Origin of the sequence: Paenibacillus sp. P3E (genome assembly GCF_001909045.1) — a bacterium.
Lineage (GTDB): Bacteria > Bacillota > Bacilli > Paenibacillales > Paenibacillaceae > Paenibacillus_AQ > Paenibacillus_AQ helianthi.
Genome location: NZ_LVWH01000190.1, coordinates 1 through 43,445, shown reverse-complemented (window position 1 = coordinate 43,445; position 43,445 = coordinate 1). Strand labels below are relative to the sequence as shown.

Genomic DNA, 43,445 nt, shown 5'->3' with positions numbered 1-43,445 from the left:
CCCTTGAAGACGACGAGGTAGATAGGTTGGAGGTGGAAGTGCAGCAATGCATGGAGCTGACCAATACTAATCGGTCGAGGGCTTATCCAAATGATAAAACGCAGATTCGTTTCGGATTCAGTTTTCAGGAATGAAGGTTCCTGAAGCATTTACGCTGTAAATGCCCGTTTGGTGGCGATAGCGGAGGGGTTCCACGCGTACCCATCCCGAACACGACCGTTAAGCCCTCCAGCGCCGATGGTACTTGGACCGAAGGGTCCTGGGAGAGTAGGACGCCGCCAAGCACATGAAGCCATTGTCGAGTAATCGACAATGGCTTTTTTGTTGTTTTACAAAGTAAGGGATTTCTTAAGGAACTAAGATCTGTAGATATTATAAGTATTAAGAAGAACAGTGAAAAAACTTATCCACATGTGGATAAGGAAATATATTAATACAATGTAGTCAAAGTACTCCCCAGTTTGTGTGGATAGTGTAGAATAATTGTGGATACAAAGGTTCTTTTTTATTAAATCTAACGTTTTTGCGTTACAAAGGAGATAGCGTAGTGGATAAATCAAATAATCTTCTGTGGACAGAGCAATTTGTGGTTCAGGCAAGCGATACGGATTGCCGTTCGCAGGCAAAGCTCTCTTTCATTTTGGAAATATTGCAGCGTACAGCTGACGCAGCTGTTAACGCACTGGGCTTGAGTCTGGAAAAAATGCTGGATAATGGAATGGGCTGGATGCTGATTACCTTGGACCTTGAGATCCGCCGTATGCCACGGCTAAATGATCAGTTAACAGTGCACACATGGAGTAAAGGAACCAAAGGAGCATTGTGGCAGCGGGATTATCGGATTTACGACAAGAACGATGTAGAGGTTGCTGTAGTGCGTTCTGTCTGGGCTTTAGTGGATATTGAAAAGCGGAAGATTTTGCGGCCAACTGCTATACCGGTCCCTGTGAACCACTATAGTGGTGATTCAGTAGGCAGTATGCCGGATAAAGCAACGATTCCAGATGATATAAGCCTTCAAGCAGCATATCCCTACAAGGTAAGGTTCAGCGGCCTGGATAGTAATCTGCATTTGAATAATGCAAGGTATGGCGAGATCTGCTGTGATGCTCTTTCTTTGGAGGAATGGGGGGCCAAGGAGTTAAAGCGTTTCCGGATAACTTATGTACAGGAAGCTAGGTTAGGCGATGTGCTTCAGATACAGCGTTCCGCCTTAACGAATGAAGGAATATATATGCAGGGTACAGCAGGAGATAAAGTGTTTTTTACAGCTTGCCTGGGATTCTCAAGAAGCGGGAAGACCGTGCCGAGTGCAGACATAGCCATTGTTACAGAATAGCAGCTCAGTCGGTGGTATAAATACATACGTTGGAGGTTTAGACTGCTTCTTCAAGTTAAAGGATAGAATTTATTCTATAATAAGAGCTGCTCATTCAGCCTGACGAAATTTTTGGGCTTTGGGATCATGGTATAATAGGGTGTTGTTAGGGAAGGGAGAGAGCGATGAAGGTATTGGTACTTGCTGAGAAGCCGTCAGTTGCGCGTGAAATTGCGCGGGTGATGGGCTGTGGGAACAAACAGAAGAGCTATATTGAAGGACCTAAATATGTAGTTACCTGGGCTTTGGGGCATTTGGTGGGCCTGGCGGAGCCGGAGGACTATAACAATAAATATGCCAGTTGGGCATTGGAGGATTTACCTATTCTGCCGGATAAGGCAAAGCTGAAGGTGCTGCGGGAAACGAACCAGCAGTATAAGGCTGTGCAGCAGCTGATGAAGCGTCAGGATATCGAGGAACTGATTGTAGCTACGGATGCTGCACGTGAAGGCGAACTGCTGGCGCGCTGGATCATGAATATGGCTGGGTGGAAGAAGCCATTCCGGCGGCTCTGGATCTCTTCTCAGACGGATAAGGCGATTAAGGAAGGGTTTGCATCGCTACGTCCGGGCCGGGATTTTGACCGTCTGTATGAATCGGCCCGTTGCCGGGCTGAGGCGGATTGGATGATCGGGCTTAACGTAACCCGGGCGCTGACCTGCAAGTTCGGCGCACCACTGTCTGCCGGACGGGTACAGACACCGACGCTGGGAATGATTATGGACCGGGAAAATGAAATTACCGGCTTCCGTTCTCAGGAATATGACCAGCTGACGGCTGATTTTGGCAGCTTTCAGGCAGGCTGGCGGGCCCAGGGCGGGGATGGGCGTATTTTTGACCGGGATAAAACGGCAATACTAAAAGAGAAGCTCACTGGACGCAGCGGACGAATTACCAAGGTGCAAAAAAGTGAGAAAAGTGAACCGCATCCGCTGGCTTATGATCTTACAGAGCTGCAGCGTGATGCGAACCGTAAGTTTGGCTTCTCGGCCAAGCAAACTTCCAGTGTACTCCAGAAGTTATATGAGCAGCACAAGCTGGTGACCTACCCGCGTACGGATAGCCGCTATTTGACTTCTGATATGACCGGTACGCTCAAAGAAAGGCTGGACAGCGTAGCTGTTGGGCCCTATGCGCCATTGGCAAGACCATTGCTGCGCAAGCCGCTGCCGATTACTAAGCGGATTGTAGACGACAGTAAGGTGAGCGATCACCATGCGATCATCCCTACGGAGCAGACTGTACTTTTAAATCAGCTAAGTGCTGAAGAGCGCAAGCTTTATGATCTCATTGTACGGCGTTTCATCAGCCTGTTCTATCCAGCGGCGCGATATGATGCAGTTGCTGTAACCGTAAACGTGGAAGGCGAGAGCTTCTATATCAAAGGAACAACAGTAAAAGATCCTGGCTGGCGCGAGGTCTATGGCGGAGATATGAGCAGCGATGACGAAGAAGAAAATACTGCAGATGAACCAGCTCCGAGCAGTGTGAAACTGCCGGAGCTGCGAGAAGGCGAAACCGTTACCGTCCAGCGCTGTATGATCCGGCCAGGCCGGACGCAGCCGCCGAAGCGCTACAATGAAGCATCGCTGCTGACACAGATGGAGAAGCATGGGCTGGGAACACCAGCTACACGAGCTGACATCATCGAGAAGCTGGTCAGCTCCGATACGATTGAACGCCAGGGCAATCTCCTTCATCCGACAGGTAAGGGCAAACAGCTGATCGGGCTGGTGGCTGGACAACTCCGTACACCGGAGCTTACAGCGCGCTGGGAGGCGGAACTGGAGAAGATCGCCCGCGGACAGGGACGGCCGGAGCCTTTTCTGCAAGGGATACGCAGTATGGCGCAGGAGCTGGTGTATGGTGTGAAGAACAGTGGTGCGGAATACAAGCCACATAACGTCTCCAGCAGCCACTGTCCGAACTGTGGAACGAGAATGCTGGAAAAGAAAACCAAACGCGGAAAGCTGCTGGTCTGCCCGGCAGACGATTGCGGATATACCCGGGCTGGAGAGAAGCAGCTGTCTAACCGCCGATGCCCTCAATGCCATAAGAAGATGGAGCTTAAAGAGGGCAAAGCCGGTCTCTATGTCCAGTGTCTCGGATGTGGGATAACGGAGACCATGGACAAGGATCACAAGCATATCAACAAGCGCGAGCAGCAGAAGCTTGTGCAGCAATACAGCAAGCCTGAAAGTGTGGGATCTAACCTGGGTGATCTGCTCAAAGCAGCAATGGAAGCCAAGGAGAAGGGCAAATAAGGAATTTCACGGCCAGACTGATGTGAGTAGGGCGTGAGCTGGTTTTGGGATAATCATTAATGCAAAGAAGATTGCCTGAGGTATAGCAGTCTTCTTTTTTTTGGAGTTAACAGAACAGGCTATCGTGGAAGGACGACGAACGGGGACCAAGGAGGCTGGAAAAAGAATAAGGCTTAATTTTATTAATGATTTTTTTAAATTCCAATGTAACATAAAATTTATCGTATAAATGTGCTATGTTTTTTGACATATACTTTTTGTGCTGGCGCTCAGCAGATAATTTCTGGACTGTCCAATACAAACCAGATATGTTTTACTTAAAGTTGCAGTGGAAAAGATAACTTTTTCGGGAAAATAGAAATGAGTGGTGGGTGATCGTGTGATAGCGGATCAGGGGCGGATTGATGCAAAACAAGCGGCTGGAATTCAGGCAGGCTGGGGCGGGAGCCGTTTTTTCTTTTTGATGATTGTATTTATGTTCTGGTTCTCATCATATATCTATGTTCCGGTGCTCTCACCGTATGTGGAGCATTTGGGAGCCTCTTATGTAATGGTAGGAGCGGTCCTTGGGATATATGGGCTGATGCAGATTCTGTTCCGGCTGCCAATCGGCATAGGCTCGGATGTTCTTAACCGGCGTAGGCCGTTTATCTATCTGGGACTGATCGCAAGCGGTTCCAGCAGCCTGCTGTTCCTCGCGGGTGCAAGTCCTGGCTGGGCTCTAGCCGCACGGGCGGTTTCCGGAATTGCAGCCTCGGCTTGGGTTGTCTATTCGGTGATGTTTGCCGGATATTTTCCGAAGGAGCAGGCTGGAAGAGCCATGGGGATGCTGCAGTTCACAACGGTGATTGCACAGCTGGCAAGCATGATGATCAGTGGATACATAACAGAGCATTGGGGGTGGAATGCCCCGTTTATCATTGGCGGAGTGGTTGCGGCTGCTGCACTGTTATTAGCACTCCGCTTGCCGGAACAGCAGCAGGACAAACGTGAAAATACGATAAAGATCAAGGATCTTGCTGAAGTGATCAAGGAACCGCTGCTGGTCAAAGTGTCGCTTTTATCGGTGCTGGCGCATTGTGTGCTCTTCATTACGATGTTCGGTTATACCCCGAATCAGGCGCTTGCCATTGGAGCGAGCAAGGAAAGCCTCGGTTGGCTTACGCTGGCCTTCATGCTGCCCCATGCGGCAGCGACGTTATATGGTTCCCGCTGGTTCGGCAGGCTGCTCGGAGACCGTGGAACACTGCTGCTTGGTTTTGCCGGAAGTGCACTGTTCACTCTGCTAATTCCGTCAATGCCTACACTTACAGCTCTGTGCGCAACCCAGGTGGGGAATGGTTTTATGCAGGGGCTGATCTTTCCTTTGCTGCTGGGCAAATCAGTCTCCGGGGTGGCTCCGTTCAAACGGGCGACGGCAATGGGGTTCTATCAGGCTGTGTATGCTATCGGTATGTCGGGTGGACCTTTTGTGGCGGGATGGATGAGTTCAGCTTATGGATTAAAGGGTGGTTTCTGGTTGGGTGGGATCGCGGCAGCGCTTGCTGCATTGCTCGCCTGGGTATGGGTTAGGGAAGCGGGCGGAGCCGGTGGCCAAGTCAGGCGATCAGAGCAGAAAATTGGCAGCTGATGTAGGGGTCATTGGTTTTTTGTCCAAAAGGGTAATATAATATACAGTAGATAGGCTGTGTGGAGGAGGAGCTGGAAAGCATGGTCCAGGTTGTACTGCTGTGGTTCGCACTGATTAATATTATAGGGTATGTGGTCATGTCTGAGGACAAGAACAGGGCCCGTAAAAGACGGGACCGGGTGCCGGAAAAAACTTTGTTTTTGCTGGCATTCATGGGCGGAGCGCTGGGTGTTCTTATCGCCATGTACCGCAAACGTCACAAGACCAGGCATACTTCCTTCAGGATTGGAATTCCGCTCTTGCTACTGCTGAATATCTTGCTCTATGGTTACTTTTTGGGATAGATAAAACAGAAGAAGAGGTGGCGTACATGTTATTCTCGAAAATTTTGCTGGCCTATGACGGTTCCAAGGCTTCCAATCAGGCGCTGGAGCGCGCAATCGAACTGGCTAAGGTAACTCCGGGCTCATCCCTTTACGTCGTACACGCTTTCGAATTCCCGCGGTTTTTTATCGGGGAAGCTCTCGCGCCTCTGCCGGCCTCAGTGAACAAGGATTATTATGATTTGGCGGTACAAACGACCGATGAAGTGAAGAGCCGTCTGGAGGCGGAAGGACTGAACGCGACGGTTGAGCTGCTGCAAGGCTCGCCTGCTGAAGTGATATTGAGTTACGCTAAGGAGCATGGTGCGGATGTAATCGTGATCGGCAGCCGCGGGCTCGGCGGAATTCGCGAATTTGTTCTGGGCAGTGTCAGCCACAACGTCGTTCAGAGCGCACGCATTCCGGTTTTGGTCGTTAAATAATATAATTTCCTGGAGGAGCGCTATGCGTTCCCCTTTTTCTTTTAGGCAGTTAGATCCCGTGGCCGCAAGAAAATCCAAATGTGCCCAAAAGCGAACGTTTCAACTCCTTTATATGACAATGTTCGTGTTTAAGTTGACATGAAGTGTAGGCCATTGTTAAGATGAACCTATGAAGAGCTCGTATAAAACCGGGGATAGGGCCCGGAAGTTTCTACCCGGTAACCGTAAATTGCCGGACTACGAGGGAATAGGATGACTAGAACGGCCGTCAGCGCCGCCCCGTGCCCGGGGCTGCGAGCTGTGCGCTTGTTCCTGTTACATGCCGCTGCAGCCATAAATCCGATGCGGCGCTCCTAATTCCTGCAGTAGTCTGGGTCCATCCGCAGCAAAATGCGTTGGAATCCGGGCTTTTTTTTTCGGATTTATGGAAAACTGAATGTAACAGGACAAACTTATAGCAACATGAGTCTCTAAAATAGGGAAGCGGAAGGTAGGTTGAATCATGTCAGTGCAGGTTGGTGTCATCATGGGCAGCAAATCAGATTGGGAAACGATGGAGCAAGCGTGTCTTGTGCTTGAGGAGCTGGGCGTAGGATATGAGAAAAAGGTGATCTCGGCACACCGCACACCGGATCTGATGTTCCGCTACGCTGAAGAGGCGGCAGGCCGCGGCCTGCGCGTGATTATCGCAGGGGCAGGTGGAGCTGCGCATTTGCCTGGTATGGTGGCAGCGAAGACAATGCTGCCTGTGATCGGTGTCCCTGTGCAGTCCAAGGCGCTGAACGGCCTGGATTCGCTGCTCTCTATCGTGCAGATGCCGGGTGGCATTCCGGTAGCCACGGTAGCGATTGGCCGTGCCGGAGCCATCAATGCGGGGTTGCTTGCCGCGCAGATCATCGGCGCGTTCGATCCTGAGGTGCAGAGCCGGGCGCAGCAGCGGCGCGATGCCATTCAACGAGAAGTGCTGGAAAGCAGCGAGAGCCTATGAGGCCGGAGGAGCTGAAGGCAGAAGGCTCCGGCATAACGGGGGAAGGGAGCAGGGAAATGCTACAGGCAGAGGGTAAGGGGCTTGCTGATCTGGCAGCTGCGGCTTCTGGAGATACGGGCGTGACAGGTGCCGGCACACCCCGGATGCTCCTGCCAGGAGCAACCATCGGCGTGCTCGGCGGCGGGCAGCTTGGGCGTATGATGGCGCTGGCCGGCAGCGCCATGGGCTATCGCTTCGTGGCGCTGGACCCTGCGCCGGATGCGCCCTGCGGGCAGGTGACGCCGCAAATTACGGCGGCGTACAACGACCGGGACGCCGCGCGTGAGCTGGCGCGGCGCGCGGACGTTATCACGTACGAGTTCGAGAACGTTGACGCGGGCGTGGCCGCGCTGTTGACGTCAGAGTCGTACGTGCCGCAGGGCAGCGCGCTGCTGTATACAACGCAGCACCGGCTGCGCGAAAAAGCCGCCATCGAGGCAGTAGGCGTATCCGTTGCCCCGTACCGCAAGGTAGGCAGCCTGGCGGAGCTTACGGCCGCTGCTGCCGAGCTGGGCCTGCCCTGTGTGCTGAAGACAGCCACAGGGGGGTATGACGGCAAGGGACAAGCCGTCATCCGGCACTCTGAAGAGCTGGAAACCGCCTTCCGGCAGGTAGCTCCCGGAACGTCTGCCGGGGAGGCGCTACCCGAGCTGGTGCTGGAGAAATTTGTCGCTTTCCAGTGCGAAATTTCTGTAGTTGCCGCCCGCAGCGCCTCCGGCGAGGTCAAGAGCTTCCCGCCTGCGGAGAACATTCACGTGAACAACATCCTGCACCTGTCTATCGTACCAGCAAGAGTGCCTGAGGAGATTCAGCGGCGGGCCTGCGAGCTGGCCGAACAGATTGTTACCGGGATGAATGCGGTCGGACTGCTGGCCGTGGAAATGTTCGTGACCGAAGAGGGCGAGCTGTTCGTAAATGAGCTGGCGCCGCGTCCGCATAATTCCGGGCATTATACAATGGACGCCTGCGTAACCTCACAGTTCGAGCAGCATGTGCGTGCCATCTGCAATCTGCCGCTTGGCGACACCTCACTGCTGACCCCTGTGGTCATGGTGAACGTACTCGGCCAGCATCTGGACGGCGCTGTTCAGGCAGTCAGCACGGTGAATGAAGAAGCAAACCGGCTTGGTGTCGCACCCAAGCTTCATATATATGGCAAGGCAGAGAGCAAGACCGGCCGTAAAATGGGCCATATCAACCTGCTCTGCAAGGATACCGGCGACGGGCTGTCCTGGGTAGAGCAAACTAACCTTTGGAGGAACTGACCAGATATGATCGAACGTTATAGCAGACCTGAGATGCGGGCCATTTGGACCGAAGAAAATAAATTCAACGCGTGGCTGGAAGTGGAGATTTGCGCCTGCGAGGCTTGGGCCGAGCTGGGAGTAATCCCGCATGAGGATGCCGCGAAGCTGCGGAAGGATGCCAAATTCGACATCGACCGCATTAATGAGATTGAGCTGGAAACGCGCCATGATGTGATTGCTTTTACCCGTGCGGTATCCGAGAGCCTGGGTGCGGAGCGCAAATGGGTGCATTACGGACTCACTTCCACGGACGTTGTCGACACGGCGCTCGGCTACCTGCTGCGCCAGGCCAATGAAATCCTGGAGAAGGACATCATGAACTTTATCGAAATTCTCAAAGACAAGGCGCTGGCATACAAAGACACTCCGATGATGGGACGCACCCATGGCGTGCATGCAGAGCCAACTACCTTTGGTCTCAAAATGGCGCTCTGGTACGAGGAAATGAAGCGCAACCTGGAACGTTTCCGCCATGCTGCGAACGGTGTGCAGTTCGGCAAAATCTCCGGCGCGGTCGGCACCTACGCCAACATTGATCCGTCTGTTGAAGAATTCGTCTGCCGCAAACTTGGCACCAGCCCGGCGCCCATTTCTACACAAACGCTACAGCGTGACCGTCACGCCGAATATATGGCAACCCTGGCGCTCGTCGCCACGTCCCTGGACAAGTTCGCCACCGAGATCCGTGCACTGCAAAAGAGCGAAATCCGCGAGGTGGAGGAAGCTTTTGCCAAAGGCCAAAAGGGTTCCTCGGCAATGCCGCACAAACGCAATCCCATCGGCTGTGAGAACATCTCCGGCTTGTCGCGCGTCATTCGCGGACACATGGTTACTGCTTACGAGAACGTGCCGCTGTGGCATGAACGCGATATCTCGCACTCCTCCGTGGAGCGGATAATCCTGCCGGATGCAACGATGCTGCTGAACTATATGCTGAATCGCTTCGGCAACATTGTGAAGAACCTGACCGTATTCCCGGAAAACATGAAACGCAACATGAACCGGACCTTCGGCGTACCGTTCTCCGGCCGTATTCTGACCAAGCTGATCGACAAAGGCTTCAGCCGTGAGCAGGCTTATGATACCGTGCAACCGCGTGCGATGCAGGCCTGGGAGGAACAAACCCAGTTCCGCGATATCGTTGAAGCTACCCCGGAAATCACTGCCGTACTAAGCCCGGAGGAAATCGAGGATGCTTTTAATCCATCCTGGCACCTTAAGCATGTGGACACCATCTTCCGCAAGCTGGAGCTTATTTAATAAAGGTAAGTTAGTGGTGAACTGAGGAGCTCGAGAATAATACGAGCGGAAATGCTGAGAAGTTATTTTGTTTCTGAGAAGCGGAGCAACAGGAGATTGGAATAGACATTTGGGTTAAAGATGAACGGAGAGAAATTTTGGAACTGGAGAAGCGTTAGCGTTCGCCTTTATGGTCAGATTTCTACCGCAGCTTGCGGTTAAATCAGAGAAATATGACCATAACAGCGATCGGAAGTCCAAACATTTCTTGCAGTGAACCTATTAACCCCAAGGAGTATTCAATTTTGTGGATTCGAATCGAAGAAAAGAAGACGTCCCAGCTCTTTTAGCTCAAGTATATACGCAAGATCATTAGTTCAAGGGAGGAAAGGTCATGGCATACCCTGCCGTATCCACGGCTGTGGATCTGGTAAATGCACCGCTGCTCTACAAAGGTAAGGTCCGCGAATTATACGATCTGGGGGAAGAAATGCTGGTCGTCGTCACGGACCGGATATCCGCATTTGACTATGTCCTTGACCCGGCGGTGCCGGAGAAAGGCAATGTGCTCAATCGGCTCAGCGCCTTTTGGTTCGGATTAACCAAGGAGCTGATGGAGAACCATGTCGTGCATATCGATGTAGACCAGCTTGGAGAGATCGCGAAGGACCGGGAGGCGCTCAAAAACCGTGTCATGGTCGTCCGCAAGGCGGAGCGTATTGATATTGAATGCGTTGTGCGCGGCTGTATCACCGGCGGAGGCTGGCGGCAATATCAGGAGACTGGGAAAGTCAACGGAATCGAGCTTCCCCTAGGCTTGCGCAAAAATGCAGTACTGGCCCAGCCGATTTTCACCCCTGCTGCCAAAAATGATGTCGGTCATGATGAGGATATCCCTTTTGAGAACATGCAGGAGCTGATTGGTGCCGAGCTGGCACTGGAGTTGAAGGAGAAGAGCCTGAAGCTGTTCGCTTTTGCCAGAGAATATTGTGAAGAGCGCGGCATCATCCTGGCGGATTGCAAATTCGAGTTCGGTCTGCTGGACGGCAAAGTGATCCTGATCGATGAGATTTTTACACCGGATGCTTCACGCTTCTGGGCCAAGCATAACTACGCACTGGATATTGAGATCGACAGCATGGATAAGGAACCGGTCCGGACCTATTTGTCCGCATCCTCTTGGGATAAGAACAGCACACCCGACCCGCTGCCTATTGAAGTAGTGGAAGAAACAACACGCCGTTATCTGGACATTTATCATCGTCTCACCGGCAAGTCTTTATAGATTGTAAGTGGTCATAATTGCGCCAAGTCAAGCTCATTAAATTTTAGGAGGAACTACAAGCGTATGTTAAAAGCGACAGTCTATGTCACCATCAAGAAAAGTGTGCTCGATCCCCAAGGTGTAGCCGTGCAAGGAGCGCTGCATTCCGTAGGTTTTCAGGAAGTGGAGAGCCTGCGGATCGGCAAGTATATGGAACTGACCCTGGATACTGATAACCGCGCTGAAGCGGAAGGACGCCTTAAAGAAATGTGCGAAAAGCTGCTGGCCAACACGGTGATCGAGGATTACCGCTACGAATTGGAGGACTAAAAGTCATGAAATTTGCTGTACTTGTCTTTCCGGGCTCCAATTGTGACATTGACTGCTACAAAGCTGTAGAAGACAGCCTGGGTGAGCCTGTAGATTACGTGTGGCATACGGCGACGGATCTGTCCGACTATGACTGCATTATTGTACCAGGCGGTTTCTCTTATGGTGATTATCTGCGCTGCGGCGCGATTTCCCGGTTTGCTCCGGTCATGGCCGAAGTGGCCAAAGCGGTAGAACAGGGCAAATATGTGTTGGGCATCTGCAACGGGTTCCAAATTTTGACCGAAGCCGGCTTACTGCCGGGAGCACTTCGCCGCAACATGTCGATGAAGTTCCGCTGTCATGATTCGGTGCTTAAGGTGGTTAATAACACTACCCCGTTTACTATTGATTATGCGAAGGATGAAGAGATCGTCATTCCAATCGCACACGGTGAAGGCAACTACTACTGCGATGAAGAGACTCTGGCCGGACTAAAAGCTAACAATCAGATCGTCTTCACTTATAGCGATAACCCTAACGGTTCTGTGGAACATATTGCGGGAATTTGCAATGTGCAGGGCAATGTGGTTGGCATGATGCCTCACCCGGAACGCGCGGCGAACAGCCTGCTGGGTTCGGAAGACGGCAAACGGATGTTCACATCCATTCTCAAGACATGGAGGGATCGTTATGACGCAGCAAGTATCCGCTAAGGAGCCGACCGCAGAGCAAATCGCGGAGCAGAAAATCTACAGTCAATTCGGTGTGTCGGACAGCGAATATGAGCTCATCACTTCTTTCATGGGCCGCAAGCCAAACTATACAGAAATCGGGGTCTTCAGCGTAATGTGGTCCGAGCACTGCGCCTATAAGAACTCCAAACCGCTGCTGGGACGTTTCCCTACAAGCGGGCCGCGTGTACTGATGGGACCTGGTGAAGGTGCGGGTATCGTAGACATCGGTGACAACCAGGCGGTTGTATTCAAAATCGAAAGTCACAACCATCCGTCGGCGGTCGAGCCTTATCAGGGCGCGGCGACAGGGGTGGGCGGGATTATCCGCGATATTTTCTCGATGGGAGCAAGACCGGTAGCTCTGCTGAACTCCCTGCGTTTCGGTAAGCTCGAAAGTGACCGGGTTAAATATTTGTTCGAGCATGTGGTATCCGGTATCGCAGGCTACGGTAACTGTATCGGAATTCCTACAGTGGGCGGCGAAATTATGTTCGACAACAGCTATGACGGCAATCCGCTGGTCAATGCGATGTGTGTCGGACTCATTGATCATGATAAAATCCAGCGCGGTGTCGCTAAAGGTGTGGGCAATCCGGTGTTTTACGTTGGTCCGCCTACCGGACGCGACGGAATTCACGGGGCAACCTTTGCCTCCGTGGAGCTGAGTGAAGAATCGGAAGCCAAGAAGACTGCAGTGCAGGTCGGTGATCCGTTTATGGAAAAGCTGGTCATGGAATCCTGCCTGGAGCTGATCGACAGCGGCATCGTGCTTGGCATTCAGGATATGGGCGCAGCCGGACTGACCTGTTCCAGTGCTGAAATGGCAAGTAAAGCGGGCAATGGTCTTGAACTCTATCTGGACCAGGTGCCACAGCGTGAAGACGGTATGACGCCTTACGAAATGATGCTCTCTGAATCACAAGAGCGGATGCTGTTTGTGGTAGAGCCTAAGGATGAGGCACAGGCACAAGAGATTTTTGACCGCTGGGGTGTCATTTGCCGCAAGGTGGGCAAGGTAACGGATGACGGACGTCTGAAGCTGTTCCATCACGGCGAGGTTGTTGGCGATATGCCCGTAACGGCTCTTGTGGATGAATGCCCGATCTATAAAAAACCATCTGCAGTTCCTGCCTACTATGAGGAGAACGCCAGTGTTGACACGCTGCGCTATGTCGAGGTAACTGATCTTGGCGGTGCACTGCACACTATACTGGCTTCACCGACAGTGGCAAGCAAAGCATGGGTGTATAACCAATATGATTATATGGTACGGACCAGCACAGCGGTGCGCCCAGGCTCGGATGCGGCAGTGGTAACGATTCACGGCACACGCAAAGGCCTGGCAATGACTACAGACTGCAACGGACGTTATGTCTATCTGGACCCTGAAGTGGGCGGACGTATCGCGGTAAGTGAAGCAGCGCGTAACATCGTTTGTTCCGGGGCGAAGCCGCTGGCGATTACGGATAACCTAAACTTTGGCAGCCCGGAGAAGCCGGAGATTTTCTGGCAGATGGAACGGGCGGTAGACGGTATGGCTGAAGCCTGTCGTGTGCTGGATACGCCGGTTATCGGCGGAAATGTCAGCTTGTACAACGAAAATGCTGCCGGCGCCATCTATCCTACCCCGGTTGTCGGTATGGTGGGACTGGTTGAAGATACCGATCACATTACTACACAAGCCTTCAAGCAAGAAGGTGATGCTATTCTGCTGCTGGGTGTAACCAAAGCAGAGCTTGGCGGAAGTGAGTTCCAGTATGCCGTACATGGCTTGACTGAAGGACGTCCGCCAGAACTGGATCTGGCTACAGAGCAAAAGCTGCTGGATGCTGTGCTCGGCACCATCCGTAGCGGTCTGGTCCGCTCGGCGCATGACCTTTCGGAAGGCGGTTTAGCTGTAGCACTGGCGGAGAGCTGCATCAGCGGTTCGATTGGCGCAAATGTGAAGCTGTCCGCTGGCGGACTGCGCCCGGATGTGGCGCTGTTCAGCGAGAGCCAGTCCCGCATTGTGCTGACATCGGCACCTGACCGTGCGGAAGAGCTGAAAGCAGCGGTAGCTGCTTACGGTGTACCGGTAGAAATCATCGGAACCGTCGGTGGCGATAGACTTCGTGTGTCCCTGGACGGCGCATCCGCACTGGATGAGGCTGTAGAGGCATTAAAAATCACTTGGGAGGATGCTATTCCATGTCTTATGAAATAAAGACCGGGAACAAGCAGGAGACCCCTATCCTGTGGACCGGCGACTTTTACAACGAAGGAACGGGCTCGGGAGATATTTTTGACACGCTAAAAGAAGAATGCGGCGTCTTCGGGGTCTTTGGACACCCGGAGGCCGCCTCCATGTCGTACTACGGCCTGCACGCTCTGCAGCACCGGGGAGAAGAGAGTGCGGGCATCTGCGTGGCGGATGGACGTGACTTCAACTATCACCGGGGTATGGGACTGGTCAAAGAAGTGTTCGACAAGGACAAAATCGCCTCTCTGATCGGCAATATGTCCATTGGCCATGTGCGCTATTCCACCAGTGGCGACAGCCGGCTGACTAATGCGCAGCCGCTGGTCTTTAAATACCGTGACGGGGATCTGGCGATCGCCACCAACGGGAACATCGTCAATGAGCCGCTGATCCGCAAACAGCTGGAGCAGGGCGGCTCGATTTTCCAGACCACAAGTGACACGGAAGTCCTGGCGCATCTGATTGCGAGGTCGCAGAAGGATTTTGTCGAAGCGACCAAAGATGCGCTTAAGCAGCTCGTGGGAGGCTTTGCCTTCCTGCTGATGACGAACGACAAGCTGATCGTAGCATCCGATACGCATGGCCTCCGCCCGCTAGTGATGGGACGTGTAGGGGAAGCCTATGTTTTCGCTTCGGAATCCTGCGCACTGGAAGTCATTGGTGCTCAGTTCGTCCGTGACATTGAGCCCGGCGAATTGCTGGTACTTGATCAGAACGGCTTCAAGGAAGACCGGTTCGCTGAGCCGCAGCGCAAAGCACTGTGTGCCATGGAATATATTTATTTCGCCCGTCCCGACAGCGATCTGAACGGATCCAACCTGCACTCCGCCCGTAAGCGGATGGGCAGCCGTATGGCCCTGGAAGCGTTCGTGGATGCAGACATCGTAACGGGGGTACCGGACTCCAGTATCTCAGCAGCCATCGGCTTTGCAGAACAGACGGGTATTCCTTATGAGCTTGGCCTCATCAAGAACAAATACACGGGCCGGACCTTCATCCAGCCCAGCCAGGAACTTCGTGAGCAGGGCGTAAAGATGAAGCTGAGCGCAGTCCGCCGCGTCGTTGAAGGCCAGCGCGTAGTCATGATCGACGATTCCATCGTACGCGGCACTACCTCGCGCCGGATCGTCAACCTGCTACGTGAAGCCGGAGCAACCGAAGTCCATGTGCGGATTACTTCACCGCCATTCAAGAATCCTTGCTTCTACGGCATCGATACACCGGACCGCCGCGAGCTGATCGCCTCTTACAAGACGATTGCCGAAATGTGTGAAGAGATCAATGCCGATTCGCTGGCGTTCCTCTCCCCGGAGGGCCTGATTCAGTCCATCGGCGGGTATAACAGCGGGGATTACAAAGGCGGTTTGTGCCTGTCCTGTTTCGATAATGATTACCCGACGCAGGTGGATTTCGGCGGGGAAGAGAAGGACGGATGCTCTTGTTAATATGGGTTCATCCCCCTAAGTCCCCCTTGCAAAGGGGGATTCCGAAGGGCGCTGCCCTCCGGCCACCCGAAAGTTTGGCGGTAGGAGTTTGCTTTTAACTTTCTAAGAGGGCGTGGGTGCGGGTGCCCGCTTTGTCCTGCGGACACGCTTAACGGCGTACCGCGCCCTGGCGTCATGCTGCCTCGCCGGGCCTAGGAGCTCAAGCCCCCGTCCTGTTTGCTTCGCAAAAGCGGGGGTGCTCTCGCCCGAGGAGCGCACGGCTTCGCCTCGTGCGGCAACACCAAAGGCTCAAGCCCCCGTCCTGTTTGCTTCGCAAAAGCGGGGGTGCTCTCGCTAAAGGAGGCGCTTGGCTTCGCCAAGAGCGCCGACTGACTGCCCTGTGCAAGCCGCGTAAGTTCGGCTTGCGGCCGGGTTTGAACCCGGTGGTTGGAGTGATGGAGAGGAAGTTTGGAACTGGAGAAGCGTAGCGCTTGCCTTTATGGGTGGATTTCTACCGCGAAGAGCGGTTCAAATCAAGAAATCCAACCATAACAGCAATCGGAAGTCCAAACATTCCTTGTAATCACGATAATAACCACCCCAGCTTCAAATCCCTGCCGCCCCGACCACACGCGCTCTAAACTAATTCAAATGAGGTGTACCAAGTGTCAGAAGCTTACAAAAACGCCGGAGTGGATATTGCGGCTGGCAATGAAGCGGTTGAACGCATGAAAAAGCATGTGAAGCGCACGTACCGTCCGGAAGTTATGACGGAGCTGGGCGGCTTCGGAGCGCTCTTTGGTCTCAATAAAGACAAGTATGAAGAGCCGGTGCTCGTATCGGGAACCGATGGGGTGGGCACGAAGCTCAAAATTGCTTTCGCGGCCGACCGCCACGACACGATTGGTATTGATGCCGTAGCCATGTGTGTGAATGATATTGTAGTACAGGGTGCAGAGCCGTTGTTCTTCCTCGATTACCTGGCCTGCGACAAGGTGGTGCCGGAGAAGATCGAGGCCATTGTTGCCGGGATCGCTGAAGGCTGCCATCAGGCAGGCTGTGCGCTAATCGGCGGCGAGACTGCGGAGATGCCGGGTATGTATTCAGCAGGCGAATATGATATCGCCGGATTCACGGTGGGTGTGGCGGATAAGGCCAAGCTGGTAACAGGTGCGGACATTGCGCCTGGAGATACAGTCATTGGTCTGGCTTCAAGTGGGGTGCACAGCAACGGGTTCTCGCTGGTGCGTAAGCTTTTGCTGGAGGAAGACGGCTATGAACTGAGCGCTGTGGTTCCAGAGCTGGGCGCTCCGCTGGTAGATGTGCTGCTTGCACCTACCAAGATCTATGTGAAGCCGTTGCTGGCACTGCTGGAGCAGCTTCCGGTCAAAGGTATGGCGCATATTACCGGAGGCGGGTTCATTGAGAATATTCCGCGCGTACTGCCGGACCATGTGAATGTAGACATCAACTACGGCTCCTGGCCGATATTGCCGATTTTCGGGTTGATGCAGAAGAAGGGCAATGTGAGCAACCGCGATATGTTCACCACCTTTAATATGGGTGTAGGTCTGGTGATGGTTGTAGCTGAAGCTGATGGGGAGCGTGCACTGGAGCTGCTGAAGGCTGCCGGGGAAGAAGCTTACCGGATTGGTACAGTAACGCAAGGGGATCGCATCGTTACCTTTACGGGAGCTGAAGTCTGATGCAGTGGAGCCGGATCGCTGTCTTTGCCTCTGGGCAGGGCAGCAATTTTGCCGCACTGGCAGAGGCGGAGCGGGCAGGACTGCTTGGAGGAGGCCGTATTGAGCTGCTTGTGTCCGACAAGCCGGAAGCACCTGTGGCGAAGCGGGCAGAGGAGGCGGGTATTCCCTCCCTCCTGCTGCGGCCGAAGGATTTTGCAAGCCGTGAGCTATATGAGGCCGAGATTGTAGCTGAACTGAAGCGCCGGGATATCGGTCTGATTGTGCTGGCCGGATACATGCGGCTGATTACCCCGGTTTTGCTTGAACCTTATGGAGGACGGATTATTAACATTCATCCTTCGCTTTTGCCTGCGTTTGCCGGTAAGGACGCTATTGGCCAGGCTCTGGAGTATGGCGTCAAGCTGACCGGAGTCACCGTGCATTTTGTCGATGGAGGGATGGACACCGGTCCGGTTATTGCCCAGCGCAGTGTGGTCGTCAATGCTGGCGACACGCCGGAATCGCTGGCAGAACGCATCCATAAAATCGAATATGAGCTGTATCCCGAGGTTGTGCGTGCATTGGCTGAGGGGAAGGTTACGCTGGAGGGCAGACAGACCATTATCCGCAGATAGCATATTGGTCCGGGATGTGTCCTAGAGGCAGCTTCATAAGCGCATGAATCGACTTTCTCAGACGAGCCTGACCTGTTCTGATATTTCTCGGGAAATATTGCACAAGCGGGGAGCAGATGTCGAGCAGCAGGAGGGTTATGTGCGAATATTGTTGTGCGGATAGAAATCCATACATTCCCTGCAGTTACGACCAGAACCCATTGGGATTATCTAAAGTTCAACTAATAAAGCTAAGGCCAATTTTCACATAGCAGTGCTTCAGTACCGATTCACCTGTAACTAAATTCAGCATCATCCGGAGGGGGACTATTCAAAGTGAGTATCAAAAGAGCGCTGGTCAGCGTATCGGACAAACAGGGCATCGTGGATTTTTGCCGCGAGTTGTCTGCATTGGGCGTAGAAATCATCTCCACAGGCGGCACTAGCACCCTTTTGGCCAAAGAAGGCGTACCGGTCATCGGCATTTCTGATGTGACGGGCTTTCCGGAAATTATGGATGGACGTGTTAAAACACTGCATCCGGCTGTACACAGCGGCCTTCTGGCGGTTCGTGACAACGAGGAGCATACGCGTCAGATGCAGGAGCTGGGTCTGGACTACATCGATCTGGTCGTGGTAAATCTCTATCCGTTCGCGGAGACGATTGCCAAACCGGATGTGTCCTACGAGGAAGCGATCGAGAACATCGATATCGGCGGACCGACGATGCTGCGTTCGGCGGCGAAGAACCATGCCTTTGTCAGTGTGGTAGTGGATGCAGCTGATTATGCTACCGTGCTTGAGGAAGTACGCGCAGGCGGAGATACGACTCTCGAGACCCGCAAACGTCTTGCGGCAAAAGTGTTCCGCCACACGGCGGCTTACGATGCCCTGATTTCCGATTATCTGGCGAATGTGACCGGTGAACCGCTGCCGGAGCGCTATACGGTAACCTACGAGAAGATTCAGGATCTGCGTTACGGGGAGAATCCGCATCAGAAGGCTGCCTTCTACCGCAAACCTCTGGCTGCCCAGGATACACTCACGGCTGCCGAGCAGCTTCACGGCAAAGAGCTCTCCTACAACAATATCAATGATGCCAACGCGGCTCTGCAGATTGTGAAGGAGTTCGAAGAGCCGGCTGTTGTGGCAGTGAAGCACATGAATCCTTGCGGCGTAGGCGTAGGGGCAAGCGTATATGAGGCTTATCAAAAAGCCTATAATGCCGATCCAACCTCCATCTTTGGCGGGATTGTAGCCGCGAACCGGATTATTGATGCCGATACGGCCAATATGCTGAAGGATATTTTTCTGGAAATCGTGCTGGCCCCGGGCTTTACCGACGAAGCGCTGGAAATTCTCACGAAGAAAAAGAACATCCGGCTGCTCAAACTCGGCAATCTCAGCACGGCTGCAGCGCGCAAATCGAGCTTTGTGGTGACCTCTATTGAAGGTGGCATGGTCGTTCAGGAGAGCGATGTGCATTCCGTCAATCCTGAGGAGTTGCAGGTAGTGACTACCCGCAAGCCAACAGATGAAGAATTGAAGCAGCTGCTGTTCGGCTGGAAGGTCGTTAAGCATGTGAAGTCTAACGCGATTGTGCTGGCGGCAGATGATATGACAGTCGGCGTAGGCGCAGGCCAAATGAACCGTGTCGGTGCAGCGAAGATTGCCATCGAGCAGGCCGGGGAGAAAGCCAAAGGCTCCATATTAGCATCCGATGCCTTTTTCCCGATGGGCGATACGCTGGAAATGGCAGCAAAAGCAGGGATAACCGCAGTCATTCAACCAGGCGGTTCCATCAAGGACGAGGAGTCCATCAAGGTTGCTAACGAATATGGTATTGCCATGGTCTTCACCGGCGTTCGCCATTTCAAACACTAGAACGCTGGGAGGACTCATTTCAATGGATATTTTAGTAGTGGGCGGGGGCGGCCGGGAGCATGCTATCATCTGGAGCCTGTCCCGCAGTCCCAAAGCCGGCAAAATCTACTGTGCACCCGGCAACGCCGGGATTGCACAGCTTGCGGAATGTGTACCGATCGACGTGTTCGAGTTCGATAAGCTGACCGCTTTTGCCAAGGACAAGAACATTGACTATGTGGTTATCGGACCGGATGATCCGCTTGCTGCTGGCATAGTCGATGCATTTGAAGCCGAAGATATTCCTGTATTCGGCCCACGCAAGAATGCGGCAGAAATTGAAGGCAGCAAGACCTTTATGAAGGACCTCCTGCATAAATACAGTATTCCTACCGCAGCCTATGAGAAGTTCAGCGATTATGAGGCTGCACTCGCCTATTTACGCAGCCAGGGCCTGCCGATTGTCATTAAAGCGGACGGGCTGGCGGCTGGAAAGGGCGTAACCGTGGCCTATTCCCGTGAAGAAGCGGAGCTTGCCTTGCAGGATATTATGGTGACCATGGTGTTTGGGGAAGCCGGTGCACAGGTGGTCATTGAGGAGTTTCTGGCCGGGCAGGAAATGTCGATTCTTGCCTTTGTTGATGGAGAAACTGTGCGTCCGATGGCTGCTGCACAGGACCACAAGCCTGCATTTGACGATGACAAAGGTCCCAATACAGGCGGAATGGGTACCTATTCACCTCTGCCGCATATTGACGAGGCCATTATTCAGGAAGCCGTGGAAACGATTATCAAGCCGACTGCGCGGGCAATGGTAGCGGAAGGCCGCCCATTCAGCGGCGTCTTGTTCGCCGGTCTGATGATCTCTCCGGAGGGCAAACCGAAGACCATTGAATTTAACGCACGCTTTGGCGATCCCGAGACACAGGTCGTGCTTCCAAGATTAAAGAGTGATCTGCTGGAGATCCTCCTTGCTGTAACCGAGGGAAGACTCGCAGATATCGAGATTGAATGGAGCGAGGAAGCCGCGGTATGTGTAGTCTTGGCTTCCGAAGGATACCCGGGCCCTTATCCAAAAGGAGTGCCGATTTCAGGACTCGGGGACCGCGCCAATGAGCTGGTTTTTCATGCCGGTACTGCGCGTACGGAAGATGGGACATGGGTGACCAATGGCGGACGGGTGCTGGGCGTCGTTGGCATGGGAGCCAGCATTGCCGAAGCGCGTTCAGCAGCATATGCCAGTGCGGCAAAGATTTCATTTCCCGGAATGCACAGCCGCACCGACATCGCTATGAAGGCATTGGTCTGAGGACAAAGAACTGTATTAGAGAACCCTTTTACGCTATTAGTCCTAAAAAAGGACTGACAAGTGATAGAAGAAGTGCTATAATACAACTCGTACGGGGGAAAAATGTGCGGATATATACAGATAAAGGGTCTTTCCTTTCAGGAAAGGCCTTTTTTAAATCATTAGAAATGCAAGTCATATAGAATGCCTCGTGCCCGGAAATGATACCTGTAGTGCTAAAGCAGCAATACGCTCATGCGAATGGTTAGTTACAGATTTAAGGGGGAATTACTTTTGAGTAAGGTTGGAAGAAATGACTTGTGCCCATGCGGAAGCGGGAAAAAATATAAGAGATGCTGCCTGGACAAGGAATCCTCTGCAGTAGAATCCATATTGCGGCTGGTAACAACGGGGGAAGCGGCCGCGCAAGAGGCTGCAGCCTCGCTGCCGGAAATGGAAGAGGCAGTCCAGGAAACCGCAATTCGGCCTGAGAACAAGCTTACCCTGACCAAGCTGAAGAAGATGGTGGCTCGTGAACTGAAATGGGAGCACCCGGCTCACGAACAGCTGGCTTTGCAGCTTATCGAGAGTATGAGAAATCAATACGAGCGGGAGCTGATTTTTGAAGCTCTGGTGCTATGGAACGGGTATTCCCGCCAGACCAGACCTGCTGTAAAGAAGACAGGCTCCTTCTGTGCGGCAATTGAGTATCTGCTGTCTGAGGAGTACGGCTTCAATATTACGCAGGCGGATCTCGCCGATAAATATGAGGTCACAACGGCTACAATTTCTCGCAAGGTCAAAGAAATGCTTAACTATATCGAGGAGTATGGCATGGGCGGCGAGGCGGATGAGCTTTTGGCAATGAACGGTCCGGGCACACCCAAGGATAAAGCCCAGGCTCTGCTGTACAAAGCCATGGAAGCAACGTCCTCCAAACGGAGAATACAGCTGGCGCAGGCTGCGCTGGACCTGTATCCAGACAGCTCAGACGCCTATCTGATCCTGGCTGAAGAATCGGAGAATGAACAAGATGCACGGGCTCATCTCAAAGCGGGGATCGCTGCAGGTGAACGAGAGCTGGGTGAACTCTTTTTTGAGAAGAATAAGGGGCACTTCTGGGGTCTTCATGAGACCCGCCCGTACATCCGGATTTGTAAAAGCTACGCTGAATCCTGCTGGTTTGGCGGAAATGCCAAAGAAGCAGCGCAAATTCTGGAGCATATTCTAGAGCTGAATACGGAAGATAATACCGGTGCGCGCTATCTGCTTGCTGCCGTATACCTGTACAGCAACCAGTTGGAGCAGGCTGAGCAGGTGCTGGAGAAGTACGGCAAGGATGATGCTGCTGCCGCTTATGCCTATGACCGCATCATTCTGGAATACAAGAAGAACGGAATCACCTCCCAGCTCAAAATGCTCTACCGCGTGGCACGGGGTGTGAACAAGCATGTGCCCGATTATCTGCTGGGTGTGAAGCGGCTGCCGCATAACCTTCCTGATTTTGTCGGAATGGGTGATTCCAATGAAGCGATCGAATATGTCATTATGCACTCCCGTCTATGGGCGAGCGTACCTGATCTGCTAAAGTGGATGTTGAAGCAGTAGGGATGAACACTGAAATACAAATCACAGCCGGATCCGGCTGTGATTTTTTGTGCTTTTATGTAAAAATTCCACGCGAAAAATGGCGCATTATATAACATAATGCAGAAAAAAGAAGAATGCAAAAAAAAGAATTGACCTGACGGAGAAATGTGGTTATATTTGCAATATATTAGTAAATATTATCAAATGTTAGCGAAGTTACATCGGGAAATTTCGCCATTGTGAAGCGGGTCTAAGGGGTGTTTTTTTTGAACCATGCAACCACGATTCGCACCGAGCTGGAGCGTTTTATCGAACGTGAGGCTCTGAGCTTCAGCCAATTGGGAAGGCTTGCGGGGCTTAATGCAGGTACCGTGAGTTCTATTCTAAAGGGTAACCGGATTATGGGCGTGGATCAGCTGGACCGTATGACTGCTGTCCTCGGCTTGCCCAAAGGACATTTTTACGAGCAGTATATTCAGGAGTGTATGGTTGAAGCCGTACCCAACTGGCGAAGAGTCAGACCCTTTCTCTATCGTTGTGCAGAGTTGGACAAGCTCGATTGCATCAAGCGGATTCTGCCGCTGCTCCTGGACAATCTGACCTATTCCCCTTTGTTGTTTGAGACAGCTGAGGAATTCTTCGTGGAAGGCAGGCGCGCCGCAGCAGTCTTGATCTATGAGAGCGTTGCCCTCAGTGAGAGGAGGCAGCATTCCGAACGCCTGGCCTTTTGCCAGTATCGCCTGTTTACACTTCGGCTAAGCGATAATCAGGAGGACAACCTCCAGTGTGCGCTCCAGTTTGAGCCTTTTGTAGACCGGCTTGACGAAATCGATCAGCTTGATGCGCTACGGGATCTGGCGAATACCTACCGTTCGCTCAGGCGTTGGGACAAAGTGGAACCGATAGCCGAGGAGATGGAACGGCTGGCAAGAATCCAGCTTTTTACGATACCACAGCCGGCGAGGGCGAAACGGGAGCAGCCTAAGAAACCTAAGAAACCGATGTTTGTATATCTGGCCTTCTCTTATCTGCTTCGCGGGAGCGTCTGCGATTCCAGGAACGATTATGAGCAGGGAATCCAATACACATACGCCTATGAAGACTTGAGCTGGGTCAAAGAAACCGATGAGGACACCCTGCATTGGCTGAAACTGTATAAAGGATGGGCACAGGCCAACATCTACGTATCCAAGCTGATGCGCGGGGATGAAAGTGTACTAGCTGATTATGTTTTCTATATTGAACAGAACAAGGATGAGCTTCTGGTCGGCTTATTAAATATTACAGAGGCGGCCAATCTGTTTGATCTCAATGTGGATCACATCCTGCAGTATTTTAATTCTGAAATCAACGGCTACATGCAGATAAAATATCAAGAGGCTGTGGGTGTATATACGAAGCAAGTGGTCTCTGAGCAGCACGCCCGTTTTCTATACGGAGTGGCCCTGTACTATCTGAAACAAAGCCTATACCAGATAGGTTTTGAATACTTATTGTCTAGTCTGTTCACGTCATCTCTCATCAACAACGAAACCCGTATTCTCGCCTGTGTGAGGTTATTTGAGAGATATAGAGCATTTGCACCCCATGAAATACAACATAGATATCAGAACCTATTAAAAGAGGAGGAAGAAGAACATGAAAAGAAAATTGGCATCTCTATTGGTCGTAGCTAGTTTTGCCCTGGTGCTTGTTGTTCCAATTCATTCGGGTACCTCACATTCCTTCGTCATTATGTCCGATAATCATGGGGGTTAATCTATTACTATAGTTCTGGAGTAGACGATATTGCTCGAAAAAAGACCATTCCTTGGCAAGTCCTTGGCTGGTCTTTTTTCAATTCTTCCAAAAATTATCTGAAAAAATTTTCACCCCGAAAAAGACATAGCCCTCTAAAATACTAAAAGAGGAGGGATAGAAGTGAGAGAACAGGACTGTTTGAAACAAACTTTGGAACAAGCCCGGCGAGATTTGAACAATCTGCAATACAAGTACGATCTGGATCATCCGGCTGTGCTTCATCAATCGATGGTACTCGACGAACTGATTAATCAATACACCCGAAGCAACGTCGCCCAAGTGAAAAAAAGATCAGGTGCAGCCGGCAGCAGGCTGGCAGCCGAAGAGCTATGGCCAACGCGTGCACAGCTGTATCGGACCGCAAACTCCGCATCCTAAAAGGGAGCGTGGAAGCACTCTACGCATTATACCGCCTTCGCAGTTATTCTCTCTATCAGATGCACCAGCATACTTGGACATGCTCGAATGGAACAGCAGGTCGTTTACGCCGCAGGCTATTATTTGGAGAAAAAGCAATACAATGCCTGCGGTGGTACAACGCCTCTGTTATAACCCCACCTTAATTTTTTCTCCACAACCTCCCTCTTAATTAATTGTGTCAGCCTTCCTAATATAAAACCTAACATAAATGGGCTTATATTCTTGTGTAATCCAATAAACCGGCTTCGATTTGGGCGTTTACAAAGGTAAACGCTTGTTAAGTTATGCTCTTTTGGAGTGAAACGGTAAAGGGATAATCAGCGTCAAGATCCGCGAACGGCTTCAGCCCGCTGAGAGTGTAGAGCAGATTACGCAGGCGTTGCCGAGATGGAAGAGATCAAGCACAGCCCGGCGAACCTGCTGCACACGGTATCCAGATTCAAAGTGTACTAACCCGGAGAGGACAATGCTTGAAAAAATGTCCCCGGAAGAGTATGTTACAAGAAGCAAATTGATAAGTTAGAGACAGTGAGGCGAGGGAAAATGAGAGAAGGCGAAGACCGGATCGTAGGAATGGAAGATATTGTGCGTGCGCATCATGTGCTGCGGGAGGTTATCGTCCGCACCCCTTTGCAGTTGGATACGGTGCTGTCGGCCAGATACGGCTGTAATGTGTATTTGAAACGTGAGGATCTGCAGATTGTCCGCTCCTTCAAGATCCGGGGTGCCTATAATATGATCCGCAGCTTGTCTGCAGAGGATAGAGCCAAGGGCATTGTCTGTGCAAGCGCGGGGAACCATGCGCAGGGTGTAGCCTACTCCTGCAAGGCTCTGGGCATTAAAGGGAAGATATATATGCCAACCACCACTCCTAATCAAAAGATTAAGCAGGTCCGGAAGTTCGGCGGCGAGTATGTTGAGGTCATTCTAAAGGGCGACACCTTCGATGATGCTTATGATGAGGCGCTGCAGGCATGCATTGATCATAGTATGACACTGATTCATCCGTTCGATGAACCGCGGATTATCGCCGGAAACGGTACGATTGCGATGGAGGTTATGGAGAGCCTGGACAAGCCCGCTGACTTTGTGTTTGTTACCATTGGCGGAGGCGGCCTGGCAGCGGGTGTTGCCACCTATGTGAAGACGGTGAGCCCTTCTACAAAGGTTATTGGCGTTGAGCCTTCCGGCGCGGCCTCGATGAGCGAAGCGCTGAAGCGCGGAGAAGTGATCACCCTGGAAGAGATTAATAAATTTGTCGATGGAGCTGCCGTGAAACGAGTGGGCGGATTGACTTATGATATCTGCTCCCGCCGCCTTGACGATGTGGTTAAGGTGCCGGAGGGCAAGGCTTGTACGACCATTCTGGAGCTGTACAACGAGAATGCGATTGTTGTGGAGCCTGCAGGCTCGCTGCCCATCGCGGCGCTTGATCTGTACCGCGACCAAATCCGCGGCAAAACGGTGGTCTGTATCATCAGCGGCGGGAACAATGATATTGACCGGATGCAGGAGATCAAGGAACGGTCGCTGATCTATGAAGGTCTTAAGCATTATTTCATGGTTAACTTTCCGCAGCGCGCCGGTGCCCTGCGCGAGTTCCTCGCTGAGGTGCTTGGACCCGGAGATGATATCACACGTTTCGAATATACGAAGAAGAATGAAAAGGAGAACGGTCCGGCGCTGGTCGGAATTGAGCTTCAGCATAAAGAGGATTACACCCCGCTCATTGAACGGATGAAGCAAAAAGGTGTGGATTATCTGGAAATCAATAAGGATCCCAACTTATTTAATATGCTGATCTAATCCTCTATCCATTGCATACAGACGAAAAAGGCCCGTCCCAGTAAGTTATGGGGCGGGCCTTCTATATTATGGGGATTTAAGACTGAGGTACCTCAGTCTTCAGATAATCAGTAACACCATCATCCAGCTTATAGCCATTCTCTTTCAGCAGCTTCATGAAGCCCTCCAGTTTCAGGAGAAAAGGGCTGCTGCCATTGCTCTTGGAGAGAATGCTGCTGTATGCCTTCTGTGCCTCCAGGTCCATCTCCAGATTGTCATAATGGAAAAGAGGGGTATTGTTTTGTCCATAAAAGGTATTGATTACATATTGGGAATATAAGGCCTTCACCGCCGTAATACGGTTCGATTTGGGGTGGCTCTGGATGAACTCCTCCTGGGCCAGCGCCCGGGCGGCAACATCCCCCCAGGAAATAACCAGTCCGTTATCTTTGGAGGAGGGCAGGTCTGCTTCCGTAGCCATAATGGAAATATAATCACGGATGTCATTCGTAACGTAAACTTTATATTTGCGGTAAGCCGCATAATCAATCACCGGAAAAAAGGAGCCTTCAGCCGTCTCCAGCTTATAGCCGCTTTCCCCTGCACTTTTCAGCAGGTCCCGCAACGAAGCATCCTGGGTGGTCTCGGCCAGCTTGGTCATGCTGATGCCTGCTTTGTAGACTGAGGTCAGCTTCCGCTGAACACTGCTGCTGCTGAATTTGCTCTCCCAGGTATTCATGGCAGCCTTATGAAGATTCTCCAGCTTCAGGGTCAATACGGTTGCCTGATAAGGGCTGACCGCATAGATATTGCTGTTCAGGAACCGGACTGCCTCCGGAAGTCTGGCGGAAGAGGCCAGCATCGGGAGAGCCGCCTTGTATACCGCTTCAGCATGACTGCTGCCCGCTTCAGCGGTCACCTTGCTTCCAGGGGCAGGGGCGGAAGCTCCGGCGGTTCCGGTAGCTGCACCCTCTGCCAGAACATGTCCGTTAATCCCTGCAGGCAGTCCCAGAACAGCAGTTATAGCGGCGGATAGAAGAATTGTTTTCATTTTCATGGACGTTTCCCCCTGTTTGAGTTGAACTTGGAACCCTGACATCTATGATCTGAAAAATACTACCTTTAACCCAAGCCCCCCGGCCACAGCGAGAACCAGACTTACCCAAGGGGAGATAGAAATGACCGGAAACAGGTTGTCAAGAAACACACCGAGGAATACTACTAGAATAGCAATGCCTACATAAATTCCGAGTGCCTTGATATCGAATGCCTTGGGCTTTGGCGCATCATCCTCGGATAAGGAGGACATCCATCTCATGATCATCTCCATAAGGACAATAGCCCCCGCACCTACGACAAGAATTGTAAATATACTGATCCGGCCGAACAGGCCCGCTTCCCCTGTACTCCATAACAGGAGCAGGCCAGCGATGGCATACACACTGAACAGCCCTGTCAGTGCGGCACAGGAAATCATCAGGTAGTGGTTCAGCTTGCTGCGCACTTTGGGGATAGAGGCGCTGCCGGTAATCTCTTTGAAATAGTCCTCAGGATGCTCGCCAAAAATCTGTTTGGCATTTTTACCTTTACCCTGCCCCTCCAGCAGAAGCGCTGCCGCCTCCAGCAGCAGCTCCTCGGTTCGGACCGGGTCTACTTTGCTGGCACGGAGCGCCAGCAGCATATCTTCATAATAAGAGCGGTTGAAGGGTGTCATCTGCTCACGCAGTACATTATTTTGCTTAATCATTGCTTTGACTTTCATAGTAAAAATATAAACCTCCAGTGGTGGGTCTAAATAGGTCTTTAACCTAGAGTATACGTTTGGGTGGCGGTTGTGTGCAAGGACAAGCATTTCTCTGCCCGGGATGAATAATCCGTTTGGAAGAGTGAACACTGTTAATGGTTCGGCTTCACCACTATGGCTTCAAGAAAGGTAGGGAGCGTTATGGATACTGATAACAGAGAAGAGACAGGCAAATTCGTGGGTGACGGCTTCGCGCCTCCGCTTGCAGGTGAAGTGGGGGATTGGGGCAATTCCGACGGATTCAGCTTATGGGATTCTGAGCTGGATACGCCTGAGAATGGCCTGGAAGGCTGGCAGGGCAGACGGAAAACGCATGATATGTTTCACGAAAGCTATGAATAAATAGTAAATGAAGTGCAGTTCCTCCAGTGCTGGGCCTCTTTTGCTCCATGCCGAGCAGAAGGGGCTTTTTGCTAAGCCTGCACGGCTGTTTATTCCTGCTGCTTGTTGACAATAGGAAAGCAAAACGTATAATGAAGATATTAATCTGACTAATTTAATCGGGATAATTATAATTTAAAATAATGTGCCTTTTTAGAGGAGGGCTTCAGCAATGGAACGGAATATTATCATTCGTCATCACGGGGAAGAATTAACAGCCAGCATCCATTATCCATCGAGGGAAAAGGGAAGCTCCGGACGCTGCAAGGAAAGGGTGCCGCTTGCGGTGATCTGCCATGGATTCGTCGGCAACCGGATCGGAGTCGACCGGATTTTTGTCAAGGCTGCCCGCGAGCTGGCTTCTGACGGATATATGGTAATCCGTTTTGATTATGTGGGCTGCGGGGAGAGCAGCGGGAACTATGGCAGTGAAGACATGGAATCGATGATTGCCCAGACCCGGGCCGTTCTCGACTATGGCATCACCTCCGCCGATGTAGATCCTCAGCGTGTGACGCTGATCGGGCACAGTCTTGGCGGTGCGGTAGCCCTGCTCACCGGAGTGCGGGACCGCCGGGTCAAGAATCTGGTCCTGTGGGCGGCGGTAGGCTACCCGTTCAATGATATCGTAAAGATCGTGGGCAGGGAAGCTTATGACCGTTCGGTGAAGAGCGGTTCATCAGATTTTTCCGGCTATTCGTTTACACCGGTCTATTTCAACTCACTTGCCGCTTTTCAGCCATTTCAGGAAGCCGGCAAATTCAGCGGCGATGTGCTGGTGATTCACGGAACTTCTGATGATGTAATCCCTGTGGACTACGCTTTTCTCTATCAGAAACTGTTCTGGACACGCCCGGAGGGCCGCTGCGACAAAGAAGTGATTTTTCAGGGGGATCATACCTTCTCATCAGGTCCGGCGCAGGCCCAGTTGCTGAAACGGACCAAGGATTGGATGAATCAACAGGAGCATGTGCAGGAAGAATGGCAGAACTGGATGATTTAGGGTTTGTCCTCCGCTCGCATTAACTCAGAATAAGCGGTAAAATAAAAGTGCAGACCATATACTGGGTTATGGAGGTGGGCACCCTATGAAATTACCGGCATTTTTTATTGCACATGGCTCTCCGCTGCTTGCCCTTGAGAATAACGAATATACCCGTTTCCTGGAACGGCTGGGGGCTGATCTGGGGACACCGCGCGGCATTGTAATCTTTTCTGCGCATTGGGACAGCCCTGAGCAGTTGATTACAGTAGATGGACAGCACGAAACCTTGCATGATTTCTATGGATTCCCGGACGAGATGTATTCGCTGACCTATCCTGCACCTGGGGATTCCGCACTCAGCCGCCGAATCTCCGAACTCTTTACCGCGAACAATCTTCCTCACCAGCCGGTGCTGGGACGGGGGCTTGATCATGGAATCTGGGTCATTCTGAAAAAGATGTTCCCGGCTGCCGATATCCCTGTAGTGGCCTTGTCTGTCGATTCCTTGCGTTCCCCGGAGGAGCAGTATAATATCGGCAGGATGCTGGCTCCACTGCGTGATGAGGGTGTTCTGCTGATCGGAAGCGGGGGGCTGGTTCATAATCTGCGGCTGCTGAAGCAGGACGACCAGCCTGAGCAATGGGCGCTTGACTTCGATGCCTGGATAGCCGCCGGCCTTGAAGCATGGAACCTGCCTGCACTGTTCGCTTATGAGAAAAAAGCGCCGCATGTACGCGATGCGGTTCCCAGCTATGGTCGGGAGCATTTTGTGCCGATCTTCTATGTAATGGGAACAGCTGATGAAGGCAGGCGCGCACAGCTCATGATTCAAGCCTACCAATACGGGACGCTTAGCCTGAACTGCTGGATGATTGACTAAATTACACATACGATACATGAGGGATGCAGCCTGAAGAGGGGCTGTGTCCTTTTTAAAATTTATGAATGTATATGTCCTGAAACGGATACCTTCTTAAAAGGACGGCGAAGCCGTTTCCACTTGATGCGGGAATCAAGACAAATGGACTCCGCTATGATTAAATGGAAGAACGAAGCCAGTTTTATTACGTAGAAGGATCAGGATGAAAGGCTCCATAAAACTAAGCGCATGCTTACGAAGCCAGTTTTATTGCGTAGAAAGATCAGGAAGCAAGGCTCCATAAAACTTTTAGGAGGAAAAAATACATATGACCCTAAGCCGTTATTCATCCCGTCTAATCTCCGGCTGTCTCCTTGCGGCCCTGCTGCTCTCTGCCTGTGGAAATCAGGATGCGGAGAATGTTCCTGCGCCTTCACCTGCAGCAGTGCCTACCCTTGCGCCATCCCCTGCCGTATCTGCTGATCCGTCACCGGAAGCCAAGCCTGTGATCGGGGGGATCACCTCCGGGCTGACCGGGCTTCCGCTGGAAGAGAGCATTTTGCCCCGTCCTTTGGCAGTGATGATCAACAATGCGCCGGCTGCACGGCCGCAGTCAGGAATCAGCGAGGCGGATATTCTGTATGAGGTGCTGGCTGAAGGCGGAATTACGCGGCTGATCGGGATTTTTCAGAGCCATACCGGCGTGGTCAAAATCGGGCCGATCCGCAGCATCCGCCCGTATCTTATCGACATCGGTGAAAGCTATGGCGGCGTGACGGTACATGCGGGAGGGAGTCAGGCGGCGTATGCCATTCTCCAGAAGGGTAAAAAGGACGACATGGACGAGATCGGCAGAGCCGGAGCCTATTTCTGGCGCGACAAGGAGCGTAAAGCCCCGCATAATCTGTACAGCAATGCCGCCAAGCTGCGTGAGGGTGCGGACAAGCTGGGATACGCCGGAACTATAGAGGTTCCCGGGTATCATTTCACAGATCCTGATGATTTACCGGCCGGGGGAGATGCAGCGGCAGAGTTCAATGTCAATTTTCTGCTGAAAAGCTATACCGTGGGGTATAAATATAGCACGGAGCGGAGGACTTATCTGCGCTGGGTGAACGGCAAGCCGCATCTGGATCTGAATGACGGAAATCCGGTCGAGGCGGCCAATGTAATGGTGATGGGGGCTGACCATAAAGTGCTCGACGATGTGGGTAGACTGCAGATCGACATCGAGCTGGGAGGGGAGGCCGTGCTGTTTCAACGTGGACAAGCGCAGAAGGGAAGATGGTCCCGCAAGCCTGGAGATGTAATCCGCTTCGTGAAGAAGGACGGCACAGAGGCGCTGATGTATCCCGGAATTACCCATATTCTGATTGTGCCGAACAGCCCTTCCTTCAGCAGTCATATCGAATATGCACCGATCCCAGGTTCTACCTGATACGGACGCCAAAAGAAGCCGTTAGGATGATTATTTTCACGATTACAGGGAATTGTTATTATAGTGTAAAAAAGTTCGTTTCTTTTACTTCTATACCTTCAATTGATATGATAAGATAACAAGGGTTGTCATTCATTTTCATGCTGTTTACATATGAATGGCTGCATTTTATGTAAAGGGGTTTAAACTAATGAAGTTGAGAAAAAAGGACATATTCTTTGAGACACTGGAAAATATGGCCGATACCATTGTCCAGGCGGCAGATTATTTCGCTCAGAATATTACGACTCTGCGGGATAATGTCGAGAATTTCGCAGCGGTGATGAAGAAATATGAATCCCAATGCGACACGTACACGCACACCGTCATCAAGGAATTGAACAAGACGTTTATCACACCGCTGGAACGCGACGATATTATGGACCTCATCACAAGTATGGATGATGTTATTGATGGTCTGGAAGCTTCAGCCTCACGTTTCTATATGTACAACCTGTTGGACCCGGACGAATATATCGTGCAGTTCGCAGAGATTCTCCGCCAGTCCGCCTATGAAATTCAAAAAGCGGTTCACTTGCTCTCCCAGAAGAAGCTGCTGGCCATCCGCGAGTACACCATCCGTCTGAATGATCTGGAGAACCAGGGCGACGAAGTACTCCGCATCTGCACCAAAGCCCTGTTCGAAACGGTAAAAGACCCGATTGAGCTGATTAAGCGCAAAGAGCTGTACGAGCGGCTTGAAACTACAACCGACAAATGCGAAGATGTAGCGAACATGCTGGAATCGATCATCATGCGCAACTCATAAGGGGCCTGGAATATGGAAACATCAATATTTGTACTAGGTTTTGTGATTGTTCTAGCGCTTGCATTCGACTTCATCAACGGGTTCCACGATACGGCTAATGCGATTGCCACCTCGGTCTCCACCCGGGCGCTTCGTCCACGGACGGCTATTCTTATGGCGGCTTCCATGAACTTTATCGGGGCGCTGATGTTTACGGGGGTAGCCAAAAAAATCGGGGGCAGCATCACCGATCCGGCCCTGCTGGACAACGGGGTAGATATTGTCATAGCTACACTGATCGCCGCGATCATCTGGAATCTGGTGACCTGGTGGCTGGGGATTCCTTCCTCCTCTTCTCATGCGCTTATCGGTGCGTTGGCTGGAGCAGTCTACGTAGGTGCCGGTACAGAGCATATCAAGTGGCATGGCTTTATCGAAATCGTCGAGGGGCTCGTATTCTCCCCGCTGATTGCTTTTGTCATTGGTTATATTGTCATGACGATCCTGAAATGGATCTTCGCCAAACGCAGTCCGCATACCGTGAACAAGGGCTTCCGCTCCATGCAGGTCATTACTGCGGCGCTTCAATCCTTCACACATGGTACCAATGACGCCCAGAAAGCGATGGGGATTATCACCTTTGCACTCGTGACCTCAGGCCGTCTGGACACCATGGAAGTTCCTTTATGGGTTAAAATCGCTGCGGCAACATCCATGGCACTAGGGACGTCCATTGGCGGCTGGAAGATTATCAAGACCATGGGAACGAAGATTTTCAAAATTGAGCCTATTAACGGCTTCGCTGCCGATATTTCCGCCGCTTCCGTTATTTTCTCGGCTACACTGCTGCATCTGCCGGTAAGTACAACACATGCCATCACATCATCTATTCTCGGTGTAGGTTCAGCCAAACGCTTCTCTGCTGTAAAATGGGGAATCGCCGGACGCATTGTGATCACCTGGTTTATTACCATTCCGATCAGCGCGGTATTGGCAGGGATTATTTTTAAGATCATATTCTAAGCAGCAGCATGGCTGCATATCAAGATGTCACGGAAGCCAAGAATGGCTGCGGACATCTTTTTTTGTTGGCTGGGAACAGCTGTATACCATTTGGGGGGAAGGCGCTTCTTGCTGTACAATGGTTAGGTGCAAGATTGAGCAGTGGAAGATGCAATAGACGGGGGACTTATATGATACGAACGCTTGCAGTTACACGTAAGGGTGAGGTGTTGACGGATCTGCCGCTTCAGGACATTACCCTGGAGGATTATGCCTGGATTTGGGCCGATTTTTCCACCCCTACAGCGGAGGAGACCCTGCTGCTGGATACTTATTTTCATTTTCATCCCTTGGCGATTGAAGACTGCATGCATATCCTGCAGCGCCCGAAGCTGGATTATTATGAGAATGTGCAGTTTTTTGTGCTGCATGCGCTTAATGAGCGGACGCTGGAAGCAGAAGAGATCGACCTGTTCCTCAGCAAAGGCTTCCTCGTATCCTATCATCATCAGGAGAAACCGGAGATGGATGAAGCCTGGCAGATGGTAAAGGCGGAAATTCATAGCCGCAAAGGCTGGTCAGGCGGTCCGATGGCTGCTGCGTATACCGTGATGGATAAGCTGGTGGACCGGTATTTTCCAAGCTTGTACGGTTTGGAGGATGAGCTTGCCGATCTGGAGAGCCAGGGCGGCAACGAGTCTGTGGAAGAGCTCATGAGCCAGGTATTCAATGTGCGCGGTCGTCTGCTTAAGCTGCGCCGGACGATCGTGCCGATGCGTGACCTGATGTACCGGATCGTCAATTCGCAGCATGTGCAGAGCAACGGCGAGGAGCGGATCTACTTTGGCGATATTTATGATCATCTGCTGAAGCTGACCGATATGATCGAAGTGGACCGGGAAATGACAGCCGATCTGCGCGACAGCTACATCTCGCTCAACTCCAACCGGATGAACTCGATCATGAAGACCCTGACGGTTATCACAACCGTCTTCATGCCGCTGACCCTGATTGCCGGAATATACGGCATGAATTTTCGGGTAATGCCGGAGCTGGACTGGAAATACGGTTACTTTGGAGTGCTGCTGCTGATGCTGGTGCTCGGCGTGGGCATGTTCCGCTGGTTCCGGCGCAGCGGCTGGTTTAAGTAAAGGGGACATTAGCATTAATCGAGCGCCAGGTTTGACTGAAGCGTACCTTGAGAGGTACGCTTTTTAGGCTGGAGCTTGCAGCTATGCCGCGAAGCGATGTACGGCAGAACCGTTAACGCTATTCGCCAAAAGCGTTAAACGCCGCCTACTTGCGGCGGCGTTTAACGGAGGCGGGGGAGGATTTGCGCCGGCTCTTCGGAGCCGTTTTTTTGCGTGGCTGTGACCCTGAGCGTCTCTTCTTGCGCCGTTTGGGGCCGTAGAGTGCTGCGTCTTCTTCAGCTGCCAGCTCGCCTGCTCCCGAGCCCTTCTTCTTGCCAAAGCTGCCCATGACCAGCTTCACCATCGGGGCCATCTGCTGAAATCCCTGCATGACCTTCTGCACCTTGCCCATGGAATTGACAATGCCGTCGACGCCGCCCAGCCGGTCAACGATGCCCTTGATCTGCTCCATGTTTGCGAGATTTCCAAGATTGCCAAGATTGCCAAGTCCTCCGAGCAGTCCGCCGGGTTTGGCGGCAGCGGCTTCGGCAACGGGGACGGCCAGAGCCGTCTCTGCGGCTGCTTCTGTGCCTAGGGCAGGAAGCATTCCAGATTCCCCATAGAAGGGGGGCTGGGCATATGAACTGATCCCGGGATACGGCGATGAAGGATACGGCTCGGCCAGCGAACGCCCGCCCCGGCGGGAGTGATTATAGTAATGATCAGGCATAACATCACATTCCTTCGTTAGTGGTTTGATATACTGTATGTCATAGGCGAACATAAGGTATAGACGAACGCCCGGTTTACCGGGATAGCAGCGGAAAAGGGCGGATGCCCACCCGCCCGTGCCGGAAGTGAAGAAACCGTGACCATGCTTGATTTTCGGCGCTTATGTAGTACTATAGTTAAGGCGGTAAATCTTGCGGATTCAGAGTAGGAGTCTGAATGCAGGATTAATTTTGTGCGCGTGGGGTGGACGTTTGTCCGTCGATTTCGTTCTTTACAGCGTGAAACCGTTAATGCTTGAAAAATGTGCTCCAGTACAATATAGTAGAGGCAAGATAGTCACTACATTTAGGCTTTTGAACTCTTTTTTTTGAAGGATATCTTATCAGTGATGTCAGCACTGACCAAACTTTTAGGGGATGATAATCGATGCAGCTTAAGAAGCTAAACGATAAAAGTATAGACCAATTATTCGAAGCCATTTTGACTTTAAAAGATATGGAAGAATGCTATGTGTTTTTTGATGACCTGTGCACGGTGAATGAGATTCAATCCCTCTCGCAGCGTCTGGAAGTGGCGCGTATGCTGGGCAAAGGGTCTACATACAATCAGATTGAAGCGGAGACCGGAGCCAGCACTGCGACGATTTCGCGTGTGAAGCGCTGCCTGAACTACGGGAATGACGGATACAAGTTAACGCTGGAACGTTTGGGACGATAATTGATGAAGACGGGCGTACTGATTATCAGTCACGGCTCCCGCGATCAGGCCTGGGTTTCAATTGTCGAGGAAGCTGTAAGCCATGTGGCGCTGGAGGAAGAGATGCCCGTTGCGGTTTCTTTTCTGGAGCTGGTAGAAGGCCGTTTGATTCAGGATGGTATAGATAGTTTGGAACATGCAGGGGTCACAGATATTATTGTGATCCCCTTGTTTGTTTCTTCCGGCAGTACACATGTCGATGAGATAGAGTATGCGCTGGGCGCCAAGCCTGCGCCGGAGAAGGAGACCGACCTTGAACCTTTTGCCGTCAAGGCCAGGGTGCATTACGGCTACCCGGTCGACGACGATCCGGATATAGCTGTTATGATCTGGGACAAGCTGCGAGGGCTGTCCAAGCATCCGGAGCGGGAGACGATTCTGCTGGTGGGCCATGGCAGCGTACATGACGGGTTCCGGCAGCGCTGGCAGCAGGGGATATCCACGCTGGCTGAACGTGTGCGCCGGATTAGCGGTGCAGCAGCGGCGGACTACGGTCTGCTGAACCCGGACAGTGTGCGGAGCAAGGTGGAGTATTGGCAGGAGCAGGGCCATGATGTACTGGTGGCTCCGCTTTTTTTAAGTCAAGGCTATTTCACCAAGCATGTTATTCCCGGGCGGCTCAGCGGCCTGAAGTATGCCTATTCAGGACAGACGCTGCTGCCGCATCCCTTATTGCCGCACTGGATTGAGCAGCAGGTGAAGGTTATGCTGGAACGGATTCGGGAAGGCTGTTAAGAATATTTTGCAGCAAAAAATAGTGTTTCCGGTATTGATTTCATCTCCTGCTGCATACATTGATCTATGCATTCTGCTTGCCGTCATTGCTTGTGTGGTCCCGAATTGGGTATAATCAGTAAAGTTATCAATTATATAAACAGGTGGCGTCCGGTAATGAAAACTGCGAGATTGATCTATAATCCCACCTCTGGTCGGGAAGAAATGAAGAAGCGGCTTGCCGATATTTTGGACCGGCTGGATATTGGCGGCATTGAAGCCTCGTGCCATGCAACAACCGGAGAGGGCGATGCTACAGCAGCCGCAGCGGAAGCCGTCGAACGCGGGTGTTATGATCTGATCATAGCGGCGGGTGGCGACGGTACGCTGAATGAGGTTATCAATGGTATGGCCGAGAAGCCGAATCTTCCTCCTCTCGGTGTATTTCCGGTGGGGACTACCAATGATTTTGCCCGGGCGATGGGTATCCCTAAGAACTGGGAGGATTCATGTGATCTGATTCTGCGTCAGGAGTCGCGCCTAATTGATCTTGGTAAAGCCAATGACCGTTATTTCATTAATATAGCCGGCGGCGGACAACTGACTGAGCTGACATACGAGGTTCCCAGCCGACTGAAGACTATGATGGGCCAGCTTGCGTACTACCTGAAGGGGATTGAAAAAATGGCCAGTCTCTCTCCGCAGGAGCTGTACATCCGCGCGAACGGCCAAGAACTGATCCATGACGAGTTCATGCTCTTCCTGATCGCCAATACTAATTCCGTAGGCGGCTTTGAGAAGCTTGCTCCGGATGCCCGGATTGACGATGGACTATTCGACGTAATCGCGGTCAAGAAATGTAACCTGGCCGAATTTATCCGCCTGGTCAGCCTGACGATCCGCGGTGAGCACTTGCAGGATAAGAAGGTTGTCTATTTCCGCACCGATGCCATGGAGGTTACCTCCCCAGGCTATGTTCAGCTAAATCTGGACGGCGAGCTTGGCGGCACACTGCCGGGCAATTTCAGTATACTGCCGCAGCATCTGCGGATTTTTGCACAGAATAATTGAGCGGGAATCCTTCAATAACGGGAAATACTCCAACTAAATGGGCTGGAAAGTCTCTGTGCGCTGAAATAGTTGGAATTGCTCCATTTAATTCGTGTAACAAGCTCCTCTTTGAATGTCGAGCCGGCGAATTAGCTGGAGTTTTTCCATTTAAGTGCTTCTATAATGACAATGAGATATAATTAGCTGGAGGAATTCCAACTAAATGTATGATATAGGTGCTTCCGAGGACCATAGTTAAGAAGCTTAATAGTGAAGCTAATGAAAGAAGTGAACCCATAGATGAGTAAACAACGCAGTGGACGCAGCGCAAGCCGCCGTGACGGCTCGGCACCTGCCGCCGGACTGCCAGTGAATAAGAATGACGAGGTGATGCTCGATATTATCGGCATGACCCATGAAGGCGAGGGGGTAGGCCGGGTAGAGGGCTTTACCCTTTTTGTGCAGGGCGCGCTACCTGGTGAGAAGGTCCGGGCCAAGGTGCTTAAGACCAAGAAGCAGTATGGCTATGCCAAACTGCTTGAGCTTGTGCAGGCCAGCGGCGACCGGATCCAGCCGCCTTGCCCGATCTACGACCAATGCGGCGGCTGCCAGCTGCAGCATATGGACTACACGGCCCAGCTGGCGTGGAAACGCCAGCTGGTGGTGGACAACCTGCAGCGGATAGGGAAGCTGCAGATTATGGGGGCACCGGGGAGAGGTGCTATAGCTGGAAGCGGGGGTGCAGAAGGAGCCGCGGCGAATCTCACTGCCGGGGCGGAAATTGGGGCGTCTGATGGGGATAACGTGGCGGATGTAAGCGCAAGTGCTGCGGGGGCACAGGCTGACGGCATCATCGTCCGGCCCACCCTCGGCATGGACGAGCCTTGGCGATACCGTAACAAGGCCCAGGTGCCTATCGGCGTCACCGACGGCGGACTTGTGGGCGGATTCTACGCCCGTGGCAGCCACCGGATTGTCGACATGGAGACCTGTCTGATCCAGCATGAACATAACGACGACGTCGTAGCTGCAGTGAAGCGAATCGGCAGAGAGCTTGGCATCTCTGCTTACGATGAAGAAACCGGACGCGGGCTACTGCGTCACGTCGTGGTGAAGAAGGCCTTCCGCACCGGCGAAATGATGCTCGTCCTCGTAACCAACGGCCGCGACATCCCGCATCTGGACGCCTGGATTGGCAGCATCCGTGAGGCTCTGCCGCAAGTGGAGAGCATCTGCCAGAACGTGAACACCCAGCGGACGAATGTGATCTTCGGCAGCGAAACCCGTGTCCTATGGGGCAAAGACGTCATCTACGACTATATCGGAGATGTACAGTTCGCTATTTCTGCCCGTTCCTTCTATCAGGTCAACCCGGTACAGACTGAGGTGCTGTACGGCAAAACCGTAGAATACGCCGGATTGACAGGAAATGAAACGGTAATTGATGCCTACTGCGGCATCGGAACGATTTCGCTGTTCCTGGCACAGCACGCGGCTAAGGTGTACGGTGTTGAGATTGTGCCTGAAGCGATTGAAGACGCGCGTTCTAATGCTAAGTTGAATGGGATAAAGAATGTAGTGTTCGAGGTAGGCGCGTCCGAAGACGTGATCCCGAACTGGAAAGAGCAGGGCGTCACACCGGACGTAATCGTTGTTGATCCGCCGCGTAAGGGCTGCGATCCTAGGTTGCTCGATACGATTCTGGCAATGAAGCCGGAGCGGGTGGTGTATGTGTCGTGTAATCCATCGACACTGGCGAGGGATTTGCGGGTGCTGGAGGATGGCGGGTACAAGACAGTGGAGGTAACTCCGGTGGATATGTTCCCGCATACGGTGCATGTGGAGTCGGTGGCGGTGTTGGTGAAGAGTGGGACAGCGAGTTAAAACCCTCTTATTTACTTGGATTTTTAATGTGATACAGATTAAAAACTTTGGTGGTACAGATAGCGGAGAACAGACTTGATGTAAAACTGATGTGAAAATCTAACGAAATTGAGCCTGATGAAAAAGAAGTAACTTGGCAATTTGAAGTGACCCCGTCAAGTACAAACCAAATAAAAATCAATATTTATTCGTCTGAGTTCGGTAATTATAGGGACTCAGGTTGTTTAGTTTCGCTTGGAAATTTGCAGAGTTATAAAAGCAGCTAATAAAAGTATTGACTTGAGATCCAAAGCGGTAAAATACAAATGATTTTCCTACTTTATTCTTACCCCCGGCCCTAAGCATAAATAAGCCCGCTGGATAGCAGTGTCTTCACTGTCCAGCGGGTTATTATTGTTGGGAACTTTGTGGCCGATCTATTTAACTTATAATACTCGGCCCTTGCCCTTTCCTTTCTTCGGATGTATATCGCCTTCGGCCGTAAGAACGCCTATATGCTTTTTACGACTGTTGTACATCTCGACCTCCCCATGCAGAGAATCTTTGTGATAAAACTTGTCACCATCCGTATATATTCTTTCCTTCTTCCACCGTCTGTTGGTTGGTTCAAGTCCTAATCTCTTTACTACCGGATATTCTGAAAATGGAATATCCTTCCACTCTGTTTTTGCTTTCATTACACTTCTCTCCTTTAGCTGAATGTGAAAAAGCGCAGGAACTTGTCCCTGCGCCATGCCTCCGCAATTTGCGGAAACAAAAAAAGCCCAAGTCGCAGCCGATAAAGCTGCAACTTGGGCTCAAGTGCTAAAGTCATTGTGAGAAGCGGAATTCTAAACGGCAGAGTAGTCAAAAAGCATCCACGTGCAGCTGTAATGACTGCAATCGAATCTCGTGATTATGGTAAAGGCAAGAATCAATAGAAAAACAAAAAAAGCCCCAACCTCAAGGGTTCCATATGGGGCTCGCTTTTTTTGCAGGAACATTAATAAATGAGAAAAAGCCCTCACGGATAATAGGCATAGACCTACTTCGTAAGAGCTTTATTATGCAGATATGTGGTTGGCAAACGCTTCTAATTAATGGCCAGTTAAGGAAAAAATATATTGTCAGTCAATGAATCCAATATATAATCGGATATTAAATTCAGGGGAATCCCTGATAAAATTTAATTCCCCTTACACGTCTATAAAAAATAGACGTTTTATATTACTCGTCAAAATTTTTACAAATATATTTTATGATATTATCCTCTGCTCGTCGTTTCGTAATATGAATCGTAGACTGTGATCTTCCGCGCTCGGAACCAAACTCCTTTTCCGTTATGGCATCCCGTCCGTAGCAGTTTTCTAACGCTTGAATTTGATATTCACTTTTTAAGCACTCTTTATGCATGCCTAAGTTAATAATTAATTGGTAATATTCTTTCTTCTGCTTACGTGTAAGTTCTTGTCCTGATTCCCGCAAATGGAGTGCAATGCGAATCATAGTGTTTCGTGATACTTCAGTGTCCGAAGTTTCCAGTCGAATACGACTGGACATTGCATACTCTTGCTGCAACTGCGCTCTCGACTTCGCTTTGTTTTCATTTACATACTTTTTACGATTCCACATTTTAATTAACCGGCTCTGAATATTCCGTTTAATAAATGGGCGAAGATGGCCTCGGTCATCTACTCTGGGTAAAAACTCACACGCGATTCGCACAATCATTTCAGTTTCAACGTCTGAGGCCGGAATATCGAAAACATCTGTCCAAAACATATTCACTGCATTGCTAATCATCGGGTGAAAGTACCGACAGAATAACATGTATTCATCTTGAGTAACCGTCCCGTTTCTAATGACATGGCCAATCTTGAAAACGCAATGATCACAAAGCAAGGGCTCAATTGTAATGGCAGGTTCGGATTCTGGATATTCAGCAGGATTTAAAAAGGATTCTGTATAAATTTCATATCCCCGTCTTAGTCTGCCGTATAATTTTAAAACTTTACGAAGGGCAGCCCTGGGATCTGGGGCCTCTATCGTTTCACTGACAATGAAATTGGAAATGACGGTTGCTCCCTTAATTTGATAAAGCATTTAATCACCTTTCAGACTCAGAGTATATAACCCAATTGTCTCTTTATTTTTATCTGTTCTGGGCTGAAAATCTATATCATTTTTACAAGCCGGGTTAGAAAGTACTTCTATTTCCATAATCCTCAGTTCCGTATTCTTAAAATAAACCATATTTCGACATGAAAAAATAAAGGGTGTTGATATACTGAAGATATACAACTTATCCAATTTAAAACAAGAAGGTGCAGGATGACAATATCATTAGAGCATAACTACATGAAATTAATAAGCGGTCGAAGAAATTATGGTGAGCTTCGAAAATGTGAGTTTCATATGCATACACCGGCATCACATGATTATGAATTAATACCAGGGAGAGAGTATACGACATTAGAAGTATCCGATATTATTAAATTCGCACATGAGATTGGATATTTTAATGCAGAACAACAAGAACAAATACTTAATGCTGCTCGTTTGGGTGAAATTCATCGTATAGAATTTCTTACCGATTTATCAGAAAAAGGCTACTTATCTTATAAGGAGTATTTATCATATAAATTAATTGCGCACAAACTTTATGAAAGCGAAATTGAAATAGCTATTATCTCGGATCACAACACAATATCTGGATTTGAGAAATTAGAATTTGCAGTAAGTGAGTACTTTATTGAAAGAATAAAGGGAAAAGACAAGCGGCAAAATGCAATAAAGTTAATTCTGGGGGTAGAAATTTCTTGTTCAGAAAAAATACATCTGGTTGGCATATTTGATGAAGCGAAGTATGCTGCCGTTCAAAGTTTAATAGATAATCATATTCCATCTCAAGTAAACGGTACATATGAGACGAGTTTATCTATGATCGATAAGATAAGTGAAATTGGAGGAATTCCATATATAGCCCATATAAATACTGCAGACTTAAAAAATACAACAGGTCTTTATAAACAAACATTGTTTAATAAGGTATGCCTTAATGTTATTGGAATAACTGCTAAAGAAAAAGAAAAACAATTAGCAGTTCTTAGATCACACGGAGCAATACGTCCAGAAGAAAAATTTTGTTTTGTTTTTGAGGGAGATTCTCACCAAATTGAACAGATAGGCAAAAAAAACACTTGGATAAAAATGAGTAAGGCTGGATTCGAATCTTTAAAAAAGGCTTTTTACAATAATAAACTATGTGTATTTATT

The 43,445-nt window shown here is 51.0% G+C and carries 38 protein-coding genes, 2 rRNA genes and 1 riboswitch; of the genes, 35 read left to right on the top strand and 5 right to left on the bottom strand.

Annotated features, from left to right (window positions below; all coding sequences use genetic code 11):
• The 23 genes from A3842_RS22725 to ilvA all read left to right on the top strand — a co-directional run.
• Positions 1-90: ribosomal RNA gene (locus A3842_RS22725) — 23S ribosomal RNA — on the top strand; the annotation flags it as partial.
• A 77-nt stretch (positions 91-167) separates the two neighbouring features.
• A 5S ribosomal RNA gene (gene rrf, locus A3842_RS22720) occupies positions 168-284 on the top strand.
• 263 nt (positions 285-547) lie between these two features.
• The gene (locus tag A3842_RS22715; RefSeq protein ID WP_074084238.1) at positions 548-1,339 is read left to right on the top strand and encodes an acyl-[acyl-carrier-protein] thioesterase; all 792 of its coding nucleotides are present in this window, start codon (positions 548-550) and stop codon (positions 1,337-1,339) included.
• A gap of 164 nt (positions 1,340-1,503) precedes the next feature.
• On the top strand, positions 1,504-3,642 hold the full coding sequence (locus tag A3842_RS22710; RefSeq protein WP_074102820.1) for a DNA topoisomerase III: 2,139 nt from the start codon (positions 1,504-1,506) through the stop codon (positions 3,640-3,642).
• A 379-nt stretch (positions 3,643-4,021) separates the two neighbouring features.
• Positions 4,022-5,272 carry an MFS transporter gene (locus A3842_RS22705; protein ID WP_083609694.1) on the top strand — a complete coding sequence of 417 codons (1,251 nt, stop codon included), beginning with the start codon at positions 4,022-4,024 and terminating at the stop codon, positions 5,270-5,272.
• 80 nt (positions 5,273-5,352) lie between these two features.
• Entirely contained in the window at positions 5,353-5,616 is a 264-nt protein-coding gene (locus tag A3842_RS22700; RefSeq protein ID WP_074102819.1) for a DUF1294 domain-containing protein, read from the top strand.
• A 26-nt stretch (positions 5,617-5,642) separates the two neighbouring features.
• Complete coding sequence (locus tag A3842_RS22695) at positions 5,643-6,077, top strand: universal stress protein (protein WP_074084241.1); 435 nt, start codon at positions 5,643-5,645, stop codon at positions 6,075-6,077.
• 158 nt (positions 6,078-6,235) lie between these two features.
• Positions 6,236-6,337: riboswitch (purine riboswitch) on the top strand.
• Between the two features lie 242 nt (positions 6,338-6,579).
• A complete protein-coding gene (gene purE / locus A3842_RS22690) occupies positions 6,580-7,065 on the top strand; it encodes a 5-(carboxyamino)imidazole ribonucleotide mutase (protein ID WP_074084242.1) in 486 nt (161 codons plus the stop codon).
• A 143-nt stretch (positions 7,066-7,208) separates the two neighbouring features.
• On the top strand, positions 7,209-8,369 hold the full coding sequence (purK, locus tag A3842_RS22685) for a 5-(carboxyamino)imidazole ribonucleotide synthase (protein WP_074102822.1): 1,161 nt from the start codon (positions 7,209-7,211) through the stop codon (positions 8,367-8,369).
• Positions 8,370-8,375: 6 nt separating this feature from the next.
• Positions 8,376-9,671 carry an adenylosuccinate lyase gene (purB, locus tag A3842_RS22680; protein ID WP_074102818.1) on the top strand — a complete coding sequence of 432 codons (1,296 nt, stop codon included), beginning with the start codon at positions 8,376-8,378 and terminating at the stop codon, positions 9,669-9,671.
• A 373-nt stretch (positions 9,672-10,044) separates the two neighbouring features.
• Positions 10,045-10,935 carry a phosphoribosylaminoimidazolesuccinocarboxamide synthase gene (locus tag A3842_RS22675; protein ID WP_074084244.1) on the top strand — a complete coding sequence of 297 codons (891 nt, stop codon included), beginning with the start codon at positions 10,045-10,047 and terminating at the stop codon, positions 10,933-10,935.
• Positions 10,936-10,998: 63 nt separating this feature from the next.
• Entirely contained in the window at positions 10,999-11,244 is a 246-nt protein-coding gene (gene purS / locus A3842_RS22670) for a phosphoribosylformylglycinamidine synthase subunit PurS (protein WP_019913657.1), read from the top strand.
• A 5-nt stretch (positions 11,245-11,249) separates the two neighbouring features.
• Entirely contained in the window at positions 11,250-11,939 is a 690-nt protein-coding gene (purQ, locus tag A3842_RS22665; RefSeq protein WP_074084245.1) for a phosphoribosylformylglycinamidine synthase subunit PurQ, read from the top strand.
• Complete coding sequence (gene purL / locus A3842_RS22660; protein WP_074102817.1) at positions 11,917-14,163, top strand: phosphoribosylformylglycinamidine synthase subunit PurL; 2,247 nt, start codon at positions 11,917-11,919, stop codon at positions 14,161-14,163. The genes purQ and purL overlap by 23 nt, the downstream gene beginning before the upstream one ends.
• On the top strand, positions 14,148-15,644 hold the full coding sequence (gene purF, locus A3842_RS22655) for an amidophosphoribosyltransferase (protein ID WP_074084247.1): 1,497 nt from the start codon (positions 14,148-14,150) through the stop codon (positions 15,642-15,644). Before purL ends, purF begins: the two co-directional genes overlap by 16 nt.
• A gap of 644 nt (positions 15,645-16,288) precedes the next feature.
• Positions 16,289-17,329, top strand: coding sequence for a phosphoribosylformylglycinamidine cyclo-ligase (purM, locus tag A3842_RS22650; RefSeq protein WP_074084248.1), 1,041 nt, complete (start codon positions 16,289-16,291; stop codon positions 17,327-17,329).
• On the top strand, positions 17,329-17,943 hold the full coding sequence (gene purN, locus A3842_RS22645; RefSeq protein ID WP_178382394.1) for a phosphoribosylglycinamide formyltransferase: 615 nt from the start codon (positions 17,329-17,331) through the stop codon (positions 17,941-17,943). The genes purM and purN overlap by 1 nt, the downstream gene beginning before the upstream one ends.
• Positions 17,944-18,258: 315 nt before the next feature.
• Positions 18,259-19,806, top strand: a complete 1,548-nt coding sequence (gene purH, locus A3842_RS22640; protein WP_074084250.1) for a bifunctional phosphoribosylaminoimidazolecarboxamide formyltransferase/IMP cyclohydrolase — start codon at positions 18,259-18,261, stop codon at positions 19,804-19,806.
• Between the two features lie 22 nt (positions 19,807-19,828).
• Positions 19,829-21,094, top strand: coding sequence for a phosphoribosylamine--glycine ligase (gene purD / locus A3842_RS22635; protein ID WP_074084251.1), 1,266 nt, complete (start codon positions 19,829-19,831; stop codon positions 21,092-21,094).
• A 273-nt stretch (positions 21,095-21,367) separates the two neighbouring features.
• On the top strand, positions 21,368-22,681 hold the full coding sequence (locus A3842_RS22630) for an SEC-C metal-binding domain-containing protein (RefSeq protein WP_074102815.1): 1,314 nt from the start codon (positions 21,368-21,370) through the stop codon (positions 22,679-22,681).
• A gap of 248 nt (positions 22,682-22,929) precedes the next feature.
• Complete coding sequence (locus A3842_RS22625; protein WP_074102814.1) at positions 22,930-24,339, top strand: helix-turn-helix domain-containing protein; 1,410 nt, start codon at positions 22,930-22,932, stop codon at positions 24,337-24,339.
• 244 nt (positions 24,340-24,583) lie between these two features.
• Positions 24,584-24,841: an aspartyl-phosphate phosphatase Spo0E family protein gene (locus A3842_RS22620; RefSeq protein WP_074084254.1), complete on the top strand. Its 258-nt coding sequence runs from the start codon at positions 24,584-24,586 to the stop codon at positions 24,839-24,841.
• A 585-nt stretch (positions 24,842-25,426) separates the two neighbouring features.
• A complete protein-coding gene (gene ilvA / locus A3842_RS22615; RefSeq protein ID WP_074084255.1) occupies positions 25,427-26,689 on the top strand; it encodes a threonine ammonia-lyase IlvA in 1,263 nt (420 codons plus the stop codon).
• A gap of 76 nt (positions 26,690-26,765) precedes the next feature.
• Here ilvA and A3842_RS31615 read toward each other — a convergent pair whose 3' ends face one another.
• Positions 26,766-27,725, bottom strand: a complete 960-nt coding sequence (locus tag A3842_RS31615; protein WP_083609693.1) for a hypothetical protein — start codon at positions 27,723-27,725, stop codon at positions 26,766-26,768.
• A gap of 42 nt (positions 27,726-27,767) precedes the next feature.
• Entirely contained in the window at positions 27,768-28,430 is a 663-nt protein-coding gene (locus A3842_RS22605) for a DUF1129 family protein (protein WP_074102813.1), read from the bottom strand.
• A 183-nt stretch (positions 28,431-28,613) separates the two neighbouring features.
• Here A3842_RS22605 and A3842_RS22600 point away from each other — a divergent pair, with 183 nt between their 5' ends.
• The 7 genes from A3842_RS22600 (at position 28,614) to corA (ending at position 35,075) form a co-directional block, all read left to right on the top strand.
• Positions 28,614-28,814 (top strand): hypothetical protein, encoded by a 201-nt coding sequence (locus A3842_RS22600; protein WP_074084257.1) that lies wholly within the window; start codon positions 28,614-28,616, stop codon positions 28,812-28,814.
• 211 nt (positions 28,815-29,025) lie between these two features.
• A complete protein-coding gene (locus A3842_RS22595) occupies positions 29,026-29,856 on the top strand; it encodes an alpha/beta hydrolase family protein (RefSeq protein WP_074102812.1) in 831 nt (276 codons plus the stop codon).
• An 85-nt stretch (positions 29,857-29,941) separates the two neighbouring features.
• On the top strand, positions 29,942-30,718 hold the full coding sequence (locus A3842_RS22590) for a DODA-type extradiol aromatic ring-opening family dioxygenase (protein ID WP_074102811.1): 777 nt from the start codon (positions 29,942-29,944) through the stop codon (positions 30,716-30,718).
• 307 nt (positions 30,719-31,025) lie between these two features.
• Positions 31,026-32,135 (top strand): DUF3048 domain-containing protein, encoded by a 1,110-nt coding sequence (locus A3842_RS22585; protein WP_074102810.1) that lies wholly within the window; start codon positions 31,026-31,028, stop codon positions 32,133-32,135.
• Positions 32,136-32,325: 190 nt separating this feature from the next.
• Positions 32,326-32,943, top strand: a complete 618-nt coding sequence (locus A3842_RS22580; protein WP_074084261.1) for a DUF47 domain-containing protein — start codon at positions 32,326-32,328, stop codon at positions 32,941-32,943.
• A 12-nt stretch (positions 32,944-32,955) separates the two neighbouring features.
• Positions 32,956-33,945, top strand: a complete 990-nt coding sequence (locus A3842_RS22575) for an inorganic phosphate transporter (RefSeq protein WP_074084262.1) — start codon at positions 32,956-32,958, stop codon at positions 33,943-33,945.
• A 170-nt stretch (positions 33,946-34,115) separates the two neighbouring features.
• Positions 34,116-35,075 (top strand): magnesium/cobalt transporter CorA, encoded by a 960-nt coding sequence (gene corA / locus A3842_RS22570; RefSeq protein WP_074102809.1) that lies wholly within the window; start codon positions 34,116-34,118, stop codon positions 35,073-35,075.
• A gap of 145 nt (positions 35,076-35,220) precedes the next feature.
• Here corA and A3842_RS22565 read toward each other — a convergent pair whose 3' ends face one another.
• On the bottom strand, positions 35,221-35,784 hold the full coding sequence (locus tag A3842_RS22565; protein ID WP_074084264.1) for a hypothetical protein: 564 nt from the start codon (positions 35,782-35,784) through the stop codon (positions 35,221-35,223).
• A 428-nt stretch (positions 35,785-36,212) separates the two neighbouring features.
• On the opposite strand from A3842_RS22565, the gene A3842_RS22560 reads away from it, so the two are divergent.
• From A3842_RS22560 to rlmD, 4 genes are all read left to right on the top strand, one after another.
• The gene (locus tag A3842_RS22560; protein WP_020428424.1) at positions 36,213-36,503 is read left to right on the top strand and encodes a YerC/YecD family TrpR-related protein; all 291 of its coding nucleotides are present in this window, start codon (positions 36,213-36,215) and stop codon (positions 36,501-36,503) included.
• Positions 36,504-37,277 carry a sirohydrochlorin chelatase gene (locus A3842_RS22555; protein WP_074102808.1) on the top strand — a complete coding sequence of 258 codons (774 nt, stop codon included), beginning with the start codon at positions 36,504-36,506 and terminating at the stop codon, positions 37,275-37,277.
• 156 nt (positions 37,278-37,433) lie between these two features.
• The gene (locus A3842_RS22550) at positions 37,434-38,327 is read left to right on the top strand and encodes a diacylglycerol kinase (RefSeq protein WP_074084266.1); all 894 of its coding nucleotides are present in this window, start codon (positions 37,434-37,436) and stop codon (positions 38,325-38,327) included.
• A 279-nt stretch (positions 38,328-38,606) separates the two neighbouring features.
• Complete coding sequence (rlmD, locus tag A3842_RS22545; protein ID WP_074102807.1) at positions 38,607-40,190, top strand: 23S rRNA (uracil(1939)-C(5))-methyltransferase RlmD; 1,584 nt, start codon at positions 38,607-38,609, stop codon at positions 40,188-40,190.
• A gap of 425 nt (positions 40,191-40,615) precedes the next feature.
• On the opposite strand, the gene A3842_RS22540 is transcribed toward rlmD, so the two are convergent.
• Together A3842_RS22540 and A3842_RS22535 are read right to left on the bottom strand one after the other, a co-directional pair.
• A complete protein-coding gene (locus tag A3842_RS22540; RefSeq protein WP_074102806.1) occupies positions 40,616-40,867 on the bottom strand; it encodes a colicin E3/pyocin S6 family cytotoxin in 252 nt (83 codons plus the stop codon).
• 529 nt (positions 40,868-41,396) lie between these two features.
• Entirely contained in the window at positions 41,397-42,272 is an 876-nt protein-coding gene (locus tag A3842_RS22535) for a hypothetical protein (RefSeq protein WP_074102805.1), read from the bottom strand.
• Positions 42,273-42,527: 255 nt separating this feature from the next.
• On the opposite strand from A3842_RS22535, the gene A3842_RS22530 reads away from it, so the two are divergent.
• The coding region (locus A3842_RS22530) for a PHP domain-containing protein (RefSeq protein ID WP_371916017.1) at positions 42,528-43,445 on the top strand (918 nt) is incomplete at its 3' end.

What these genes read in the sequence shown, in the direction of transcription:
- A3842_RS22710 (WP_074102820.1), top strand. Translation starts at nt 1,504, where the DNA reads ATGAAGGTATTGGTACTTGCTGAGAAGCCGTCAGTTGCGCGTGAAATT.
- A3842_RS22700 (WP_074102819.1), top strand. Translation starts at nt 5,353, where the DNA reads ATGGTCCAGGTTGTACTGCTGTGGTTCGCACTGATTAATATTATAGGG.
- A3842_RS22695 (WP_074084241.1), top strand. Translation starts at nt 5,643, where the DNA reads ATGTTATTCTCGAAAATTTTGCTGGCCTATGACGGTTCCAAGGCTTCC.
- purE (WP_074084242.1), top strand. Translation starts at nt 6,580, where the DNA reads ATGTCAGTGCAGGTTGGTGTCATCATGGGCAGCAAATCAGATTGGGAA.
- purK (WP_074102822.1), top strand. Translation starts at nt 7,209, where the DNA reads ATGCTCCTGCCAGGAGCAACCATCGGCGTGCTCGGCGGCGGGCAGCTT.
- purB (WP_074102818.1), top strand. Translation starts at nt 8,376, where the DNA reads ATGATCGAACGTTATAGCAGACCTGAGATGCGGGCCATTTGGACCGAA.
- A3842_RS22675 (WP_074084244.1), top strand. Translation starts at nt 10,045, where the DNA reads ATGGCATACCCTGCCGTATCCACGGCTGTGGATCTGGTAAATGCACCG.
- purS (WP_019913657.1), top strand. Translation starts at nt 10,999, where the DNA reads ATGTTAAAAGCGACAGTCTATGTCACCATCAAGAAAAGTGTGCTCGAT.
- purQ (WP_074084245.1), top strand. Translation starts at nt 11,250, where the DNA reads ATGAAATTTGCTGTACTTGTCTTTCCGGGCTCCAATTGTGACATTGAC.
- purL (WP_074102817.1), top strand. Translation starts at nt 11,917, where the DNA reads ATGACGCAGCAAGTATCCGCTAAGGAGCCGACCGCAGAGCAAATCGCG.
- purF (WP_074084247.1), top strand. Translation starts at nt 14,148, where the DNA reads ATGTCTTATGAAATAAAGACCGGGAACAAGCAGGAGACCCCTATCCTG.
- purN (WP_178382394.1), top strand. Translation starts at nt 17,329, where the DNA reads ATGCAGTGGAGCCGGATCGCTGTCTTTGCCTCTGGGCAGGGCAGCAAT.
- purD (WP_074084251.1), top strand. Translation starts at nt 19,829, where the DNA reads ATGGATATTTTAGTAGTGGGCGGGGGCGGCCGGGAGCATGCTATCATC.
- ilvA (WP_074084255.1), top strand. Translation starts at nt 25,427, where the DNA reads ATGAGAGAAGGCGAAGACCGGATCGTAGGAATGGAAGATATTGTGCGT.
- A3842_RS31615 (WP_083609693.1), bottom strand. Translation starts at nt 27,725, where the DNA reads ATGAAAATGAAAACAATTCTTCTATCCGCCGCTATAACTGCTGTTCTG.
- A3842_RS22605 (WP_074102813.1), bottom strand. Translation starts at nt 28,430, where the DNA reads ATGAAAGTCAAAGCAATGATTAAGCAAAATAATGTACTGCGTGAGCAG.
- A3842_RS22600 (WP_074084257.1), top strand. Translation starts at nt 28,614, where the DNA reads ATGGATACTGATAACAGAGAAGAGACAGGCAAATTCGTGGGTGACGGC.
- A3842_RS22595 (WP_074102812.1), top strand. Translation starts at nt 29,026, where the DNA reads ATGGAACGGAATATTATCATTCGTCATCACGGGGAAGAATTAACAGCC.
- A3842_RS22590 (WP_074102811.1), top strand. Translation starts at nt 29,942, where the DNA reads ATGAAATTACCGGCATTTTTTATTGCACATGGCTCTCCGCTGCTTGCC.
- A3842_RS22585 (WP_074102810.1), top strand. Translation starts at nt 31,026, where the DNA reads ATGACCCTAAGCCGTTATTCATCCCGTCTAATCTCCGGCTGTCTCCTT.
- A3842_RS22580 (WP_074084261.1), top strand. Translation starts at nt 32,326, where the DNA reads ATGAAGTTGAGAAAAAAGGACATATTCTTTGAGACACTGGAAAATATG.
- A3842_RS22575 (WP_074084262.1), top strand. Translation starts at nt 32,956, where the DNA reads ATGGAAACATCAATATTTGTACTAGGTTTTGTGATTGTTCTAGCGCTT.
- corA (WP_074102809.1), top strand. Translation starts at nt 34,116, where the DNA reads ATGATACGAACGCTTGCAGTTACACGTAAGGGTGAGGTGTTGACGGAT.
- A3842_RS22565 (WP_074084264.1), bottom strand. Translation starts at nt 35,784, where the DNA reads ATGCCTGATCATTACTATAATCACTCCCGCCGGGGCGGGCGTTCGCTG.
- A3842_RS22560 (WP_020428424.1), top strand. Translation starts at nt 36,213, where the DNA reads ATGCAGCTTAAGAAGCTAAACGATAAAAGTATAGACCAATTATTCGAA.
- A3842_RS22550 (WP_074084266.1), top strand. Translation starts at nt 37,434, where the DNA reads ATGAAAACTGCGAGATTGATCTATAATCCCACCTCTGGTCGGGAAGAA.
- rlmD (WP_074102807.1), top strand. Translation starts at nt 38,607, where the DNA reads ATGAGTAAACAACGCAGTGGACGCAGCGCAAGCCGCCGTGACGGCTCG.
- A3842_RS22540 (WP_074102806.1), bottom strand. Translation starts at nt 40,867, where the DNA reads ATGAAAGCAAAAACAGAGTGGAAGGATATTCCATTTTCAGAATATCCG.
- A3842_RS22535 (WP_074102805.1), bottom strand. Translation starts at nt 42,272, where the DNA reads ATGCTTTATCAAATTAAGGGAGCAACCGTCATTTCCAATTTCATTGTC.